The following is a 57671-nucleotide window of genomic DNA, read 5'->3' on the forward strand; positions in this document are numbered from 1 at the left end:
TGCCGGATCGCAATAGGCCGTGGAAACATCAAAGGGGTGGCCGTCGCTTCGCACAGATGTCACACGGCGGGCCGATAAGCCTTACTCTCCTTGGCGCTGTGCTCGCCGAGCCCCGCTTGCCGCGAATGCAGGCTGCCGGCTTTTCCCGACCGCGAGTCCTGCGTTGCTGTGAACTAACCGATGACGAGGGACATGAGAGGGCAGCACAAGGGGACGCGGCAGATATTGGCGCGGTCTGCGCTCGTGATGGCGCTTCTGCTCGACGTTTCCGCCTCGGCGCTTCCTGCGGATTTCTCGGACATTGATGTCCCAGGCTTCACCGAATCGGCGTCCAGCCGTCCATTTTCGGAGTCTCCCGCGACGTTGGCTCCGGCGGATCGGGCGCCATCGCGCTCTCCCGTCAAGCGCGAGGCGATGCGCGGCAATCCGCTCTGGGCAGTCCCGCTTGCGGCACTGTCGGACACGAACGAAAGGCCGATCTTCTCGGCCTCGCGGCGGCCGTCGCCGCCACCAGTGCTTTCGGTGCCAGCGTTGAAAGCCTCGTCAATGCCGCCGAGCCCGCCGCCGGTAGAGCTGCGGCTCGTGTTGGTCGGGACCGTTGTCGGCAGCGATCAGAGTGTTGGAATTTTTGTCGACGAGACAAGCAAGGCTACGGTGCGCCTGAAGCTCGACGAAGATTATCAAGGCTGGAGACTCGGCTCTGTAAATCACCGCGAGGTGACGATGGTGCGTGATGAGCGGACCGAGACGCTGACATTCCCGAAAGCAGGCGGAGTCACGTCCGCGACAGGAACGGCGGTTGCGGAAAGTGCGGTGAAGCGAGGCAGCTCACACACGGCTCAGTACGACTAAGTGAGCCAACGCCATTGAGGGCGCCTCGTGTAATCACGGGCACCCGATCAGGACGACATTACGTCATTTCCGAGATGCCCTGCTTGCGGCCTCATGAAGACCGGGATCGCCAACAACCGAAACCGTCAGAGCTTAAGGGGTGGGGCAGCTCGCTATCGATGACGCTCGCAGCGGCCAGCCGTTGCGAAAGAAAATCGGCTCGGCGGCGGTCGGGCGGCCCCAGTCGGCGTAGGGAAGCTGGGTGCCATCATGGGCGATGATCGACACCGCCAGGTTCGTCCTCTGCAGGGACTGCGGTGGAATTTCCACCTGCTCGCCGGTTGCAGAGGTGAAGCGAACTGCCAGCGAAAGCCCGTACACGATCGTCGTTGCGACGAGTCTCCGTCGCGGTGGAATTGCAAAGCGGCTGACGAAGGTCTTCGAGGTCATCGTTCGTCTCTGTCTGTTGGGAGCGCTGGGGACCTTGATGATCTACCGGATCGGAGTTGCAACTGCGCCAGCGCGATTGCGGTACCTGCAGAGCGATTGCTGCTACCGCATGCGCCGTCGCCAATCGCTCGGCGTTTCGCCGGTCAGTTTCTTGAACGCCGCGGCGAACGCGTTTTGTGAGGCGTAGCCAAGCTGTGCGGCCACCGACACGATCGGCGCATCGGTATCGCGCAGCATGTTCATGGCCTGATCGAGCCGCTGCCGGCGCAGCCAGGCATGGGGCGAAAGCCCGGTACTCTCCTTAAAGGCGCGGCAGAAGTGGAAGCGCGAGAGCCCGGCATCCGATGCGAGCGCCGTGAGCGACACGTCAGCATCGCTGTCCGAGCGCAGGCGTTCGATCGCGCGTCGCAGAACATGCGCGGACAGGCCGCCCATGATCGGCTCCAACGTCGATGGCACGCCGGTGTGCTCGGCCAGGATTCGTGTGGCCAGGACATCCGTCAGTTGTTGCCTGAACAGGAGATCCAGCGCCGCATTGCCTTCCAGCACATCCGCTGCACTCATCAGCAGCCCGGATACGACAGGGTCGGGATGACCCGTTCGTTCGAGGAGATCGCCGAGGGCGGGCGCGTTGGCTTCGCGCACGACGCGTTCGAGCGCCGTATGCGGAAGGTAGAGTTGGATGACGTCGACGAAGCCGGGGATATCCCATCTTGCGCTTGAGCCGGCCGGAATGATCGTCACGACCCCGGCGCGGGCCGTTCCGATCGCGACCGATTTCCCGGAGCGGCGCTCCAGGCGCTGAACGCCTGTGGGGTAGGTCATGATGACGTGGTCCGTCATGGGTTCGACAACGTCATGCAGCGCGCCGTGCTTCCAATGCGCGATGGCGCCGCTGGAAGGGTCCGAAGCCATTTGGAGCGGGGCGGTCTTGAGGACGCGCGCCATCTCCACGTCGGCACGGCGCCGCTCGGTGACCCCCGTATCGCGATGTCGCGCGTTGGGATCGACGAGCAAGGCCGCCAAAGGCTCGTGCTGGATTGGATCGTCCATCGGGCTGTTCTCGTGGTCGAAAGGCATTTCGTTGATTCCAGGGAGATCCCTGCTAGCGCACGCGCCGCCGCCAATCGCTCGGCGTGTCCCCGGTCGATCGCTTGAACGCCGCAGCGAAGGCCGTCTGGGAGGCATAGCCAAGCTCCATCGCCACCGACACGACCGACGCGTCGGTGTCGCGCAGCATGTTCATTGCCTGCTCGAGCCGGTGTTGCCGCAACCAGGCGAGGGGCGAAAGCCCGGTGCTCTCCTTGAAGGCGCGGCAGAAGTGGAAGCGCGACAGGCCCGCATCCGAGGCGAGGGCATCGAGGGAGACGTCCGCATCGCTGTCCGAGCGCAAGCGTTCGATGGCGCGAAGCAGGACCTTCGGTGAAAGCCCGCCCGTTGTCGGCTGGAACGCCGTTGGCGAGCTGGTATGCGCGGCCAGGAGGCGCGTGGCCAGGAGATCGGTCAGCTGATGCCTGAACAGCGCGTCGAGGGCCCGATTGCCCTCCAGCACGCCGGCCGCGCTCAGGAGCAATCGGGACGTGATGGGATCGGGATGCGCAGTTCGCTCCAGGAGATCGGCCGGGTTGCGGGTCCCGGCCTCGTCGGCAACGCGCCTCAACGTGGCGCGGGGAAGATAGAGCTGGACGACGTCAACAGGCTTCGGAATGTCCCACCGGGAGCTCGAGCCCTCCGGGATAATGATCACGACCCCGGGACGAAACGTTCCCTTGACGACCGAGCTTCCCGACCGCCGCTCCATGCGCTGCACCGCGCCGTTGTAGGCCATGATGACATGGTGGCTCATTGGCTCGACGACGTCGTGCAGCGGCTCATGTTGCCAGTGGGCGATCCCGGCGCCGGAGGCGTCCAATGCCATGTGAAGTGGCGCGGTGTGGAGGACGCGCGTCATCTCCACGTCGGCAGCGCGCCGGTCGGCGGACGGCACGTCGTTCTCGCGCGTCCCGGGTTCGACCGGAAGGGCGTCCAGGGTGTCGGCCATCGGCGTGCTCATGAATTGTGCTCGTGTTGGGGAGGTCTTGCGTTCAATTCCCGCCGGGGATTCGTTGGCCGGTGGACGGAGCGGTGACCTCCACCGTGTTCGTGACGATGATGGCAAACAGAGCTCGGTATCGTGCGGCGGATGTGGTCTCGCCGTTGGTCACGATGGCCGCAAGCGGCTGGTTGATTTCATGCGCAATCGACGTCGCGAGTTCTGCCCCCCGGTCTGTGACCCGGGGTTTTACGGTTCTTAAGGTTGCGTCGTACCGCCGTCTTTCCCAAAACAGGTGTGCTTTGTCCGATTCTGCTCCAAGGCCCGCACCCGCATGTGATGAGGCGCGCCGCACGGCGAATCGGAAGGCGGCACCTGACTTGGGGCAGGGGCTCGCGGGCCCAGGCGCGCAAGCAGCTTGCGAGAATCCTCGTGCACGCGGGTTTCGATGCCGCGTCTGCCTGAACGGGCGTCGGACAAAACGCCTGTTGGGATTTCACAAACGCACGATGGAAGCGGGCCCGAGCCCGGTTGTGGCGAGGCTAAAAAGGGGCCGGATCACATTGAAACTGCTTCGAAAATTGTTTGGTCGAGGATTGATCGCGTTCGATTGGCGCAGATGCCAATTCCGTGAGCTGGTCTGGACCGTCGCTTGCCGATCTCCAATAATGAATTCGACCTAATGGGCCGATAGTTTGCCCCGCTTCAGCTCCACGAATAGAGCCGATCGATATGGCGCATGCCGGCACCTTCGGACAGCGGATAGGGCGGCAGTTGCACCTGAGAGATGCTCCGCCCTCGCTGGTCACGCGTTCACTGCGCGGCATCGAGCTGTCGGTCACCGAGACCCAGGATGACAACCCCGTGCCAGGCCGTTCCGGCTCGGTGGCCGATGAGGCTTATATCGTCAGCCTGAAGCTTCACAACTACCCGGACTGCGAACTCTGGGATCACGGCAAGTGCGTCATGAAGGCGGATGTCCGCGCCGGCACGACGTATCTATACGACCTCAGGAGCGATCCGGGCTTTATCATCGACAAGCCGTTTCATTCCCTCCAGTTTTATCTTCCGCGTTCGGCGCTTGCCGGTATCGCCCGGGAATTACGTGCACCGCGTGTTGGCGACCTCGCCTGTCAGTTCGGTTACGGCCATGACGACAAGATCATGCGTCATGTTGGAGCATCTCTGTTGGAAGCACTGAGCTGTCCGTCCGAAGCCAACCAGCTTTTCATCGATCACATGATGCTCGCGTTCACCGCGCACATCGCCGGGGCCTATGGTGGGCTACAGAGCAGTGCCGGACCGGCGCGCGGCGGTCTCGCCCCGTGGCAGGTGAAGCGAGCCTGTGAAAGGCTCGACGCGAATCTCGGCAGGACGCTTTCATTGCAACAGATCGCGGCTGAGTTTGATCTCTCGGTCAGCTATTTTTCACGCGCATTTCGCATCTCGACCGGCCTGCCGCCGCACCAATGGCTGCTGCGGCAGCGCGTGAAGACGGCCAAGCAGTTGATGGCAGTGCGCGACTTGCCGCTGTCTGAAATCGCGATCTCGGCCGGGTTCGCCAATCAAAGCCATTTGACGAGGGTATTTTCGGCCTTGGTCGGCATGAGCCCGGCGGCATGGCGCCGTGAATCGCTAGGCTTCTCCGAAGAGGATATATGACGATCCGCGCTGCTCGCGGGAGGGTTGCTTCGTGAAGCTTACGATGGTCGCGGCCTTCGTTGATGATAACACTCTTCTGGCCAACTCCACTCAAGGGGACGGTGCACATGAAGTCGACGGGTTTCTACGGTCAGGCTGTGACCCAATACTTGCATCTGGAGCATCAACCGTCCTCGTTGATCACGCGTTCACTGCGCAATGCCGAGATCGCGGTTACTGAGGTCCTGGACGATACCCCGGTGGAAGGCCCCTCCGGCGAGATGGATCTTCAGGATGCCTATGTTGTCGGCCTGAAACTTTACGATTACCCCAACGCCGAGCGCTGGGAGCGCGGCAAGCCTGCCGCCAAGACCGATATTCGTGCGGGCGCAACACACCTGTACGACATGAAGAAAAATCCGCGATTCATCATCAACCAGCCGTTACATTTCCTTAATTTCTATCTTCCGCGCTCGGCGCTCGACGGTATCGCTGAGCAGGCCGGCGCACCGCGCGTGGGTGAGCTCCCCTCCCAGCTCGGCGGCGGCCATGACGACGCAGTCGTCCGTCATATCGGTGGAGCGCTCCTGCCAGCGCTGCGTCGGCCGGCGGAGACCAACCATCTCTTCATCGATCACATGATGCTCGCATTTACCACGCACATCGCGCAGACCTATGGTGGACTGAGGTGGGGCGTCAGAGTGCCCAGGGGCGGTCTCGCCCCGTGGCAGGTGAAGCGCGCCTGCGAAAGGCTCGACTCCGACCTCGGCGGGACGCTTTCGCTGCAGCAGGTCGCGGCCGAGTTCGGTCTCTCGGTCAGTTATTTTTCGCGCGCATTTCGCGCCTCCACCGGCCTGCCGCCGCACCAATGGCTGCTGCGGCAGCGCGTCAAGGCGGCCCAGCAATTGATGACCGTGCACGATCTGTCACTGGCCGAGATCGCACTGTCGGCCGGGTTTGCCAATCAAAGCCACTTTACGCGGGTGTTCTCGGCAGCAGTCGGCGTGAGCCCGGCGGCATGGCGACGTGAATTGTCGGGCGTCAGTGAGAACGAGACGTGATTCCGGCGATGCCGGCTGGTCAACGACGCTTCGCCAGCGAGATGGCATAGGCGCCACTGCGCGCGGCGAAGATCTCGTCGGGCGGATGGGCCATGCCTTCGGCGAGATTTGCCGGATCGAAGATACCGGCGTCGCATGTTTCGTCTGGTTCGAGGCCGGTGATCACGATCGTTCCCAGCCGAACTTGTTCGCGATTATCCTCGTCGGGCCATCGGACGGTCACGTCCATGGTGGGATCGCCGGGACGATCGAGCAGCGCCATCACGCTGAAGCGGACGTCGCCGCTGGTGACCCGATGTTCGAGATCATCGTGCAGGAAGTTGGCGGACTTCGCCGCGGCTTCGCTTTCCGTCGGCGTGACCTCTGCGCCGACGGGGGCGATCTTGAACTTGATGAACCGTGTTTCGCCCGTCGAATTCGTGGCGGGAAATGAATGCACGCCCCAGTAGGTCGTGCCGGCAAAACTCGGGGGCAGGGGGTGCGCGGCGATGTAACTGGCCTGACGCAGCGTTTCGGGGTTGGCGACGGAGAATGCCTTGACCCTCTCCATGTCCTGACCGCCGTCTGGTCCCGGAATGCGCGCCTTGAGGAAAGCCAGCATCTGGTCGAGCGTCCTCGCAAAATGCACGGGAGCGCTTTGCGCGAGAATGTCCGAGCGGTGGCGGCTGTCCCCGAGCTTGAAGCTCAAGCCGCGCAGCACGAGCTTGTCGCCACCCGCGACTTTGGGATTGCCGCTGCCGACCGAGAAGCGCGCCAGCACGCGCGATGGTCTCGTGAAGCTCCGGGATCTCGTAATTTCCTCCGCCCGATCCGACGGGACATAGGTGCCGCGGACGCAACTGCCCCTGGCAAAGCTGGCGCGGGTCTTTGGCGGATCACCGGCCACCGCTCTCAGGGCGTCGACGATCGCCGCGAGCGTTGCGGACGGAAATCGGGACGTTGGGGGCTCCTGGATCGACACCGCAACGATCTAGCGGATCTGCCACCTCGTTACCCCAGAGCGATTGCTGCGATTACAGAGCGATTGCTGCTGGCGCGGCCGCCGCAATCGCTCGGCGCCGCTGCCGGCGGCTCAGGGATACGCGACACAGGTTCCTTCTCGCTGAGCAATGCCCACAACGAAACTGCAATCAATTGGGCGAGACGACCGTGAACAGGGCGGGGCTGTAATCGTTCAGGTTTTTCAATCGATTACGTGGCGGCGTGTGCGCGACGCGTGAGCCGGGAGATCAAGAGAAATTTGTTGTCGGCAAGCGCGGGCGGACGTTCCCTGGTGTGATGGCGGCGTTTGAAAAGAGGCGGATCGGAGGCAGCGAACCGAGGCGATCGCTGGTCAGTTCGAGAACCTGCACGAGTGCCGACGGTGACGGCTAAGGTATTCGTTCAATGTGAGCGCGGATCGCCTGTCGCTCGGAATCGATCCAGCCATGCTCGCGGGCCTTGGCCACCATCTCCGCATATTGCCGATCCCAACTTGCATCATCGGGGTGGCCCGCCAGGGTCGGGACCAGATCGATCGAGACGAGCCCATCACGATCATCGAGAAGCGTGATGCCGTTCCAGCTCTGGGTACCCGTGTGGACACCGGCGTGCAGCACCAGCTTGAACCTGCGGAAGTCGTTCGGTTCGGTCAGTCGGACGACACCGCCGTCCAGGCATTCGATGATCACAATGGCGCTCCTTCCTGCACTTTCGGCCGGCCTGGTGTTGATGCCAGGATTGGCACCAAGGGGCGACTATGCTTGCGGCAGCGCGCGCAGCGCCCCCTGGAAATTGACCAGGGGATCGCCGTTGCCGCCGCGGGTGGCCACGATCCTGCCGATGAAGAGACCGTGCGTGCCGACCATCTGGTGATGGTGCAGTACGCACTCCAATCCGCCGATCGCCGGTTCGAGCAAGGGCACGTCGAGCACGCCTTGCTCCCATGGGGCCGTCGCGAACCGGTCGATGCCCTTCGCACCGCCGGCGAAGCGCAGGGCCAGATCCTCCTGACCCCGGCCGAGCAGGCTGACCCCGAAGCGGCCATTGGCGAGGATCGCCGCATGCGTTTCGGAGCTTGAATTGACTCCGACGAGCAGACAGGGCGGCTCCATGCACAGCGAGGTGACGGAGCTGACCGTCAGCCCGCGCCGTGTGGTCTCCGATCCCGTCGTCACGATCGCGACGCCGCTCGCGAGGTTGCGCATGGCCAGCCGAAACTCCGCGGCTTCGACCGACCGGACATCGGTCATTTGAGACATCTGGCATCCCATGACGTACCTCCTGACCTCGCTCCCCGCCGGTTGCGCTTACGCCGAAACCGCTTCGCCCGCGACCTTGCCGCGTCCGGATTTCAGCTCCTTCCGGATCGCAGGAATGATCTTGCTGCCCCATAGCTCGATTTGCCGCAGCATCGTGCGTTGATCGAAATCGCCGAGCTGGGTCTGAAGCGCGATGTGGGTCGGCTTGAGAATGCTGATCTCTTCCAGCATGCGGTCGATCACCTGGTTGACGCTGCCGACGGGCAGGTTGTTTCGCATCGTCTCCAGGCTCATGTCGTTCGGGCCGGCTTCTTCCTTGATCAGATAGCCGTCGTCGCTCTGCGCGCGCCGGAACTTCAGGCTTTCGGAGAGCCGGCGCTGGAAGCGGGCATTGTCGAGATACGACTGGATCTCGCTGTCGTTGTCGCTGGCATAGGCGCAGCGCAGGAAGCCGAAGTGTGTGTCATCGATGGAGCGGCCTTCCTTGGCTGCGATTCCCTCGAGGCGTTCACGGAGGGCCTTGATGGCGTCGAGCCCGTTCAGCAACGCAGTAACGAACAAATTGTGGTTGTCGCGAATGGCGCGGCCAAGCGTCTCGCCGTGGCCCGACGTGACCCAGATCGGTGGTGTCGGCGTCTGCACGGTGCGCACGGCGATGGCGGTCGGCGGCATTTTCAGGTGCTCGCCGGAATAGGAGAAGATGCGCTCGCGCATGCCGGCCCGGAGCACGTCGTAGAATTCGGCGAACAATGCATGCGAATGGTCGAGGTCGACGCCGAAACGGTCGAATTCGAACTTCTGGTAGCCCGAGCCGATGCCGAGATCGAGGCGGCCGTTCGAGACCGTGTCGGCGAAGCCGATCTCGCCGAGCAGTCGCGCCGGATTGTATAGCGGCAGCACGCAGACGGCGGTGCCGAGGCGGATCCGCCTGGTCAGGCCGGCGCAATGCGCCACCATCATCAGCGGCGAAGGGCACAGGCTGTAATTGTTGAAATGGTGCTCGGCGTACCAGGCCGTATCGAAGCCGGCGTGCTCGGCAGCGACCGTCTGCTCGACGGCGTTGTTGATGACCTGCTGCGAGGTTTGATGATAGCCGCGCTGCTGCGCCAGAATGAATACGCCGAATTCCATCGGTTGCGTCCTCCACTGCATCGCGGTCGCTCTTGCGATCCGCCGGTCGCTCTTGCGACGCGTTATCAGCAAGCTAGGGCCTTGAGCTTTTTCGAACAATTGGCGTAATCTGAGCATGTCCTTTGCAAAATCTGAAAAGATCGATGAATCGCCTCCAAGCCATGGAATTGTTCGTCAGCGCCGTCCGCGAGGGCAGTTTTTCGGCGGCCGGGCGCCGCGTCGGGCTCTCGCCGGCGTCGGTGTCGCGCTATGTCGGCGAGCTCGAAGCGCAGCTCGGCGTGCAGCTTTTGAACCGCAGCACGCGCCATCTCGGCTTGACCGACGCCGGCAAGATCTTCTTCCAGCGGACCGAGCAGGTGCTGCACGGTATCGAGGATGCCGAAGCCGCCGCGCTGGCGCTCCAGACCGCGCCGCGCGGAACGCTGCGCGTGCATTCCCGCACGTTGTTCGGCATCAAGGTGCTCTCGCCCCTGATGCCGGGCTTTCAGAAGCTCTATCCGGAGCTGAAGGTGGAGCTGCGCTTGTCCGAGCGGCACGCCCAGCTCCGCGAGGACGAGTTCGACGTCGATTTCCAAATCCAGGCGCCGAAGGATCCCGGCCTGATGCAGCGAAGGCTGCTGCGGAGCGAACGAATCCTCGTTGCGTCGCCGGACTATGTCGGCCGGATGCCGAAGCTGCGCGAGCCCGAGGATATCACCCGCCACAACTGCCTGACCTATTGGATGGGACCGGACGACGTGGTCTGGAAGTTCATGCGCAGGAACAGGCTGCGCGAGATCGTGGTGCCGTCGTCCCTCAGCAGCAACAACGGTGTTGTGCTGTGCGACCTTGCCGTCGCCGGGCACGGCATCGCGCTGCTCGATGACTACACGGTGGCGGAGGAATTGAAGAGCAGGCGCCTCGTCCGCCTGCTGCCCGGATTCCGGGTGACGAATTCCACCTTCGACGAAGGGATCTACGCGGCCTTTCTTCAGAGCAGTTATCTGCCGGAGAAGATCAGGGTCTTCGTGGACTACATGGCAGAGAACGTGCCCAAGCAGATCAAGAGATCGGCGAGCTAAGCGAGGAGGCTGGTCAGCCCGAGCCAAACCTGCACGCCGGCAGTCCGCGAACGCCGAGGCCTTCGACGCCGAACAGGCCGCCGGCATCGGGGTGATCATCGCCGAGCGCGTGACTGCGCGAGATCGACGTGACGTAGAGGACATCGAGACCGGGCCCGCCGAAGCTCACGCTGGTCGGATGACGGACCGGCATGTCGATCGTCCGCACGATCGTCCCGTCAGGGGCGAACCGGGCGATCTTGCCGATGCGCACGAGGACGGACCAGAGATAGCCGTCCGAATCGATCGTCGCACCGTCGCAACCGGAGCCTTGCGGTTCCGTGTTGACGAAGACGCGCTTGTTCGCGAGCGGGCCCTCCGGGCTGTAGTCATAGGCCCAGATGATTCGTCTCGCGCTGTCGGCGATATAGAATGTTCGCTCGTCCGGGCTGAAGCACGGTCCGTTGCTGACGGCAAGGTCGGTCTCCAGCAGTTCCAGCGCGCCGGATGCGTCCACCCGATAGAGCCCGCCGAGCGGCGCCTCGTCTGCGGCGCGGTCGCCGTGCATCGTGCCGGCCAGGAAACGTCCGCGGGAATCGGCCTTGCCGTCGTTCAGCCGCACCTTCGGGTGGTCGAGCCCGATCGATGGGCCCTCCGTCAGCGTTCGAGTGTCGAAATCGTAGGCTGCAAATCCGTTGCGCAGGGCGAGCACCGCACCGCCGTCGCCCCGCAAGGCGAGCGAGCCGATCGGCGCGGGCACGCTGAACTGTTCGACAGAACCGGTGAGGGGATCGAGCGCGTGGATCAACCCGGCCAGCGCGTCGATCCAGTAAAGGCGCTGCCGGCGCTCGTCCCACACCGGGCTCTCGCCAAGCTGGTCCCTGGTCGCGCCCACGCGCCTGATCCGGACCGCACTCATCGGTGTTCGCACCGGGATCGCCGGGCTTGACCGATCGGTCGGTGAAAACCTAGTTTCATTCTAAAGACCCTCGGATTGCCGCTGGGCTGACGGATGGATTGCGGAGTTCATGACTGAACTGTCAACGATGAGAGATGGCGTTGCGAACCAGGCCGAGGCCTCGGATCGCGTGCTTCAGATCCTTGCCGAGGCCGGCCGGCTGTTTGCCAGCAAGGGTTTCGAGGGAACCTCGATGCGCGACATCGCGCTCGCCTGCGGTATCTCCAAATCGCTGCTCTATCATCATTTCTCCAACAAGGACGAGATCTACGCGCGTGTGGCGGTCGGCTCCACGCTCGAGCTCTATCTGTTCGTGCGCGACCGTATTCCCGACGGGCCGCCGTCGCAGAAGATCCGCGCGTTCATGGTGGCCACCGCGGAATATTTCCGGCGCTATCGTTGGGCCTGGATCGCCTCCACGACGGCCTTCTGGAACGACCCCGATCGTACCAGGCACAAGGAGCGGCTGACGCGCCGCGACCGTTTCGAGAATTTTTTGCGCGGCCTGATCCAGGAAGCGATCGATGCCGGCGAGATCCGCAAGGTCGACGTTCCCATGACCGGACGGTTGATCCTCTCCTCGCTCAACTGGATGCATCGCTGGTACAATCCCAACAAGTCGGCGACGCCCGAGCAGATCGCGGACGTCTTCTTCGATATGATTTTCAACGGCTTGCGAAGTGGCGAACTGGTCGAGCTTCCGGGGGCCGAGCCGCCCCGGGCCGGCCGGCGCAAGTCGCGCTGACCGGGCGGCGGCGGTCGCGCCTCATTCCAGCGCGATGTTCTGCGCCTTGATCACCGGCCCCCAGAGCGCCGCGTCCTTCGCCAGTTGCGCGTCGAGCCGTTCCGGTGCGCCGGTATCGACCATCAGGCCGTCGGTCTCGAGCTGCTTTGCGATCTCGGGTTTCTGCATCGCCGCGTTGGCTGCCGCGTTCAGCCGCGCAATGACGTCGCGAGGCGTGCCCGCGGGCGCGTGCAGGGCGGTCCAGAACGAGGCCGTGAGGTTGGGATAGCCGGATTCGGCCAGTGTCGGAATCTCGGGAAAGCTCGCCATGCGCTTCTCCGAGGAGACTGCGAGAATGCGAAGCTGACCGCCGCGCGCGTGCTCGATGACGGCGGCGGGCGTCGCGAAATTGAGATCGCATTCGCCGGATAGCGTCTCCATGATGGAGGCCGGATTGTTGCGATAGGCGACCTCGGTGACAGCAAATCCCATCGACTTGCCCATCATGATCCCGAACAGATGCGTCACGCTGCCCGGACCGAGCGTGGCGTAGAACAGCGGCTTGTCGCGTCCCTTGGCGTAGGCGACGAAGCTCTTCACGTCGGCGGCGGGCGTGCGCGCGTTCACGGTCAGCGACAGCGGCCCGTTGCAGAGCATCGCAACGGAGGCGAAGTCCTCGAGCTTGTAGGGCAGGTTCTTGCGCAGCAGCACGTTCAGCGAAATCGGCCCGGTGCCGCCCGCCAGCAGGACCGATCCGTCCTTCGGCGCGCGCGCCACATATTGCGATCCGACAATGCCGTTGGCGCCCGGCTTGTTGTCGACCAGGACAGGCTGGTCGAGCGTTTCCGCCATCGCCTTCGCAATCGAGCGCATCAGGCTGTCGATCGAGCCGCCGGGCGCATAGGGCACGATGATGAAGATCTGCGACGAGCGCGCCGCCCTCACGATGGCGGGCGCACTGAGCGGCGCAGCGAGAGCGCCGGCGATCAGGGTGGTCGCCTGGCGTCGGCTAATCCTGGGCATGGGAGTCCTCCTCAAGGTCGTTCTTGCTTATCTTGAATCTATCGACTGACCGATCGGTCGGTCAATAGGACATCGACAGGATATTGCAAGTCATCGTGGTTGGTGTTATCAGCACAAAAAGCTGACCGATCGGTCAGGCGCAACAATGCGACCACAAGCAAGACGAACAGAAGCCCAGGAGGAAGCCCATGTCAGGAGATATCGTCACCCTCGAAGTGTCCGACAACATCGCGCTGGTGACGCTGAACCGTCCTCCGGTGAATGCGCTCGATCGCGCCATGCGCGACCGCATCGTCAGCGTGTTTGACGAGATTTCCGAGCGCGCCGACGTCAGGGTCGCGATCCTGACCGGAGCGGGAAAGGTGTTTTGCAGCGGCGCGGATCTGAAGGACCGGCCGGACCCGACCAAGATCGGCGCGTTCCATAGCCATAACCGGATCACGCGCGAGACCGGCAACTGCATCCGTGAATGTTCGAAGCCGGTCATCGCGGCGATCAACGGCGTGGCGCTGGGCGCCGGCGTCGGCCTGATGGCTTCCTGCGACATTTTCTACGCCTGCGAGGACGCGGTATTCGGTATGCCCGAGATCAACGTCGGTCTCGCCGGCGGCGCGGCCATGCTGAACACGCTGTTCGGTCGCTCGCTGATGCGCCGGATGTTCTTCACCGGCTATCGCGTGCCGGCCGCCGAGCTGTACCGCCTCGGCATCATCGAGGCCTGCACCACCAAGGAGAACCTGATCCCCGAAGCGATGAAGATCGCGCGCGAGATCGCCTCGAAGAGCCCGATCGCGATGGAATATGCCAAGAACGCGGCGAACATGGTCGAGCTGATGCCGCCGCGCGACGCCTACCGTTTCGAGCAGAACATCACCATGGCGCTGTCCAAGACCGAGGACGCCAAGGAAGCGCGGATGGCGTTCCTGGAGAAGCGCGCGCCGGTGTTCAAGGGGCGCTGAGATGCGGCCGGGAGAAGGTCTCGACGCGCTGATGTCGCCGCGGTCGATCGCGATCATCGGCGCCTCGCAGGAGGCGACCAAGATCGGCGGCCGGCCGGTCGACCTGTTGCGTCGTCACGGCTATGCAGGTCGGATCTATCCGGTCAATCCGAAGGCTGCGACGGTGCAGGGGCTTCAGGCCTATGCTTCCGTCGTCGATCTGCCGGAGGCGCCGGATCTCGCCATCATCGCGGTCGACGCGGAGCGCGCGGGCGAGGCCGTGGAGCAGTGCGCGGCCCGCGGAGTCCGCAGCGTCGTCGTGTTCTCCTCCGGCTTTGCCGAGCTCGGCGAGCAGGGCCGCGCCATGCAGGAGCGGCTGCGCCTTGCCGCGCGCAACAGCGGCATGCGCCTTCTGGGGCCAAACTGTCTCGGCGCGGTCAGCGTCGCCGAGAAGAGCATCGCGACGTTCTCGATCGTGTTGGAGCACGGCATGCCGGCCGCCGGCGCGCTCGGCATCGTGTCGCAGAGCGGCAATCTCGGCAGCTACACCATGCGCCTCGCCAGCGAGCGGGGCGTCGGCGTCAGCCGCTTCATCACCACGGGCAACGAGTGCGACATCGACATCGCCGATGGCATCGCCTGGATGGCGCGCGACCCCGCCACCAAGGTGATCCTGTGCTGCCTTGAGGCGTGCCGCGACGCCGCTCGTCTGATCGCCGCGCTGGAGGAGGCCCGCGATGCGGGCAAGCCCGTCATCGCCATGAAGATCGGCACATCCGCGGCAGGCCAGGCTGCGGCCGCCTCGCACACCGGGGCGATGGCGGGATCGGACGCTGTGTTCGATGCGCTGTTTGAACGTTGCGGCGCCGTGCGTGTGCACAGCCTCGACGAGTTGATCGATCTCGGCCATGCGGCATCGATCCTGCTGCCGGATCGTCTGCCGAAAGGGCCGGGCATCGCAATCCTCACCGCATCGGGCGGCTTCGGCGTGCTGCTCGCGGACGCCGCGCAGTCGGTCGGGCTGACTTTGCCGGAGCTCGGCAAGGAGACGCAGCGCCGGATTCTGGAACTGGTGCCGTTTGCTTCGGCGCGCAATCCCGTCGATGCCACCGCGCAGATGTCGAGCCGGCCCGATCTGCTCGAGAAGATCATGTCCGCGGTCGTCGCGGACGAGAACGCCGACACGGTCATCCTGCCGCTGCCGTTCTCGCTGCACCTGCCGCGCTTGCGCTCGATCTATATGGACACGCTGCGCAACATGCGCGCGCAATTTCCCACCCGTCCGATCGTTCTGTGCGTTGACGGACCCGAGGACGCACTGACCGAGCTGCACGCGCTGGGCTTTCCGACCATCGCCAGCTTCGACGGCTGCTGTGCGACCGTTGCCGCGCTGGTGCGATTGCAGGTCGCGGCGCAGCGCCCGCAGGACAAGCCGGTGGCAGTCGCGCAGGCTTTGCCGCTTCCGACAGATGCCTTTCGCCATGAGCTTGGCGCCAAGCGCGCGCTCGCCGAGGCCGGCGTTCCGGTCCTTGTCGAGCACCTCGTGCAGGATGCGGATGCAGCGGTGCGTGCCGCGACCGAGATCGGCTATCCCGTGGTGCTGAAGATCGCTTCGCCCGATTTGCCGCACAAGACGGAGGCCGGCGGCGTGGTCGTCGGCGTTGGCTCGGAGGCGGACGTCCGGCACGCCTATGCCCAGATGCGCGATCGTGTCGCCACGAGGGCACCCAATGCCACGATCGACGGCGTGATCGTGGCGCCGATGGCCAAGGGCGTTGCCGAGCTCATCCTCGGCAGCCGCATCGATCCGGTGTTCGGGCCGGTGGTGATGGTCGGTCTCGGCGGCATCTTTGCCGAGATCCTCCAGGACTCCGCCGTGCAGATGGCGCCGGTCAGCGAGGCGCAAGCGATGGCCATGCTGCGTTCGCTCAAGGCGTTTGCCGTGCTCGACGGTGCGCGCGGCCGGCCGCGTGCCGACCTCGACGCGGCAGCCAGCGCCGTTGCGGCGCTGTCGCGCTTTGCGGCGGCGCATGCAGGCACGGTCGCGGAGATCGACGTCAACCCGCTGCTGTTGCGGGCGGCAGGCGAGGGGGCCGTGGCGCTCGACGCGCTGCTGATCCCGCACGGAGAGCGGCCGACCCGGGATCACCACTGAACCAAATGACGAGAGCCGGCAAAAGCCGGTCGAGGAAACGCAAAAAGGCAGGAGGAAACGGTGAAGATATCGACCATGACTGCGCTCGGCATGATTGCCCTGCTGCTGACGAATGCGCCGCTGTCGGCGCAGGGAATCTCCGGTGACGTCGTCAAGATCGGCATCATGAACGACCAGAACGGTCCCTATGCCGACAATTGCGGCCTCGGTTCGGTCGCCGCCGCCAAGCTCGCGGTCGCCGATTTCGGCGGAACGGTCGGCGGCAAGAAAATCGAGCTCGTGATTGCCGACGACCAGAACAAGCCCGACGTCGGCGTCGCCATCGCGCTGCGCTGGGTCGACAATGAAGGTGTCGATGCCATCGTCGGCTGCTCGGCCTCCTCGATCGCGCTGGCGGTGCAGGAGATCATGAAGAACCGCAAGAAGCCCTACATGCTGGCGGGCACGGCGGGCTCGTTCTTCACCAACGACAAGTGCTCACCGATGACCACGCAATGGGTGGTCGACACCTATGCCCAGCCGAAGGCCACGGTGAAGGCGCTGCTCGCGCAGGGGATCGACAGCTGGTTCTTCCTGACGGTCGACTACGCGTTCGGCAAGGCCTGGCAGTCGGATGCGACCAAGTTCATCGAAGCCGGCGGCGGCAAGGTGCTGGGCTCGGTGCTGCATCCGCTCAACTCGTCGGATCTTTCCTCGTTCCTGCTGACCGCCCAGGCCAGCGGCGCCAAGGCGATTGCGCTCGCCAATTCGGGTGCGGATTTCGCCAACGCGATCAAGCAGGCCCAGGAGTTCGGGTTGACCAAGACGCAACTCCTCGTTCCGCTCGGCCTCATGATCAGCCAGACCCACGGCATTGGCCTGAAGGACCTCCAGAACGTGCGGCTGACGACGCCGTTCTACTGGGACATGACGCCGGAGAGCCGGGCCTTTGCCAAGCGCTACGCCGAGGCGACGAACGGGCAACTGCTCAATGAAGGCAAGTCGGCCACCTACAGCGCCATCACGCATTATCTGAAGGCGGTGGCCGCCGCCGGCTCGGACGATGGCGATGCCGTGATGCGGCAGATGAAGAACACGCCGATCAACGATTTCGAGATGAAGAATGTCGCGATCAGGGCCGACGGCCAGGTGATGCGTCCGCTCTATGTCGCGCGGATCAAGACGCCGGCGGAATCCAAATACACCTACGACTATTACGAGATCACCGGCACGATCGCGCCCGAGGATGCGTGGCGGCCGGCGTCGGAGAGCGCCTGCGATCTTCTCAAGTCGCAGTGAATGTCGGCAGGTATGGCGAGAACAGGAAGCTGACGAATGAGTGTAGTTGAAGCGGTACTGACGCAAGCCGCGGGGGAGAACCTGACGGGCGACGCCTATCGCGATGTGATGCATCGCTGGCTGCGCGCCCATCTGCCGGCGAGTTTCCGCAGCGACAGCGCCGCATTCGCGCCGCCCACGCTCCCGCAGTCGATTGCCTGGGAGGCGGCGATGTACCACGCCGGCCTCACTGGCATCACCTGGCCGCAGGCCTATGGCGGGCACGGTCGTACTTTGCGCGAACACCTCATTGCCAATCAGGAGATCGGCCGGCTTGCGATGCCGGAGAGCGTCAACTCGATCGGCAAGGAGCTTGCCGGCCCGATCATCCTCGCTGTCGGCACTGAAGAGCAGAAGCGGCGTTTCCTGCCCGCGATCCTCGAGATGCGCAACATCTGGTGCCAGGGCTTTTCTGAGCCGGAGGCCGGCTCCGATCTTGCGGGACTTCGCACCCGCGCCACGCAAAGCGGCGACGGCTGGCGGATCAATGGCCAGAAGATCTGGACCAGCGGCGCATACCGGGCACAACGCTGTCTCGTGCTCGCCCGCACCGGGCCGCTGGAGGACCGCCATCGCGGCCTTGCCATGTTTGCGGTGCCGCTCGATGCCAAGGGCGTGCGCGTGCGCACCATCAAGTCGATCGACGGACGCGAGAGCTTTTGCGAGGTCTTCTTCGACGAGGTCGAGGTCGCGCAGGCTGATGCGATCGGCGCGCCCGACGAGGGCTGGGCTGCGGCGATCCGCGTGCTGGAGATCGAGCGGGCGACCAACCGCATGTACCGCGCCTGGCGGTTCGAGAACGAGCTGCGACATCTGATCTCGGCGTGCAAGGCTGACACGGCATTGTCGGCGATGGTTGCCGACAGGCACTACGCGGTCAGGCTCGGCGAGGTCGCCGTCGAGATCGAGGTGCTGAAGGCGCATGTCGAGACCGCCGTCGAGGCGCTCGCGAGCGGCGACAAGATCGGCGCGCGCGGCAGTCTTGCAAAGCTCTATTGGAGCGAGTCGCATCAGCGCTTTGCCGCGTTGGGCCTCGAACTGCTCTCGCAGGCTTCGCTGCCGCAGAACCCGGCGATCAAGGTGGCGCGGCGACGCTTCGAGGCCATCTACCTCCAGGCCCGCGCCGAGACGATCTACGCCGGCACGACCGAGATCCAGCTCGGCATCATCGCCGATCGCATTCTCCAGCTATCGCGAGGCAAGTGATGGTCATCCTTCGCGTTGTCTCGCCGCGAACGGCAAGGAGCCGCTGATGTCCGACGGCCGGAGCGGAGCTGCGGGCCTGCTGAAGGACCGTCTCGTCGTGGTGACAGGAGCGGGCCAGGGGATCGGCCGCGCCATCGCCCTCGGCGTCGCTGCTGCCGGGGCGAGGGTCGTCGTGACTGATCTACGGCAGGGCCGCGCCGAGTCCGCCGTGCGCGAGATAAGGGACGGAGGCAAGGAGGCGGCGGCCTATTCGCTCGACGTGACCGATGCCACGGCGTGTCGTGACGTGGCAAAGCGTGTGGACGAGGAGGTCGGTCCCGCCGACGTCATCGTCAACAATGCCGGCATCATCATCCGGGAACCGATCGACAGCCCGCGCGCCCACGAGAACTGGCGCCAGGTCTTCGACGTCAACGTCAACGGCACCTTCAACGTGGTTCACGCCTTCATTCCGGCGCTGCGCAAGACGCGCGGCTCCATTATCAACGTTGCGTCCGTCGCGGCCTTCGGCGGCATGAATGGTGCGCTCGGCTATTCTCCGTCGAAAGGCGCGGTGAGGCTGTTCACGCAGGCTCTTGCCCGCGATCTCGCGCCCGACGGCATCCGGGTGAACGCCGTTGCGCCCGGCATCATCGCGACCGAGATGAGCGAAAGCACCCGCGAGAATCCTGCGAGGCTCTCCGGTCTGATGACGCGCACCCCGATGAAGCGTGTGGGACAGCCCGACGAGATCGCGGGGCCGGTGGTCTTTCTCGCCTCGGCGATGGCGTCCTATATCAACGGCGTCATCCTGCCCGTCGACGGCGGTTATCTCGCCTAGTGAACGATTGTAGTCGCAAGGTTTTCGAAGAGGACAAGGATGAGCATGGCCGAAGGACTTCAGCCCGACGAGTTCGCGGCAACCGCGGCACGCGCAGTGACCGCCTGTGCGGGCCTTGATTTGCGCGCGCAGGCGAAAAATCTCGCCGGTGATGGCTTGCTCGGAATCGTCGCGGACGAGGAGGTGGGGGGACTGGCTCTGCCGATCGGCTTCGCGGTGCCGGTGATCGCGGCGGCGCATTCCGGATTGCTCGCCTTTCCGCTGCTGGAGACCATTCTCGTCGGCCGCCTGCTCCAGTCGTCGCTGACGCGTTTTGCCGCCGCGATCGTCTCCGGCCAGAAACTGGCAACCATCGCCTGGCAGGGCGAGGCTCTCACCGAACGGCAGGGCGGGGTGCTGGTGCTGAGCGGCTCGCTCGGGCGCGCACCCTGCGCAGCGAAGGTCGACCATATCCTGGTGCGGATGAGCGGCGGCGCTGCGGTGCTGATCCCGACCGATGCCGAAGGTGTCGTGGTGGAGGACGCGGCGGGTCTCGATCTGACGGTGCCGGAGCACAATGTGCGACTGGAGAAGGTCGAAGTTCCCATCGGCTCCATCCTGCCGCCCGGGACGTGGGCTGCGCTCAACTCGGATGCCAACGTGCTTCGGGCCGCCGCCATCCTGGGATCGGCCGAAGCATGCTTGTCGCTCGCGCAGGAGCATGCCTCGACGCGCCGCCAGTTCGGCCACGCTCTGTCCTATAACCAAGCCATTCGCCACGCGCTGGCGCGCCAGAAGTTGGGGCTGGAGAGCATCCGTCATGCGATCACGCGCAGCCTATCCGACGGCGGCGGCCCGGTGCAGCGCGATGCGGCGTTCCTGGCGGCAGCGACCTATGGCTGCTCGATCAGCGAAGGCGCGCTGCAAATCCATGGCGGCATGGGCTTTACCTGGGACGTGCCGGTGCATCGGCATCTACGCCGCATCCGCACGCTCCAGGCACAGGGTGACGCCAGCGGTCTGATCAGTACGTTCGGCCGCCGGTATGTATCGGAAGTTGCTCCGTTTGCCGAGGCAGGAGCGTGAGGGAGACAACCATGACCGAAACCAGGGATCAGACGCTCGCAGGCCGCGTCGCACTCGTCACGGGTGCCGGAAACGGCATCGGACGCGCCACCGCACTGAAGCTCGCCGCGCGCGGCGCGATCGTCGGTGTCAATGATCTGAAGCCGGAATTCGTTGATAGCACGGTGGACGCGATCAAGACCGCAGGCGGCAACGCGGTTGCCGTCACGCAGGACGTCTCCAGCCGCGACGGCATGCGGCAGGCGGTTCTTGCATTGGCGGAGGGGCAGAAGCGTTTCGACATCCTCGTCAACAACGCGGCCTGGGTCCGCTACCAATCCGTCCCGGATATCGCCCCGGAAACCGTCGACCGCATGCTCAACATCGGCTTCAAGGCGGTGATCTGGGGAATCCAGGCGGCGGCCGAGGTCATGGATACCGAGCGCGGCGGCGCCATCGTCAACGTGGCTTCGGTCGCTGGCCTGATCTCGGCCAAGAACAGCATCGTCTATAGCGGCATCAAGGCCGGCGTCATGGGCATCACGCGCGCGGCCGCGGCCGAGCTCGGCGCGCGCAATATCCGCGTCAACGCGGTGGCGCCCTCGGCAATCCCGACTGAGGGAACGATGCGCAATCGCAATGCCGAGCTCGATGCGCGCCGGGTCGCGCGAACGCCGCTGGGCCGGCTCGGCACGGTTGACGACATCGCCAAGGCGATCTGCTTCCTCGCCGGCGACGAGAGCGGCTTCATCTCGGCGCAGGTGCTCACCGTCGACGGTGGCATCACCCTGACCAACATTGCCTGACGGGACAAGCGCGATGTCCGATCTGACGCCGGAACAAGAGGTGCTGAAAGAGGCCTATGTCAGGGCTCGCGGCTATTGGCGACCCTGGACGGAGGGCCTGCTGCGGCTCGATCCGGCGTTTCTCCAGGCTTACGGCAAATATGCCGGCTATGCCGCCGAGAACGGGCCGCTGTCGCCCAAGATGTGCGAGCTGATCTACGTCGCGCTCGACGGATCGGCGACGCATCTGTTCCGCGCCGGGCTCGCGCTGCACCTTCGCCTTGCGCTTCAGGCAGGCGCCACGGCGCGGGAGATTATCGACGTGTTTCGCCTGGCGACGGCTCAAGGGCTGGACGGCTGCAACATCGGCATTGGCATCCTCGCGGAAGAATTGGCGAGCGCGGGCGTTCAGGCCGATCAATCCGAGCTGACGAAGGAGCAGCGCAGGCTGCGCGAGGCCTATATGGCGCAGTTCGGCGACTGGCCGGAGTTTTGCGAGCAATGGCTGCGGTCCGATCCCGGCTATTTCGCCGTGCTGCTGGACCTTCTCGCCGACCGGGACGCAGGCGGCGGTCTCGACCGGCGCTCGCAATGTCTGATCTCGATCGCATTGAACGCCTGCTTCACGGCGCTCGATCCGCACGGGCTGCGCGTGCAGATCAGGCGGGCGCTGCGGCTCGGCATCGGCCAGCGGGAGATCCGCCAGGTTCTCCAGATGACCGCGCATCTCGGCGTGCACGCCTGCGCCGTCGGCGTGCCGGTTCTGATGGAGGCCCTCGGGGAGGGCCTGCCGAAGGCCGGTTCGGATGAGGATGGAGGACCGCGATGAAGGGATTGGCGATCCGCAATCAGAGGGCCTTCGCGTCTGGTGCCCTGTTTCTTGTCTTTGCGGTCTTCTTCTTCGTGACGGCGCTACAGTATCCCGCAGGCACAGCCGCGAAGATGGGGCCGGGCTATTTCCCGCGCCTGCTCGCGATCGTACTCGCCGCCATTGGTCTCGTCGTGATCCTCAGCGCGGTGAAGCCGACAGCTGAGGCGCAGGCGCTGCGGCAGTGGGATCTCAAGGGGCTCGCCTGGATCACCGGGGCGGTGGTCCTGTTCGGCGCGCTTCTGTTCCCGCTCGGTCTGGTCGGCGCCCTGTTCGTCCTGATCATGGTGTCGAGCAAGGCCAGCCCCGAGTTCACCTGGACCGGTGCGCTGGTCAACGCGGCCGTGCTCATCGCGCTGTGTCTGGCCGTGTTCGTTTACGGCCTTGGGCTGCCATTGCCCGTCTGGCCATCTCTTCTCAACTGAGCGAGCCGGCAGATGGATCTATTTCATAATCTGGCGATCGGCTTCGCCACCGCAGCTCAGCCCGCCAATCTGCTCTACGCCTTCTTCGGTTGCCTGCTCGGCACCCTGATCGGCGTGCTTCCCGGCCTCGGCCCGCTCGCGACCATCGCGATGCTGCTGCCGATCACCTACGCGCTACAACCGGATGCCGCGCTGATCATGCTCGCCGGAATCTACTACGGCGCGCAGTATGGCGGCTCGACCACGGCTATCGTCGTCAACCTGCCCGGCGAGTCCTCGTCCGTCGTCACCACGATCGACGGCTACCAGATGGCCAAGCAGGGCCGCGCCGGCGTGGCGCTCGCCACGGCAGCCATCGGCTCGTTCTTCGCCGGATGTGTGGCGACGCTCGCTTTGGCGGCCCTCGCGGGACCGCTGACCGCGACCGCGCTGTTGTTCGGTCCCAAGGAATTCTTCGCGCTCATGATCCTGGGCCTGATCCTTGCCTCGGTTCTGTCGAGCGGTCCGTTCATCGAGGGCATCGGCATGGTCGTGCTCGGCATGCTCCTGAGCCTCGTCGGCACCGATCTGAACAGCGGTAGCCAGCGGTTTGCCTTCGGCATTCCCCAGCTGTTCGACGGCCTCGATTTCGTGCCGCTGGCGATGGGCATCTTCGGCTTTGCCGAGATCGTCAAGAATCTGGAGCAGGACGACAAGCTGTCGCTGGTGACCCAGAAGATCACCAATCTGTTTCCGACCCGCGACGACTTCCGCCGCATGGTGCCGGCGATGCTGCGCGGCACGGCGCTCGGCACGTTGCTGGGCGTGTTGCCCGGCGGCGGCGCGGTGCTGTCGTCCTTTGCGTCCTATACGCTGGAGAAGAAGCTGTCGCGGCATCCCGAGCAGTTCGGCAAGGGCGCCATCGAGGGTGTCGCCGGACCGGAATCGGCAAACAATGCCGGCGCCCAGACCTCGTTCATTCCGCTGCTGACGTTGGGGGTGCCCTCCAACGTCGTGATGGCGCTGATGGTCGGCGCCATGAACATCCACAACATCCATCCGGGCCCGGAAGTGATGACGAAGAACCCGACCCTGTTCTGGGGCCTGATCGCCTCGATGTGGGTCGGCAATCTGATGCTGCTGATCCTCAATCTTCCGCTGGTCGGGCTGTGGGTGAAGCTGCTGACCATCCCGTACCGCTATCTGTTCCCGGCGATCATGGTGTTCTGCTCGATCGGCGTCTATTCCATCAACAGCGGAACGTTCGAAGTCTACGAGGCGGCCGTGTTCTGCGTGTTCGGCTATGTCCTGATCAAGCTGCAACTGCCGGCAGCGCCGCTGCTGCTGGGCCTGGTTCTCGGGCCGGCCATCGAGGAGAATTTCCGCCGGGCCATGGTGCTGTCGCGTGGCGACGCCACCGTGCTGCTGACCTCGCCGCTCTCGGCGAGCCTGCTGGCCGCGGCGGCGATCGCGGTCATCCTGATCATGCTGCCGACGATCCGCGCGCGGCGCGAGGAGGCGCTCCAGGAATGAGATTGATCGGAAGATTCCTGCCATGATCCGCGAACCTGCCGCCTTCGAAGCGCTGCTGGAGCGCGTCCGCCGGTTTGTCCGTGACGTCGCTATTCCGGCCGAGGCACACGTCGAAAGCTGCGATGACGTGCCCGAAGACATCGTCGCGATCATGCGCGCCGAAGGCTTCTTCGGCTGGAGCATCCCCGAGGCCTATGGTGGTGCCGGGCTCACCACCGAAGAACTCGTCCTGGCCGCGTTCGAACTGTCGCAATGTTCGGTCGCATTTCGCGCCCGGGTCGGGACCAACACCGGCATCGGCTCGGAGGGAATCGTCGCCGACGGGACCGAGCAGCAGAAGCAGGCCTATTTGCCGCGCCTCGCCAGCGGTGAATGGACTGGCTGCCTCGCCGTGACCGAGCCGGACGCTGGGTCCGAGGCTTCGAACGTGCAGACCACCGCGCGCCGCGATGGCGATTGGTATGTCCTCGACGGCGAGAAATGCTTCATCACCAACGCGCCCGTCGCCGACATCTTTACGGTCACGGCGCGCACGGATCCGCAGTCGAAAGGCGCGGCGGGCGTTTCGGCCTTCATCGTCGAGCGGGGCAGTGCCGGCCTTGCGACCGGTGCGCCCTATCGGAAGATGGGGCAGGCGGGCTCGCCCGTGAGCGCGGTCTATTTCAACCAGTGCCGCGTGCCGGCCGCCAATCTGATCGGTGGCCGCGAAGGCGCGGGCTTCAAGACCATCATGAAGGTGCTGAACAAGCAGCGCATTCATCTGGCGGCCCTGTCGACCGGGCCGGCGATCCGCATGCTCGACATGGCCATCCGCCATACCAGCAGCCGTGTCCAGTTCGGTGAGCCGGTCGCAAACTACCAGCTGGTGCAGGCGATGATCGCCGACTGCCGGACCGAGATCTTTGCGGCGCAGTCGATGATCCTCGAAACCGCGCGCAAGCGTGACCGCGGCGAGGACATCGCGCTCGAAGCGTCGATGTGCAAGTACTTCGCGACCGAGATGTGCGGCCGCGTGGCCGATCGTTGCGTGCAGATGTTCGGCGGCGCCGGCTACGTCGCGGATCACTCCTCGATCGAGCGCTGGTACAGGGACGTCCGGCTGTTTCGTCTCTATGAGGGCACCAGCCAGATTCACCAGCTCAACATCGCCCGTCTCCTGCTGCGAGACGTGGCGTGAACCGTCAGGCAAGTTCAATGTGTTCGGGGACGTGACATGAGTGGGCCGCTGGAAGGACTGAAGGTCCTGGATATCGCGACCATTGTCGCTGCGCCATTCGCCGCGACGCTGCTGGGCGACTACGGCGCCGACGTGCTCAAGATCGAGATGCCGGGGCAGGGCGACGGGGTCAGGGCCTTCCCGCCGTTCAAGGACGGCAAGCCGTTGTGGTGGAAGAGCGTGAACCGCAACAAGAAGTTCGCAACGCTCGACCTCCGCAAGGCCGAAGGCGTCGAGTTGTTCAAGCGGATGCTGCCGCATTTCGACGTGCTGATCGAGAATTTCCGGCCCGGGACGCTCGACCGCTGGGGACTGCCGAAAGAGGTGCTATGGCAGGTCCAGCCGCGCCTCGTCATCCTGCGCGCGACCGCGTTCGGCCAGGACGGGCCGTATCGCGACCGTCCGGGTTTCGCACGGATATTCGAAGCCATGGGCGGCCTCACCTACATCACGGGCGAGGCCGAGGGTCAGCCGATGCATCCCGGTTATCCCATCGGCGACGCAATCGGCGGCCTGTTCGGTGCGGTCGGCGCGCTTGCGGCGCTGTGGAAGCGGGCGAAAAACCCGGACGCGCCGGGCGAGGAGATCGACCTCGCGCTGACCGAGGCGGTTTTCCGGCTGCTCGACGTCTTGCCCATCGAGTTCGATCAGCTGGGGGACGTGCGTGGCCGCATTGGAAACGGCAACGCTTATTCCGCGCCGGCGGCCGTCTATCGGACCCGGGATGACCGCTGGGTGACGCTGGCGGGATCGACCAATGCGCTCTTTGCCGCGAATTGCCGGGCGATCGGCAGGCCGGACCTGATTGATGATCCGCGCTTTTCCAACAACGCGCGCCGGGTCGAACATTCGACGGAGTTGAACGCGGTTTTCTCGCAATGGTGCGGCGACCATACGCTCGACGACGTGCTCGCCGCCTTCGCGGCCGAAGAAGGCACGCTGGCGCCGATCTACGCGATCGACCAGATCGCCGCCGATCCGCAATCCCGGGCGCGTGAGATGATCACCCGCGTGCCCGACCGGGATTTCGGTTCGGTGGCAATGTCGAATGTCGTGCCGCGCTTCACGATCGACCGCGCGAAGCTGAAGACATCCGCGGGCGACATCGGCCAAGACAATCGCGAGATCTATCAGCGCTGGCTCGGGCTTTCAGACGACGAGATCGAACGCCTCGCGGAGCGGAAGGTCATCTGACGCCGGCGAAGGTCTATTGCGGCCTCCGGAGCAGATATTCGGACCCCGCATCAACTCTTCGCCTATACGATTCCGCGCGCGGCCAAGTCTTGCACGATCTGGTCCGCCAACTCCTCGGGCTGCCGACCAATCGTTTGCAAGTGTATTTCGGGAGTTGTCGGTGGTTCGTACGGGGCATCGAAGCCGGTAAAATTCTTGATCTTGCCGGCTTTCGCTTTGGCGTAGAGGCCCTTTGGATCACGCCGGGCACATTCGTCGATGGGTGTGTCGACGAATACCTCGATGAACTCTCCATCGGACATCAGACGACGCACCATGTCCCGCTCAGCGCGGTACGGAGAAATGAACGAGCAGAGAACGATCAGGCCCGCATCCACCAGGAGCTTTGCCGCCTCTCCGGCGCGACGGATATTCTCAACGCGGTCCGCCTCCGTGAAACCGAGGTCCCGGCTGAGACCATGGCGCAGATTGTCGCCGTCCAGCATCATGGTGTGGTGACCGCCAGCGTGAAGGCGGCGTTCGACGATGTTGGCAATCGTCGACTTGCCGGCACCTGACAGGCCGGTGAACCATATGATGGCTGGCTTCTGATGCTTTTGCGCAGCGCGCTCCGACTTTCCTATCAATGTGGCCTGCCAGTGGACATTGGTGGCACGCCGCAGGCCAAACGCGATCATCCCCGCGCCGAGCGTATGATTGGTCAAGCGGTCGATGACGATAAAGGATCCAGTCTTGCGGTTCTGCACGTACGGGTCAAACGCGACAGGCATGCCCGTCGACAGGTTGCAGAAGGCGATATCGTTGAGGCCGAGGGTGCGGGCGGCAAGATGCTCGCGCGTGTTGACGTCGATCTTGTACTTGATCCCGGTGACGGTAACCGGCGTCGTCCGGGTGCCGATGCGGGCCAAATAGGAGCGGCCGGGCATGAGTTGCTGGTCGCTCATCCAGATGACATGTGCCGCAAACTGGTCCGATACTTCGGGAGGAGACTCCGGATTGGCCAGGAGATCGCCGCGGGCGACGTCCAGCTCGTCTGCGAGCGTGATCGTGATCGCGTCACCGGCCTGGGCGGAGGTCTGAGCGCCTTCGGCAGTCAGGAGTTCCTTCACCCTCGAGATTCTGCCGGAACTCGCGACGGCGATGGGATCGCCGGCATTGATTGTCCCGGATGCTACCGTGCCGGCGTAACCTCTGAAATCAAGATGGGGTCGATTGACCCATTGCACCGGAAAGCGGAACGGGCTTTCGATCGTATCGCCACTCACATCGATAGTTTCGAGATAGTCGAGCAGGCTCGGCCCGCGAAACCAGGGTGTGTTATCCGACACCTTCGTAACGTTGTCGCCATGTCGGGCCGAGATTGGAATCGGTGCGATCGACGAAAAGCCGAGTTGCACGGCGAAGGCTCTGTATTCATCGACAATGCGAGCGAAAATCTCGCTTTGATAGGAGATCAGATCAATCTTGTTCACGGCCAGGACAACATGACGTATGCCGAGCAGCGAACAAATCAGGGAGTGCCGTCTGGTCTGCGGCAAAACACCCTTGCGCGCATCGATCAGGAGAATGGCGAGATCGGCTGTCGATGCGCCGGTGGCCATATTCCGGGTATACTGCTCGTGGCCGGGCGTGTCGGCGACAATGAAGGAACGTCGCGGCGTGCTGAAGAAGCGATGTGCAACGTCGATCGTGATGCCCTGTTCCCGTTCTGCCTCCAGCCCGTCCATGAGAAGTGCAAGGTCGATGTCGTCTCCGGTGGTGCCGTGGCGCTTCGAATCCGTCGCCAACGAGGATAGTTGATCTTCGAAGATGAGCTTGGAGTCATGCAGGAGGCGGCCGATGAGCGTGGACTTTCCGTCATCTACCGATCCACAGGTGAGGAAACGAAGCAGGTCCTTGCTCTGCGCTTCAACGGGAAACTCGCGGCTGTCCATCAAAAGTAGCCTTCGCGCTTCTTTCGCTCCATTGATGCGGGTTCGTCGCTGTCTATCAGGCGGCCCTGCCGCTCCGAGAGCCGCGTCGATCTCATCTCCGAGATGATATCTTCCAGCGTTGTTGCACTGGAATCGATCGCTCCGGTCAGGGGATAGCACCCCAGCGTTCGAAATCGAACTTGCCGCAATTCCGGCTGCTCGTCCGCCTTGAGGGGCAGTCTCTCGTCGTCGACCATGATCCAGCAGCCGCCGCGCGCCACGACCGGGCGGTGTTTGGCGAAATAAAGCGGCACCACGGGAATGTTTTCCAGATGGATGTAGTGCCAGATATCCAGTTCGGTCCAGTTCGATAGCGGGAAAACGCGAACGGTTTCGCCGGGTCCGACACGGGTGTTGTACAGGTTCCACAATTCGGGGCGCTGGTTGCGGGGGTCCCAGGCGTGTTCGCGCGAGCGAAAGGAGAAGATCCGTTCCTTGGCTCGGCTCTTTTCTTCGTCCCTGCGAGCGCCGCCAAAAGCCGCATCGAAGCCATAGAGGTCGAGGGCTTGTTTGAGCGCGTGGGTCTTCATCACCTGAGTGTGGATCGACGAGCCTGATGTTATCGGCGACGTGCCACGGCCAAGACCATCCTGGTTGACGTAGACGAGCAGCTCGATGCCGAGACGGCGCGCTGTTTCGTCGCGAAACGAGATCATCTCGCGAAACTTCCATGTCGTATCGACGTGCAACAGCGGAAAGGGGAGTTTCGCGGGGTAGAACGCCTTGAGCGCCAGATGCAGCATGACGCTGGAGTCCTTGCCAATCGAATAGAGCATCACCGGTCGTTTGAACTCGGCGATGACTTCGCGCATGATCTCGATTGATTGAGCTTCCAGACTCTTGAGGTGTTTCGGGAGCCCGCGCTGCGCTCCATCAGTGGTCGATGCCACGAAATTCATTGCAGGCGCCTTTAGGGGAATCTCATTTGGAATGACAACATACTTCATGCCATACCGGCAGCGATAGTTCATGTCTACGGCGCGCGGAGCCGACTTCACGGTGCTGGTGACGCGAGCGGTCGGCGGCATGAGGCGGCGCGCTTTGGCTTAGAGAGACCCGATGGCATTGAATGCGGATGACATTTTCCTGAATCCTGCACTTGAATCCCGCGTGCGCGGACAAGCCTGGGCGCTCTTGCTTCTCAACGCTGCCGATCCGCGGATGGGATCGTTGTTTGCAACGCAGCAACGTTGGCTGATGGCCCACGCGGCGGTGGCGCAATTCTTCCGGGATGTTGCCGTGGCCGGCGCTGGCTCGGGAGTATTGACCGCACGTGTGCTCGATCTTGTCGAGCATCACCGGATCGCAAGCCGGAACACTGCGGCTGCCTTCGTCAAGGAGATGTTGAAATACGGCATCGCGCGCCATGTTGCGGGAAGCGAAGGCAGGCGTCATCGCCCGTTCGAGCCGGCACCAGCGGCGCTTGATGCGCTGTATCAATGGCATCTGCTGCACCTTGCGACGCTGGATGGCCTCGATGGCGGGAGCCGTTCGGCGACCTTCGCCGCACGACCGGAGGTCGTTCAGCGCATGCAGCCGTTGATTGCCGACGGCCTGCTCGGGTCTCACATGGTTCGCGAGCCCGAACCGACGTTCAAGCTCTTCACCTGGGTCGACGAGGGGGGCGTGTTGATGGATCGCCTGATCGTCGGCTGTGAGGAAGAGGACGCCAGCCTCGATCGTATCACGACCGACGTGACGTCGGTGTCCGCTCTGGCGCAGCGGCTGAAATTGTCCCGGACCCAACTGGGCCGCAAGCTCGCCGAGGCGGAGTCCATGGGAAGCCTCGGCTGGGTCGGAGCGCGCGGCAGGTCCCGGCTGTGGGTCTCGAAAGGCTTTCGCCGCGAATATCACAAGGCGCAGGCCGTCAAGCTCGCGATCATCGACGCAGCCTTCGACGTTTGCTTCGTGTCGCATCGGTGACGTCCACGACATCGTTGGACCGATGATCGGCAGCATTGATCGATCCGCCGTCGACTGACCATTTTTGGTGGTCGACCTTTCCGGGCGCGTCTCGATCTTTACCGTAAATGTTGGGCCAGCTACGGAAACGCGCCGCAACGAGTCACGTCGCGGCTGGAAACAATTTAGCAGCTTGTTTTCGTGCGCGGAACGAGAATTGGCCCATGTCGCAGTTTATCATGAACGGCGTTTTCGGCTGTCGGCGCTGCATGAATACGGCGCGTGTGAATGGTTGTTCGCAGCCTTCGGCAGCAGAATACCGTACTAATCTGCCGCCGAAGAGTCGTCGCGTTCAGGTTGCGCGACATGAGAATGGCGGTCGAAACATTCGGCAAAAGTCTCGAGGAATTGCATGACGAGGATTGATCTCGTTCGTCGGTAGATGGAAGCGCGACGACAACGTCGTGTGGGTTTTGTTCGGCGGCGGGCTTTCAAACGAACTAAGCGGCTTTCTTTTAATGGAATGAACGATGCTGCATGTCGGCAGTGACGATCGGCATTTTTCGCTCTCTATTTCGCAAGAGCTTTCGATCGAAGGCGCGCCCGGTGCGTCCGCCGTCGCGGTTGAGGAAACGCATCTCCTGTTCAACGCCGCGTTGGAGCGGGCGGGCGACGACCTGAGGCTGCTCGGTGCCGACGGAAAGATTCACATCGTTGCCGGCTATTTCAAATCGGAAAATCTGCACGCGCGGCTGTCGACGGATGGCGCCAGGTTAAGCGGCGAGATCGTCGCTGTGTTAGCCGGGCCTGTCGTTCCCGGACAGTACGCTGCCAAGGATGCACCGTCGCCGGCGATGCAGGTGATCGGACACGCGGTACGGGTCGAAGGCCAGGTGACGGTGCTGCGCAACGGCGTTGTCGTGGGGCTCAACAACGGCGATGTGCTGCTCAAGGGAGACGTGGTCCAGACCGACAGCGGGGGCACGGCTGGGTTGGTTTTCAACGACGGCAGCGCGTTCCAGCTCGGCCATGGTTCACGCCTTGCATTGAGCGAATTCAAATTCGACCCGCAGGGCAGCGCCAATCTGGAAGTCTTCGATCTCATCCAGGGATCGTTCAGTTTCGCGTCCGGCAAGATTGCCGAGACGGGCGACATGCGGATTGGAACGCCGATCGGTTCGGCAAGGATTGCAGGCTCGGCCGGTGGCGGCGAGATCTCCCCCGACGATGGATCGGTCACGCTGTCCATCTTTCATCAGAACGACGGGCAGCATCAGGCGACCGCCTACGATCGGAGCGGCAATGCCATTGCAACCATCAGCAGCGAAGGCGGCAAGCTGGAGCTGAAGCCGACCGGTCCAGCTCAGATAGCAACCAGCGAGCAGGTAAAGACGGACGCCGATAGGGCTGACGAGCTGGATGCCTTGAACAACATTCTGCGGATCAAGAACCTTGCGGACCGCTATAGCAGCGACTCGCCGAACGGTGCCGGCACGCACGGTTCGTCGTCTCCTCCATCTGGCTCGTACGATCCAAGGGGTGGCGCGCCGTCGTCTCTGCCTGATGGAGTTCCCGGCCACGGCCCGCCGGTCAGCACCGGTGCGGACGTCGGCCCCCCCGTGCCCGGAGGTGGTAACGGCGGAGCCGGTACCGAAGTTGGATCGATCCCGGCGCCGCCGGTCAATGATCCGCCCTCGCTATCTTTCAATTCCGGATCGGCGCCGGTGGCCGCGCTCGAGCAAACGCCAGTCGCGATTGCGCCGGCGCTGACGCTGTCCGATCCGGACAGCCACACTTTGCTGCAGGCGACCGTCCGGATCACCGGCAACTATCAGCCGGGCGAAGACATCCTGTCGTTTACGAACACCACGCGGATCGAGGGCAGGTTCGATCCGGCCACCGGCACGCTGACGCTGACGGCGAAGGCCGGCCAGCAGCCGTCGGTTGCGGATTTTGCGGCCGCGTTGCGGGCGGTCGTCTACACCGACACCAGCGACAATCCCTCGCCGTTAACCCGCACGCTGACCATAACGGTGCAGGACCCGGACGGCATCGCTCACGGCGGGCACGACACGGCTGTCGCAACGCGCGAGCTGACGGTCAGTGCGGTCGACGATGCGCCGGTCATCGGCGCTGCGCAGACAACCGGGGCGGTGCAGGAGGATACGGCGCTCGATTCCCAGGGGCGGCTGCATGCCGACGGTGCGATCGCGTTCACGGATGTCGATCTGGCGGACGCGCATGTCGTCTCGGCCACCTTCGTCAGCTCGACCCGCCCGGGCGGGCTGGCGCTCGGGACCATGAGCGCGCATCTGTCTGCCGACACTGTCAATGGCCTCGGCGGGCAGGCGACGTGGCAATATCTCGTCGACAACGCGGACGTCCAGTTCCTGCGGGCCGGGCAGACCGTCACGGAAACCTATGCCGTGACCGTCGCTGATGGTCATGGCGGGCTGGCAAGCCGGAACGTCACCATCACGATCACCGGCAATGAGGATGCTCCCGTGCTGGCCGCTGCATCGGGAGGCACCGGGGAAGCTGCTGACGCCGCCGCGCAGCACGTCACGCTGACGGGCACCATGCCGGTGACCGATCCCGATATCGGCGACACGCTGACGGCTTCGATCGCCGGTTCGCCGGTCGTGACTCTCGATGGCCACGCCTTCGCGCTGCCGGCAGGGGCGGCGTCGCTAATCAACAATGCATTGTCATTCCATGCGGGCACCTCCAACGGCGGCACTGCCGGTATCGGCTGGACCTATGATGCGTCCGCGGCCAATTTGGATTTCCTGCGGGAGGGGCAGAGCCTGGTCCTGACCTACACGGTCGAAGTCAGCGACGGGCTCATCACGAGCAACCAGCAGACCCTGACCATCACCATCACCGGCACCAACGACGTGCCCGTGGTGACGGGCGACACCGCGGCGGTCAACGAGGCGGCCGATGCCCATGCGCAGGTCATTTCGCTGGCGGGCTCGATCTCGGCCAGCGACCGCGACGTCGGCGACACGCTGACAGCTTCGGTGGTCGGCGCGCCCGTGGTGAGCCTCGACGGGCACGCCTTCAATCTGCCGACCGGCGCGCTGGCGCTCACCGACAGTGCCGCATTTGCGATCGACTCCACTGGTCACCTGTCGACCGGCTCCGCCACGACGTTCGGCTGGAGCTACCAGCCGGCTGCGGCAGACCTCGATTTCCTGAAGCAGGGCGAGGTGCTCACGCTGACCTATGCGGTCGTGGTCGGCGACGGCACCGCGACCAGCGCCACGCAATATGTCACGATCACCATCAACGGCGCCAACGACGCGCCGGTAGCCGTCGCGCACAGCTACACGACCGACGAAGACCATGCGCTGGTGGTGCCGGGCACGGGTGTGCTTGCCGGGGCGAGCGACGTCGATGGCGATGCGCTGCACGCCATCCTCGTCAACGGTCCGGCCCACGGCACGTTGACGCTGAATGCCGACGGCTCTTTCACTTATGCGCCGGTTGGCGACTACAACGGCACCGATAGCTTTACCTACAAGGTCAACGACGGCTTCGCCGATTCCAACGTGGCGACCGTCGATATCACCGTGCAGGCGGTCAATGATCCGGCTGTGGTGTCGGGCACCAGCAGCGGCGCGGTGACGGAAGCGGGCGGCGTCAACAACGCGGTGGCGGGGACGCCGAGCGCGACCGGCACGCTGACGGACACCGACGTCGACAATCCCGCCAACACCTTCACGGCGATCGGGACCGCCACGGCGAGCGACCACGGTTACGGCACCTTCACCATGACGTCGGGCGGCGTCTGGACCTACAATCTCGACAACAGCAATAGCGCGGTTCAGGCGCTCAATGCCGGCGGGACGCTGACCGACACGTTCACGGTGACGACCGTCGACGGCACCGCGCAGGTGGTCACGATCACCATCAACGGCGCCAACGATGCTGCGGTGCTGTCGGCCAATTCAGTCAACCTGGGCGAGACCGATTCGGTGCTGTCGACCGGCGGCACGCTGACGATCCATGACGTCGACAATCCCGAAACCTTCGTGGCGCAGGCGGGCACGGTCGGGCACTACGGCACCTTCACGGTCGGTGCGAACGGCGCCTGGAGCTATGTCGCAAGTTCGGCACATAACGAATTCGTCGCCGGGCAGACCTACACCGACACGTTCTCCGTTGTGAGTTCGGATGGCACGGCTTCGTCCGTCACGATCAATATCCTCGGCAGCAACGACGCGGCTTCGATCTCGGGTACCAGCGCCGGTTCGGTGACCGAAGCAGGCGGCCTCAACAATGCGCTGGCGGGAACGCCGACCGTGACCGGCACGTTGACGGACACCGACGTCGACAATCCCGCCAACACCTTCACGGCGGTCAATGCGGGCACGGCAAGCGACAACCACTACGGCACCTTTGCCGTCACATCGACTGGGGTCTGGACCTACACGCTCGACAACAACAATGCCGCAGTTCAAGGGCTCAATGCCGGCGGCACGCTGACGGATACGTTCACGGTTACGACCGTCGACGGCACGCCGCAGGTCGTCACGATCACCATCAACGGCACCGACGATGCTGCCGTGATATCGGCGGTGACGCGCAATCTGGCTGAGACCAACGCGGCGCTGTCGACCGGCGGCACGCTGACGATCCAGGATCCCGACAGTCCGCAATCCTTCGTCGCGCAGGCCGGCACGGCCGGGCAGTACGGCACCTTCACGCTCGCCGCGGATGGCACCTGGAGCTATGTCGCGAGCTCCGCACATGACGAGTTCGTGGGCGGGCACACCTACACGGACATCTTCTCCGTCGCGAGTTCGGACGGCACCACCTCGTCCGTCACCATCAACATCCTCGGCACCGACGATCCGGCCACGATGAGTGGGACGACGACCGGTTCGGTCGTCGAGGCGGGCGGCGTCGCCAACGCGGTGCCGGGGACGCCGACCGCGACTGGCTCGCTGACGCTGTTCGATCCCGACACGTCCTCCGTCACCTTCGTGGCCGTCGCCGCGCAGACCGCCAGCACCGGTGGCTACGGCACCTACACCGTGTCCTCGGCCGGTGTTTGGCGGTACACGCTCGACAACAACAATTCCACGGTGCAGGGCCTCGCCGCCGGCGCGACGATGACCGACACCTTCTCCGTGAGGGGAAGCGACGGCAGCGCGCAGGTCGTCACCATCACGATCACGGGCGGCAACGATGCGCCTGTGCTGTCCGGCGACAATGCGGCGGCGCTGCTGCAAGGCCTTGCGACGGCCATCACCACGGCCGACCTCAGCGTCAGCGATGTCGACAACAGCGCGAGCCAGCTCACCTTCAACGTCAGCAGCACGCAACGTGGCTATGTCGCTCTGTCGAGCGCCCCCGGCGTTGCGATCACGAGCTTCACCCAGGCGCAGCTCGCCGCGGGCCAGGTGATCTTCGTCAGTGACGGCACGCTGAACCCGGCCGCGAGCTTCACCGTGTCCGCGACCGATGGCAGCCTGACCAGCGTGCCGGTGCTGGTCAATGTCGCCGTCACCAATGATTTCGTGCTGCCGGGCAACATCAACCTCGGCAGCGTCTCGGAAACCATCAACAGCCTGACCCAATCGGGCGGGACGCTGTCCGGCACCGGCACGCTGACTGACGCGAACGGGGCGACCTTCACTGGCGGCACCGAAAGCGGCAGCGGCACGACCATCGTCAACGGGCTCGCGACCTTCTTCGATGCCAATAACGAGACCTTCACGCTCGACGGTAGGACGCTCGAGCTGCACGGGTCGGGCCAAACCGGCGCTTTTTCCGGCGATACGCTGCAACTGAACAACGGCGCGGCCTTCAAGATCGATGCCGGGGTCACCTTTACCGATGCGACGACCGGCGGAAGCGCCTTCAACATCGCATCAAGCGCCGGAAGCGGAACCCTCAACGTCGCCGGCAACTACGACAAGACCGGCAGCGGCACCACGATCGTCAGCACGGCGGTCAACAATAGCGGCGTCATCGACGCCAAGGCGGGTACGCTCGATCTCGCCGGCAACGTCACCAATACCGGCACGCTGCAGGCGGACGGCGGCGGCAAGCTGCTGGTTGCGGGCAATGTCACCGGCACCGGGGCGGTCACCGTCGGCAATGGCGGCACGGTCGAATTCGGCGCGGGCGTCGCATCCGGCCAGACCATCACGTTCAACGGCGCGCTCGCCACGCTCAAGATCGATGCGCCGGCGAGCTTTGCCGGCACCATCGCGGGCTTCAGCGGCGCGACCGACGCGATCGACCTGGTCGGGATCAACTACAGTTCCGGGCAGTTCTCCCAGTCGTTCAATTCGTCGACCGGTGTTCTGCACGTCACCGACGGTACCCATACCGTCGATCTGCATTTCAGCGGACCGACCTACGGCTTCGCATTCTCGGCCGACGGCTCCGGCGGCACCGTGATCAAGCCGTCCAACGTCTACACCGTCCACAACGCCGCGGAACTCAACGCGACGCTGCTCGCCATCAGCGTGGGTGGCGGAGCTGCTGCCGCCAACACCAACTATTCGATCGAGTTCGCGGGCAACATCTCCATTGCCTCGCTCGGCGCCAATCTGACTGCGATCAATCTGGCCAGCGGCAGCCATCTCGTCATCAATGGCGCAGGCTATTCGCTTGACGGCGCAAATGCTTATCGCGGCCTGTTCGTGTTCGGCGGCAACGTCTCGATCAATAATCTGAACATCGCGCACACGCTGGCCCAGGGCGGCGCCGGCGGCGTCGAAGGCGGCGGCGGTGGTGCGGGTCTCGGTGGCGGCCTGTTCGTGGCGGCGGGGGCAGCCGTCGCGATCGATGCCGTGACGTTCACGGGCGACGCGGCCAAGGGGGGCGCCGGAGGCTACTGGGGGGGTGGTTCGAGCTCAGGCCAAGGTGGCGGCGGTGGCGGCATGGGCACCGCCGGCAGCAGCGCCTTCGCCAGTGGCAGCTATAGTGCCGGCGGCGGCACCTTCATTTACATCAAAGGCGCCCCGGGCGGTACGCTCGGTGTTAACGTCCCGGGGCACGCGAGCTATTCGCAGGCCGCTGCCGGCGGCAAACCTTCGGGCGGCAGCAGCCTTTCTCCGGGTGCGGATGGCGGGTTTGGCGGTGGCGGCGGTGGCGGTGCGAGCGCCAACCAGAACACCACAAATGTAAGAACCTTCAGCGTCGGCGGCGACGGCGGTTTCGGAGGTGGCGGCGGAGCCGCAGGCTCTTACGGCAGCGGAGCGGGAACGACGGGCGGTGCCGGCGGCTTCGGTGGCGGCGGCGGGCGCAGTACCGCCGGCGCGGGCGGTGCTGGCGGGTTCGGCGGCGGTGCTGGCGGAAGCCGCGATCAGTTTGGGTTTGCCGGTGGCGGCGGCGGCCTCGGCGCCGGCGGTGCCGTGTTCGTGCAGGAAGGCGGCTCGCTGACGATTGCCGGCAGTTCGGTCTCCGGCAATTCGGCTACGGGAGGGCTGGGCAGCCGCGGCGGAGGCGACGGACAGGCGCTCGGCTCCGGCATCTTCATCCAGGGCAACCAGAGCATCACGTTCGCGCCGTCTGCGGGCGAGGACGCCGTCATTGCCGATACGATCGCCGACCAGGGCGGCAATGGCGGCAGTGGCCACGTCGACATTGGCGGCGCGGGCACGGTGCATTTCGCCGGTGCCAACAGCTATGTCGGCGGCACCACCATCGCTAGCGGCAGCACGCTCGAGGTCGAGGCCGGCGGCAGCGCCGGCACCGGCGCCATCATCGACAACGGCACGCTGCGGTTCGAGGCGCCGGGTACGATCGTGAACGCGATCACGGACAACGGCGCGGTTACCCTCGACCACGATGGCACGTTCGAATTCCAGGCCGCCGTGACCGGAACGGGCACGTTCAATTTCGGCCAAGGTCATATCATCACCGCCGTGTTCGACACCGGCGTCCCCGCCGTCACTCTCAAGGGCTTCGACGTCGGGGATACCATCGATCTCAGGTCGGTTGTCGCGACCTCCTTCACGATCGATGCGAACAACGTCATGACGCTGAAGAATGTCAGCGGCACTGCGGTGGCGACGCTGCATTTCGACCCGGCGCAGCATTTCGATCTCAACCTTGCCCTGGTCGCGGACGGCAATGGCGGCACCAACATCCGCCTGGCGCAGACCAGCTTCACGGTGAGCACCGCGGCCGAGCTCAACGCCGCACTGACGGCGATGAGCTCGGGCGGCAACGCCTATGGCGCGAATCTCAACTACGTCATCCATTTCGCCGGCAATATTTCGCTGGCGTCGCTGAGCTCGGATCTTGCCGCCATCAATCTCGCCAGCGGCAGCAAATTGACGGTCGATGGCGCCGGCTTCACGCTCGACGGCGCCAACACCCACCGCGGCTTCTTCGAATATGCCGGCACCGTCACGTTCAAGGACATGACGATTGCGCACACGCTGGCGCAGGGTGGCGCCGGCGCCATCGGCGGTGGCGGCGGCGGCGCCGGACTTGGTGGCGGCCTGTTCGTCGCGGCCGGTGCCACGGCGACGATCGCCAACGTGACCTTCCTCTACAACGCCGCCCGGGGCGGCAACGGCGGCGGCGTGAACCCGGCCGGCAGGATTTATCAAGGTGGTGGTGGCGGCGGCGGCATGGGGATCAATGGTGCCCCTGGCTCGACGACCGGGGTGCAACATTTCTATAGCATCGGAAGCCACGTCGGCTACACCGGCTGGGGCTATGCGGGCGGCGCCGGCGGCGGCCTCGGCCTGTCGAATCTTCCGGGCGGAGGCGGGGCCGGGGCGACGTCGTATCGCGGATCGTCCCCGGCCTCCGGCACCTTTGGCGGTGGTGGCGGCGGCGGTAACGCCTATCTCGCCTCCCGGAAAGCCGGAACCATCGGTGCACAGGGCGGCTTCGGCGGCGGCGGCGGTGCTGGTGGCGGCTTCAACACGAACACCAACAGCTACGGCAACGGCGAGAACGCCGCCGGCGGCAATGGCGGCTTCGGCGGCGGCGGTGGCGGCGGCGGCCTCCGCGGTTGGTTCGGCATCGGGGGATTTGGCGCGGGCAATGGCGGCGTCTCCTTCGCCTATCGTGCCGGCGGGTATTACCAGTCAAAGATCGGCAATGTCGGTGGCGGCGGGCTTGGTGCCGGCGGTGGCATCTTCGTCCAGGAGGGGGGCACGCTGATCCTCGAAAGCGGATCGCTGTCCGGCGGCTCCGTGGCCGGAGGCGCTGCGGGTGCCATCCAGGCGGCTCATCAGTTGTACTCTATGCCTGGCGCCGGGCAGGGGCTCGGCAGTGGCATCTTCCTCCAGGGCAACCAGTCGATCGTTCTCGCGCCGGCGTCCGGAGACGCGATCACGATTGCCGGTGGGATCGCCGACCAGGGCGGCAATGGCGGCAGCGTCGCGATCGAGATCAAGGGGCCGGGTACCGTCGAGTTCGACGGCGCCAATTCCTATGTCGGCGGCACGACGATCGATGCCGGCGCCAAGCTCACGCTCGGTGGGCAGGGGACCTTCGGCAGCGGAGCGGTGGTCGACAATGGCGACATCGTCATTGCCCATTCCGGCACGTTCGGCAATACGTTCACCGGGAGCGGCGACCTCGGGCTCGGCGCCCAGATCATCACCGTCACCTTCACCGCCTCCGTCTCGCTCGGTGGCTCGCTCGATCTCGGCAATGGTGACAATGTCGCCATCTTCCAGGGCGGGCTGTCTGGCCTTCAATCGATCAATTTCGGTACGGGGATGCAGACCCTGTCCGTCACAGGCGCGATGCCGAGCGCGGTCGTCCACGGTTTCGGCGTCGGCGACACGATCGATCTTGCGACGATCAGCGCGACCGGCATCGGCAGCTTCGTCAATAACGTCCTGACGCTGACCGGGCCCGGCGGCACGACGGTTGCGACCATCCACTTCGATCCAGCCCAGCAGAATATCGCGCCGCACGGATTCCTGCTGGTGCCCGATGGTGCCGGCGGCACCGATGTCATCCTCAACGAGGCTCCGGTCTATCGCGTGTCGACCGCGGCGCAGCTCGCCCGCGCGATCAACGAGATCAGCGTCGGCGGCGTGTTCTCCGCCACCAACCAGAACTACGAGATCGATATCGTCGGCAGCTTCACGCTGGACGGCGCTCTGCCCGACATCAATCTCGCCAGCGGCGACACGCTGACGATCCATGGCCTCGGCCATGAGATCGACGGCGCTGCCACCTATTCCGGCTTCGTCCTGCAATCCGGCGACGTGACGATCGATCACCTGACCGTCGCCGACTTTGTCCGGCACGGCGGTGACGGGTCGTCACCGGGAACTGCGTCGAAGTATGGCGGCGGCGGTGGTGGACTCGGTGCGGGCGGCGCGCTGTTCATAGGCGCCGGCAGCTCGGCGACACTGACCGATGTCGCTTTCACCGACAATCACGTCTTCGGCGGAAATGGCGGTCAGGGCGGCATCTACGCACCGAGCGTGCCGAATGGCGACCAGGGTGTTACAACGGGAGGCGCATCGAGCCCGGGCCAGCTGGGATTCGGCTATGGCGGGGCGGGTGGTCATTTCACCGCTAACGGAGGCGGCGGCAGTTTCGGCGGTGGCGGTGGCGGTGGCGGCGGCGGACGTAGTCCGGTCACATCCTTTCCGCCCGGCGGTGGCGGCGCCGGCGGCTACGGCGCCGGCATGGGCGGCACTGGAACCTCTGGTGGCGGAGGCGGCGGCGGCGGTGGTGGCGGCGGCGCGGGCCTCGGCGGCGCGGTCTTCGTCGCCTCCGGCGGTGCACTGAATATCACCGACTGGACCTTCTCCAACAATGGTGCAACGGGCGGCGCCGGCGGCAGCAGTCTATGGGGCACCAGCGGTACGGCGGGCCAGGGCATCGGCAACGATCTCTTCAACTACGGCGGTACGATCGGCCTGACGTCCAACGCCGGACAGACACTCACGATCGATCAGTTCGTCGCCGGCACCCAAGGCACGTTCAATATTCAGGGCGCCGGCGCGGTCGTGCTGGCGCAGGGCATCGGAACGAATGTCCTCAACATAACCGGCGCCGGCGACGTCACCGTCCTCACCAGGATCACGGCCAGTGCCATCAACGTCTCTGGCTCCGGTGATGTGCTGTTGCGGGGCGCATTCTACGGCAGCGAGGTCTTCACCCACACCGGTAGCGGCACGCTGACAGTCGAGCCGATCTACAACGTCTCGACGACGGACCAACTGGTCGCCACGATCCAGACCGTCAACTCCAATCCTGTCTCGAACCTGTCCGTCGAATACGTGATCAATCTCGACGGAGACATTCCGCTGGTGGCGGGACTGGCGAAGCTTACCCTCGTCGCCGGGGATACGATCACGGTGAATACCGCGGGCCATACCCTGGACGGCGCCGTCAACGGCGCCGGCGGCGGATTCAGTTTTGTGGCAGGTGTGTCCGGCGGAAACGCCCTGCTGGTCGGAAATGCGATCCCCACGTTCGACGTTGCAAGCGTTGCGGAGCTGACGACAGCCTTCAATGCCATCAATGTCGGAGGTTTCTTCTCCTCGCCGAACATCAACTACGTCATCAATCTCGAGGGAGACACCGCGCTCGGCAGCCTGTCGGCGGGCATGCTGAATTTTGCCGCCGGCGATACGCTCACCATCAATACCAACGGGCACACGCTGAACGGCGCCGTCAACGGCAATGGTCCGGCTTTCACCTTCGCGACCGGCGCGTCCATGGGCACGCCGGCCTTCACCGGCCATCCCATCGCGACCTTCACCGTCGGCACGATGGCGGAATTCAATGCGGCGATCGCGGCCATCAATCCCGGCGGCTTCTACTACGGCACGAACATCGACTACGAGATCGACCTGACCGCCGATCTGAAGCTGAACGGCAACATGGCGGCGCTTTTTCTTGCCGCCGGCGACACGCTCACCATCAAGGGTGGCGGCCACACCATCGACGGTTCGGTCAATGGCACGGCGACCTATTCCGGGTTCGATCTTGAATCCGGCAATCTGGTGCTCAGCCAGCTGACGATCGAAGGCACCCTTGCACATGGTCACGACGGCGGGTCCGTTGCCCACGCCTATGCCGGCGCCGGCGGCGGCGGTGCCGGACTGGGCGGCGGCCTCTTCATTGGTGCAGGTGCGTCCGCGACGCTCGACGGCGTGGCGTTCACCGGCAACTCTGCGATCGGTGGCGCCGGTGGCAATGGCGGCGCCGCCGGAGGCTACAATGGCTACGTCGGCGGCGGCGGGCCGGGGAGCCCTGTGAGCGGATTCGGCATCGGCGGCGCGGGCGGTTGGGGGCGCCAGCCGGCCTTCTACGCGCACTCGCGAAGCAACGGTCTGGCCGGCTCATTTGGCGGCGGTGGTGGTGGCGGGGCCAGCGTTTACAGGGTTATCACCCGCAGTCCACCTTTCTTCGGCGGCGACCTTTATGCAGGCCTCGGCGGCAGCGGCGGTTATGGCGCGGGCAGCGGCGGCGGCGGCGGGGTAAGGGTTGCGTCCGGAGGTGGTGGCGGCGGCGCCGGTCTTGGCGGCGGCGTTTTCGTTGCGTCCGGCGGATCCTTGACGATCCAGAGTGGTTCGATCGGCGGCAATACCGCGGTCGGCGGTCTCGGCGGTGCATCCACGACCGCTGCCGGCGGAAACGGGCAGGGCATCGGTTCGGGTCTCTTCGCGGCCTCGCAGAACGTCACCCTTGCGCCGCTGCTGGGTAACACGCTGACCATCTCGGACACGATCGCAGGTGGAGGCGTCGGCGTCATCCATGTCGCGGGCGCCGGCAACGTCACGCTGTCGGGCGCCATCACCGGCACGACGATCGACATCTCCAACACCGGCACGGTGTCGCTGACGGCGGGCGATCTCGTCAACGATTCCTTCTCGCTGTCGGGCTCGGCGCACTACACGCTGGCGAACAAGATCACGGGCGGCGGCACCATCAGTGCGTCCGGCACGTCGGTGCTGACGATCACCGGCATGAACCTGCTGACCGGCGGCATGGTGCTGAGCGGCAACAGCACGATCGATCTCACCTCGGTGAATTCGATCGGCAGCGGCATCATCACCTTCGTCCCCAATTCGGGCGCGACGCTGATCCTCGAAGCGGGCGTGACGCTGTCCAACCAGATCAACGGCTTCAACCCGGGCGATACAATCAAGCTGGTCGGTTTTGCCGCAAATGCGACGGCCACGATGGGCGCGGGCAACGTCCTGACCGTGACCGATGGCGTTCATTCAGTCGATCTGCATCTCAATCCCGGCGTCGATTTTTCCCTTTTCCAGTTCGACGTCACGGCCTACAGCGGCGGCGTGATGCTGACCGATCGCGTGCCGTTCGGGATCACCGGCCTGGTCGGCCAGCCGGTCTATGGCAGCGGCGTCGAGCTGCGCGGCACGGCGGCTCCGGGCTCCACGGTCACGATCATCGCCAATGGCGGCACGACCGTGCTCGGCACCGGCATCGTCGACGCCAACGGCAACTTCGATCTCATCACCTCGCCGCTCGCCGACGGCTTCTACACGTTCCAGGCGGTTTCGCAGACGGGAACGTCGTCGCAGCTCTCCGCCGGATTCGCGGTCACGGTGCTTCCGAGCGCACCTGTCATCACGACGCAGATCGGCCATCCGCTCAACGGCGACACCGTCGAGCTGAAGGGCACGGCACTGCCCAACCAGATCATCAAGCTGTATCTCGACGGCAGCTCGACCGTGTTCGCGACCGGCGTCGCCGATGCCAATGGCAATTTCGACATCGTCACGCCGGCGCTGACCGACGGCGTCCATACCATCCGGGCAACCGAGACCGACAGCCTGGGCCTGGTAAGCCCGCTGTCGGCCGGCTTCATCGTCAACGTCAATCCGACTGCCCCCACGATCACCGCGCTGGTCAACAACCCCTTCAATGGCGGGCCGATCGAGGTGAAGGGCACGGGCGAGCCCAATCACGCCATCCAGATCTTTGCCGACGGTGGTACGACGGTGATCGGCACCGGCACCACCAACGCCAGCGGCCAGTTCGACATCGTGACCTCGGCGGGACTGAGCAACGGGGTCCACACGCTGACGGCGGTCGTCGTGACGTCGAACCTGCCAAGCACGGCATCGAACGGTCTCTCCATCACTGTCGTTCCGTCGGCGCCGGCCATCACCACGCTGGTCGGCCAGCCCGACAATGACGGCACCATCGAGGTCAAGGGCACGGGCCAGCCGAACCAGAGCGTCACACTCTACGCCGATGGTGGCACGACGCCGGTCGGAACCGGTGTCATCGACGCCACCGGACATTTCGACATCACGACGACGGTGACATTCGCCGACGGCGTGCACCGCCTGACCGCGACGGCGACCGATGCCGCGAACCTCGTCAGTCCGGTGTCGTCGCAATTCACCGTGAACGTGATCCCGGATACGCCGGTCATCTCGGCGGTGCTTCCCGTTTCCGGCACCTCGCAGCGCATCGAGGTGCAGGGCACCGGCGAGGTCGGCGAGACCATCAAGCTGTTCGCCGACGGCAGCACGACGGTGCTGGCCAGCGGCGTGGTCGATGCGACAGGCCATTTCGACATCTTCGCCAACATTCTCGGCGGCGCGCATATCATCCGTGCCACCGAAACCAACGCCGCCAACCTCGTCAGCCTGATCTCCTCGGGCGTGTCGGTCAACGTCACGCCGAATGCGCCGGCGATCACCGCGCTGGTGGGCCAGCCCATCAACGGCACCACCGTGACCGTGAAGGGAACCGCCCAGCACGTCGGCGGCACCATCACGCTTTACGCCGACGGCGGCACGACGGCGGTCGGAACCGGCACGGTTGCCGCCAACGGCACGTTCTCGATCACGACCACCGTGACGTTTGCAGACGCCATTCACACTTTTACCGCGACGGAGACCGACGACGGTATGGCGAGCGGCCTGTCGCCTGCATTCACCGTCAACGTCAACCCGATCGCGCCGACGATCACGGCGCAGATCGGAACAACGGTGGAGGGCGGCGCGCTCGAGTTCGTCGGCACGGGCGAAGTAGGCAACATCGTGACGATCACCCTCGGCGGCGTCACCATCGGTTCGGGAATCGTCGATGCCACCGGGCATTTCGACATCACGACCATCTCCGGCCTGAACCCCGGCGTCCAGGCCGTGTCGGTGACAGAGACCAATGCGGATCATCTCACCAGCACGGCATCGGGCTTCGTGGCAACGGTTGCGCCGGTCGCGCCGGTCATCACATCGGTGGTTTCGGTCGACGATCCCGGCGGACGCGTCGAGGCTTTCGGCACCGGCAAGGCCGGTGACATCATCACGCTGTATGCGGATGGCGGCACGACTGCGATCGGCTCGGGCACGGTGGACCAGACCGGCCACTTCGCGATCTATTCGACCAACGGCCTTGCGCTCGGCGCCGGCGCTCACACGATCACGGCGACGCAGACGCTGGTGAACGGCGCGGGCTCGGCGACCAGCGCCGCGTCGACGGCCTCCAATGTGAACGTTGCGACGACCGCCACCAGCTTCACGATCACAACGGCCGCGGAGCTCGCCGCCGACATCGCAGCGATCGATCTGACCGGCGCATATTCACACGTCAACACGCACTACACGTTCAACATCGTCGGCGACCTCGTCCTGAGCACACAGCTCGCTGCGTTCAATCTCGCCTCTGGCGATACGCTGACGATCCATGGCAATGGGCATACCCTGGACGCCCACGGACTTCCCGGCCTGTTCGTCTATTCCGGCACGATCGACATCGACAATCTCAGCGTCATCAATGCGGTTGCCAGAGGTGGCGACTCCACCAGCGGTGGCGGAGGCGGCGCGGGACTTGGCGGCGGCCTCTTCATCGCCTCGGGCGGCGCGGTCACGCTCGACAATGTCAGCTTTGCACATGATCGGGCGGTCGGCGGCAATGGAAGCTATTTCAATGGCTATTCCGCCAGCGGCGGCGGCGGCATGGGCGGCGCTGGCAACGTCAATGGCGGCGGCGGCATCGGCCTCGCGGCGTCGGGCGGGAGCTATTTTGGCTACGTGCCCGGTCGCGGCATCGTTATCGGCGCGGCGGCCGGTGGCGGTGCTGGAGGTACCGATGGTGGCGGCGGCGTCACTGGCACCAGTCCGTGGGGCTCCGGTCGCTACGGCTATGTCGGCGGCGCTGGTGGCGGCATCGGTGGTGGCGCGGGGTCCGCCACGTCGGGCGGCGCCGGTGGTTTTGGCGGTGGTGGTGGCGGCGGCGTCGTCAGCCCTGTGGATCTCACGGGCGGCGCCGGAGGTGCCGGCGGGTTCGGCGGTGGTGGCGGCGCTGGGCTGCGGGGTGCGGGCGGCGCCGGCGGGTTCGGTGGTGGCGGCGGTGCCGGCTATTGGGGCTACGCGAATGGCGCCGGCGGTTTCGGCGGCGGGCAAGGCAACTATCAATCGGGCGGCGGCGGACTCGGCGCCGGCGGCGCGATCTTCGTCCAGGAAGGCGGCTCGCTGACCTTCGGCGGCAGCGGTGGCACCCACGACAACAGCGTCGCCGGTGGTTCGGGCTCGAATGTCGGCCACAATTCCGGATCGGGCCTCGGCAGCGGCATCTTCCTCCAGGGCAACCAGACCATCACTTTCGCTCCCGATGCGGGGCAGATCATCGCGATCAGCGACGCGATCGCCGATATGACCGGCTCGCACGATGCCAGTGGCCAGACCGGCGCGGGACATCTGGTCCTCGATGGCGACGGAACGCTGGTGCTGGGAACGGCGAACACGTTCACCGGCGGCATCACGATCGAGAACGGCACGCTCGACCTCACCGCGAGCGGCGCGGCCGGCTCCGGCGCGATCGACTTCTCGGCGGCGGGCCATGCGGCGCTGGAATTCAGCGCCGCGAACGCGCCCGTCAACGCGATCGCGCATTTCGGCACGCGCGACCAGATCATCGTCGACGGCTTCCACGCCACGAGTGAAACGTTCATCAATGGCGTTCTGGTTCTGAGCGGCGCGAGCGGATCGGTCAGCCTTACGGTCAGCGGCGATGACATCGCTTCGCTGTCGGACTTCCATTTCGCCTACGACTCCGCGGCCAACACCACGACCATCACCGCCGGGCCGGATCGATCGGGCAACGACGTGATCCATTACGGTGTCGGCGCGCAAAGCCTCACCGGGGGGACGGGGGACGACGTGTTCTTCTTCCGCGCCAGCGACCTTGCCGCAGGCGTCACCGACAAGATCACCGACTTGTCCTGGGCAACCGGCAGCAGCGAGCACGACCGCATCCATCTCGAAGGCGTCGATCCCAATGCGGTGTCGGTCTCGACCGTCAATGGCGGCCACGACACCGACATCGCGATTTCCGTCGCCGGCGGCACGGCGCACATTCTGGTGCAGGGCGTCGGTTCGGGGCCGCTGCAAATCGAGTTCCAGAACACGACGCCGACGGATGATGCGCATTTGAATACGCTGCTGACGCCGTCGACGGTAAATGAGATCGTCGCAAGTTTCTATTTCGGCGCCAATCCGCCCTATGCCAAATCTCTGGTCAGTTATGGCGCTGATGGCGCGGTCATCGCTCAGGATGTCACCAACAATGACGGATCGCACCTGGTGACCGTGCAGGGGGACAACGCTGCGCTGACGGCGTCAGCGGCGAACGATACGTTCGTGTTCCAGTTCAATTCGCAGGCGGCCGCCACGGCTACCATCGGCAATTTCGACGTGGCGCATGACGTCCTGCAACTCAGCCAGTCGGTTTACGCGGACGCGGCGGCAGCGCTTGCTGCGATCACCGCCGATCCGCACAACGCCGGCAACCCGGCCGATACCGTCATCGCGCTGGACGCGCTTCACTCGGTCACGTTGACCGGTGTCAACCCAAACCTGCTGCAGCAGCGGGATTTTCTGGTAGTCTAGTCACGAATCCCCAGTCAGGTTTGCAGGATCATGCAAGGCGATATCCATTTCATCTCCGGCCTTCCGCGCGCGGGCTCGACGTTGCTGTCGGCGATATTGCGACAGAACCCGCGCTTTCGCGCCGGGATGACCGGACCGGTCGGCTCGCTGGTCGACGGCATGCTGCGCAGCATGAGCATGAACAACGAGACCGCGATCTTCATCACCGACGAGCAGCGCCGGGAGCTCATCAAGGCGATCTTCTCGACCTATTACGCCGATCTGCCGAAGGGGCATGTGGTGTTCGACACCAACCGCAATTGGTGCGCACGGCTGCCGCTGATCACCGAGCTGTTTCCACGCGCCAAGGTGATCTGCTGCGTGCGCCACATTCCCTGGATCCTGGACTCGGTCGAGCGGCTCATTCGCAAGAACAAGTATCAGCCGTCGGGCATCTTCAATTTCGAGCCGGGCGGCACGGTGTATTCGCGCGTCGAAGGGTTGGCCGCTCCCAACGGCATGGTTGGCTTTGCCTGGAATGCGCTGCGCGAAGCGTTTTGCGGCGAGCAGACCGCCTGCCTGCTGGCGCTGACCTATGAGACGCTGACCACCCAGCCGGAGCGGGCGATCGCGGCCGTTTACGAGTTCATCGGCGAGAAGCCGTTCGCCCATGATTTCCAGAACATCGAGTTCGACGCCGAAGAATTCGACCGCAGGATTGGTACGCCGGGTCTCCACAGGGTCGGCAAACGTGTGGAATCCCCGGGTCGTAAAACCGTGCTGCCGGGCGATCTCTGGCGCAAATACGAGAACGATGCTTTCTGGGGCGACCCCGCCCGTAACCCGAACCAGGTGAGGGTGATCTAGGGCAGGGTATGAACACCTCGAATTCGGTGTCTGTCTCGAGATTTTCTTGCTGACCGCCGATGCCTCGCTCGATAAGCGCGAGGTGAACCCGCAACGACACCAGCGCCAGCTTTTGGTCCGGCTTCGCCGAGCATCGGCTCGCGCAGCCCATTGCAAGATTTGTCCAATGTGAGCGGGTTGCTCACTCCCTGTTGATGTGTTGGACGATCCGTGCCGCGCGCGGGATGTAGCCCTGCGACGGGCGGGCGCCGCACATCAACGTTGCCACTTCGGTTAGAGGCCCCGAGGATGTCTGGCCTTATCTGGATTGCGGCCAGGCCAGCCACCAGCCTCCTCGATATGGTTAATTCATTCCACGTGTTTTCCGCAGTCGCAATTAATCTGAATTTCAGGACTCGCCTATAGATTGAACCAAGGGACAACAGTCTTTTTGGTTGCGAAAATGCTTCCGTCGTCAATGCCCGCCGATGCGCGCCAGGCCGCGCAAGGCCCTCAGAAGTGGTCCACATTCTTTAACGCGCTCGTTTCGCCCAACGTACGGCTACTCGCGGGCGGACTGCTGATTCCAAACCTGATCTCGCTCGCAACGATGGCTTCATTGGTCGATATCGGCTTCCCGCCGCGGTCCATCGCCATCGCTCTCTATGCCAGCATTGCCATCCTGGCGCGGCGCATTCCCTTCATGATCACGGCCGCGCTGTTTCTTGCCGCGCTCACCTTCGACGTTGTGCAAACGTTGTCTCTGATGTTCGGCCTCGGGCTAGGTGACTTGATGGCGGCTGTCGACCACGCGAGGCGCATCAATTTCTTCGCCTCTCCGCTCTATTTTGCTTTGATCGCCATGCTCGTCATGACCACGAGCGCGACCCTGGCATGCTTGAGGCCGCGCGCCGTGCTCATGAAGGCGAACATACCGGTTCTCTTCTTCGTGGCGCAGGCGTTCGGTGTCCTCGACTATGTCAGCAACGCATCGCCACACTACCATTTCGGCTCCACGATGGGGAGCAGTGAGCCGGTCCAATCCGCTGCGGAGGTGTCGGGTTTTAGGACGGCGGCGGGCGCTGACGGAAAAAACGTTGTCCTGGTGATCGTCGAGAGCCTGGGCTACCTGCAGGATCAGGACGCCCGAGCGCGCATAGCGGAACCACTGTATGACCAAAGCCTGACGAGGGATTACACGGTCACGTCCGGAAAAACGGTCTATTTCGGTTCGACGACCTCGGGCGAGATGCGGGAACTATGCAATACGCGCACATTCTACACGGAGTACGTTCAGAACGACACCAACACCTGCCTGCCTGATCTGCTGGCCGCGCGAGGGTATAGCAACATCGCCATGCACGGCTTCGCTGGAGGCATGTTCGAGCGTGAGCGGTGGTATCCGACAATCGGCTTCGACCAGGAATTTTTCCGCGACGAGTTGGTCAAAACGACCCACCGCGTATGCGGCAGCGCCTTCGCCGGCGCGTGCGATGCAGATCTTGCGCCCGTGATTTCTGCAGCCTCCCGCGACGCGGGAAAGCAAGGCAAGCCACGCTTCATCTATTGGCTCACCCTAAATACACATATTCCGGTCGCGCCCAGCCAAGCCCTGACGGATTTTCATTGCGGGATCGACGGTGGCGTCTTTGGGCGACCCAAGGTTTGCCGGATGGCCGAACTTTGGCACGACGTATTTGCCGTCGTCGCGAAGATAGCGCGCGACCCAGCCGTGGCGCCGGCCGACATCCTGGTCGTCGGCGATCATGCGCCGCCATTCTGGTCGAGGCATGACCGCGCCCAGTTCGAACCCGGTCAAGTGGCTTGGTACAGGCTCCAGCCCCGGCGAGCGCCTCCTATGCCGATGCCGGACGCTCTCAACCAACAGAGAGCATCGGTAAACGACGCGGCAAGTCTGAACCTCGTCAATTCGCGATGAGTGCTGCAGCCGCGGAAATCATCTAGCGGCGCGAATGTTCAAGAACGCCGCGGTGACCGAGAGAAATCTTGCCAGCATTTCGTGCAACGCAGGCCGTGTGGCGGTAATCCGAGCGTTCCGTTGGAAGGCGGCGAACCGGCAGGTGGCCTAACCGGTTGCGCGTGGGAGAATGCCCTTTGCCGTAATCTCCGCCGAAAGCTCTTCAATCGTCTTGCGTTGTTCCATGGCGGATCTGCGGATCAGTGCAAAGGCGGCTGGTTCCGCGAGCGCGTGCGAGTGCATCACCTGGAGAACGGCGGCAAGCACGACGCGACGCGACCGAAGACGCTGCTCGAGCTTGAGCACCTGCTGCTTCAATTCGTTGGTGCGTTCGTTGCGTTCGAACGCCATGACGAGCGCCGCGTAGATGCCGGCCGAGCGCAACGGCTTGACCAGGAATGAGGCCGGATCGAGTTCGAACACCAGCTTCAGGCGGCTCGGCGTCTCGGTGCCGAGCAGGGCGATGACCGGGCAGCGCCCCAGGAACGCACGTCGAGCCGGTTGTGTCAAAGGCAGGAACTCGTCATCGATCAACGCCAGATCCGGCGCGAAGTCGATCGCCCCTGTGGGGTCCCATGCGACGCTGTCGATCCCGAGCCGCTCAAACTGGCGCCGGACGATCGAGGCATCGCGTTCGTCCTTGATGGCGACGAGGGCCTTGCGTCCGCGTAGCGAAAATGAAGACGGTTTGCTCATTTCACAACCCGCAAATGTGGCGCATTCGGCAGCGCACTACCCTTCGACGTGTCCCTCGAAGGACTTACGGCAACGTCGAGCTGGGTCAGATAAGGATCAGGCTTAACAGGCGCGTCAGCTTCCCAGAAGATATCAAACTGTCCTTGCGGATTGGACACGGCCAACCGCGGTGTAAGGACGCAATGGTTGTTGCCGCCATCGATCCAGACTGGTCCTTGCGGCGAATTGTAGCGATGGCCGGCCGCAGCGCGCCGCACCTCCACGATATCAGATGTGCCTGCACGCTGCAGCGCGCGCGCCAGCAGATAAACCGCGACATAGGCGGATTGTCCGTCGACGGAGGGGCTGCTGTCCTCGCCATAGCGCGCCTTCCAGCGTTCGACGAACGCGCGGTTCTCAGGCAGGCGGATGCTTTCGAAATAGGCGGACGACGTGATGCACCCGGCCGATGCCGGTCCGACGATTGACAGTTCCGGCTCGCACAGGCTGCAGCTCAGCATCGGAATCTCGAGCCCGGCGGCCTTGGTGCCGGCGTGGAAGGCACGGATGAAGTCGTAGCTCGAGCTTCCGACCAACGTGTTGAACACGATGGGCGGCTTCCTCCGTACGATCTCGTCGACGATATGCCCGACGGCGCTTTCGCCGAGCTCGAGCAACCGTTCGGCGAGGATGTGGCCATCCGCCGCGTTGACCAATTCCCGGGTGACGCGATTGGTTTCCCATGTCCACACGTAGTTGGAGCCGACGCAGAAGATTTCGCGTGACAGATTGTCGAGCACGTAACGGACGAGCGGCAGGACGTTGTGATTGGGCGAGGCGCCGACATAGATGACGTTGTCGGAACACTCGAAGCCCTCATAGCGCGCAGGATACCAGAGCAGGCGATCGGTGCGCTCCACGATCGGCAAGACCTGCTTGCGCGACGCCGACGTGTAGCAGCCGATGATATGCTTGACGCCGACGTTGCGGATGAGGTCGTCGCAGACCGTATGGTATTCCGAGATGATGCCGCGGGGATCGCGAATATGGGCTGCGATCGAGAAGTCGAACTCCGCCTGGCTGTTGATCTCGTCGACCGCCATCATCGCGCTCTTGAGGATTTCGCGGCCCATGGCCTGATAGGGCCCGGACTGCGAGCAGATGATGCCAACGGGAACAGACGGTTTTGTCATTGACGGCTTTCGGTCGCGCAACGCAAAGATGAAATCATCATCGCCGATGACAGCGCAAGTGGCTTGCCGTTTTGCTGCGCAGCACTCTCGAAATTTAGGCAGACAGCATCGTTGACAATGCGACAGGCAGTTACTTAGACTTTCCTCCTACAGGGACTCCTGTCGAACCTCGCGTGCGCCGATCTGGCCGATGACGTCCAGCTCTTTGTACTAAGTGCTTCGTTCGATTTCGGACCCTAAGCGATAGTTCATAGCCGCGGCATTTGAGCCATTCGTCACCTCATTCGGGAGGGACGGGTGGCTTTTTGCGTTTGCCGCCAGGGAAGCTGGCAATGCGACCGCGTCGCCAGAACGTTGACGCATGCGCGGGGACGACCGCGTGTCACGTCGAGTGGGAGGATGAAGAACAATGGCAGCAGCAGATTTCCACTATCTGGGACTCGTCGAAGTCGGGCGGAAGATCCAGGCGAAAGAGCTGTCGCCGGTCGAAGCGACCAAAGCGATGCTCGGGCGGATCGAGAAGCTCGACGGCAAGCTCAAGAGTTTTGCGCATGTGATGGCTGACTCGGCGCTCGCTGATGCCGCCACGGCCGAGAAGGAGATCGCTTCCGGCAAGATCAGGGGGCTGCTTCATGGTGTGCCGGTGGCGGTCAAGGATCTCTGCTGGGCCAAGGGCGCGCCGGCGGCCCATGGTATGACCATTCATCGCGATTTCCGTCCCACCGAGGACGCAACGGTCGTTGCGCGGCTGAAGCATGCCGGCGCAATCATCCTCGGCAAGCTGCAGCAGACCGAGGGCGCCTACGCCGACCACCATCCGAAGATCGATCCGCCCAAGAACCCGTGGAACGCTGATCTCTGGCCCGGCGCGTCGTCGAGCGGTTCCGGCGTCGCGACCGCAGCGGGCCTCTGCTTCGGTTCGCTCGGCACCGATACCGGCGGATCAATCCGCTTTCCGTCCGCGGCCAACGGCGTCACCGGGCTCAAGCCGACCTGGGGACGTGTCAGTCGCTACGGCGCGTTCGAGCTTGCGGCGACGCTGGATCACATCGGCCCGATGGCGCGGAGCGCGGTCGATTGCGGCGCGATCCTCGGCGTCATCGCGGGGCAGGATCCCAGGGACACGACGTCGGTGCCGCTGGCCGTCCCCGACTATCTCGCGGGTCTATCCGGCGACCTGCGCGGCGTGACAATCGGCGTCGACCGGCGCTGGACCAGCGAAGGCACGGACGGTGACGCGGCCAAGGTGCTGACCGAGGGACTGCGTGTGGCGGCCGATCTCGGCGCGAAGATCAAGGAGATCACGTTCCCCGACACCAAGGCGGTTGTCGACGACTGGTTCCCGCTTTGCGGCATCGAGGTCGCCGTCGCGCACGAGGACACCTATCCGGCGCGCAAGGACGAGTACGGCCCTGCACTCGCGGGCTTGCTCGATCTCGGGCGGCAGCAGTCCGGCATGGACTACCAGAAGATCGTGCTCCGGCGCGAGGCATTCCGCGGCGCGGTGCGTGTGCTGTTCGAGACCGTCGATCTCATCGCGGTCCCGGCCCAGGCGTTCGCCGCGCCCACGCTCGCCAAGATGGCGGCACTCGGTGAGGACGCCTCGCTGATCGGCGGACTGCTCCGCTTCACGTGCCCGTTCGACATGACGGGAAGCCCGACCGTAACGCTTCCCGGCGGCTTCGCGGCGAATGGCGGTCCGGTCGGTTTCCAGTTCGTCGGGCGTCATTTCGACGAGGCCGGCCTGGTTCGCGCAGGCGATGCGTTCCAGCGCGTTACCGACTGGCACAAACGTCATCCCGGGATCTGAGCTGAGGAGACATTCGTATGTCTGCAGAGGACTGGTTGAAGAATTCCATCATGGCCAAGCGCGCGGTCGCAAAGGGCGCGACGGGTGCGACGCATAGTCTGACCATCGAGCAACAGGGCGGCTTCCACTACGTCTACGGTCCCTATGCCAAGCCCACCCTGTCGATCGACCCGGGCGGGGTGGTCGTCGTCGAGACGGAAGACGCCTTCGGCGGTGTGCTCACCAAGGAGAGCGACAGCCCCACGGCCAAATTGAACTTCCCCTATCTCAATCCGCAATGCGGACCGATCGCCATCAAGGGCGCCAAGAAGGGCGATTGCCTTGCGATCTATATCCGCGATGTCGAGACGCGGGGTGAACAGCCGGCCGGGACGACCTGCATCATTCCGGAGTTCGGCGGGCTGGTCGGGACAAGCTCGACGGCGCTACTCAATCCGCCGCTGCCGGAGCGCGTAAAGAAGCTGCATGTCGACAGGAACGGCGTGCGCTGGAACGACAAGATCACGCTGCCCTACGAGCCGTTCATCGGCACCATCGGCGTCTCGCCGGAGATCGAGGCGATCTCGTCACTGCAGCCGGATTACCACGGCGGCAACATGGATCTGCCCGACGTCGCTCCCGGCGCGATCATCTATTTCCCGGTGCACACCGACGGCGGGATGCTCTACGTCGGCGACTGCCATGCGACGCAAGGCGACGGCGAGCTGTCCGGCGTGGCGATGGAGCAGCGCGCGACCGTCACGCTGCAGGTCGACCTGATCAAGAACTGGAGCTTCGCATGGCCGCGGCTCGAGACGAAGGACTTCATCATGACGATCGGCAGCGCGCGTCCGCTCGAGGACGCGGCGCGCATCGCCTATCGCGAGCTCGTGCGGTGGATGGCGGCCGATTACGGCTTCGACGAGATCGACGCCTACATGCTGCTCAGCCAGGCCGGCCGCATGCGGCTCGGAAACATGGTCGATCCCAAATACACGATGGGGGCATCGATCCTGAAGAATTACCTCAAGCCATGACATCCAGCCGCTTTCAGAAACAGGGGATATCACGATGAATTCGGGACGTAAGTTCGGTATCGTTTTGCTCGGCGCCATGCTCGGTACAGCGGCGGCGATGAGTGCTGCTCGGGCAGCGGAACCACCGTTGAAGGTGGGTCTGCTCGAGGACGTGTCAGGCGACCTCGCCTTCATGGGCATGCCGAAGCTGCACGGCTCTCAGCTCGCTGTCGAGGAGATCAACAAGAGCGGGGGCATCCTGGGGCGACAAATCGAGCTGATCCATCTCGATCCGCAGGGCGACAACGCGCGCTATCAGGAATTCGGCCGCCGCCTGCTCAATCGCGACAAGGTCGACGTGCTGATCGGCGGCATCACCTCGGCTTCGCGCGAGGCGCTGCGTCCGATCGTCGATCGCACCTCGACGCCGTATTTCTACACCAACCAGTACGAAGGCGGCGTCTGCGACGCCAGCATGATCAGCATGGGCGCAGTGCCCGAGCAGCAGTTCTCGACGCTGATTCCGTGGATGGTCGAAAAGTTCGGCAAGAAGGTCTACGTCATCGCCGCCGACTACAATTTCGGTCAGATTTCGGCCGAGTGGAACCGCAAGATCATGAAGGATCTCGGCGGCGAGGTCGTCGGCGAGGAGTTCATTCCGCTCGGCGTGTCGCAGTTTGCGCAGACGATCCAGAACATCCAGAAGGCGAAGCCGGACTGGTTGCTCACGATCAATGTCGGTGCGGCCCAGGACTCGTTCTTCGAGCAGGCGGCGGCAGCCAACCTCAATCTGCCGATGGGGTCTTCGATCAAGGTCATGCTCGGCTTCGAGCACAAGCGGTTCAAGCCGCCGGCGCTCAACAACATGCACGCGACCGCCAACTGGTTCGAGGAGATCGACACACCCGAGGCCACCGAATTCAAGAAGCGCTGGCACGCGAAATTCCCCGACGAACTCTACATCAACGACATGGGGTATAACGCCTACAACGCGCTCTACATGTACAAGGCGCTGGTCGAGAAGGCGAAGTCGATCAAGCTTGACGACATGCGGAAAGTAATCGCGACCGGAGATGCCTGCATCGATGCTCCCGAAGGCAAGGTCTGCATCGATCCCAAGAGCCAGCACACCTCGCATCGCATGCGCCTGATCTCGGTCGGTCCGAAGCATGAGGTGAAGGTCGAGAAGGACTACGGGGTGATCCAGCCCTATTGGCTTGGCGAGATCGGCTGTGATCTCACCAAGAAGAACGACAAGGACCAGTACACGCCAAGCCATCTCCCGAAGAAGTCGTGACGCGCATCGGGCACGGATCTTGCTCGTGTTGAATGTCATGATCGCGAACAAAACCGGCGCCGCAACGATGCGGCGCCGGGATCGGCAAGGGGATCAAGATGTCGGCTGAAGTGTTCTCGGTATTCTATCAGTTCGCCGACGTGTTTGCGTTCCTCATTCTTTCGGCCGCGGGCCTCGCCATCGTGTTCGGCATGATGGGCGTCATCAACATGGCGCATGGCGAGTTCATCATGTGCGGCGCCTATGTGACAGTCGGCTTGGTGAATTTGGGCGTGCCGCTCGCGATCGCCCAGATACTCGCCGCGCTGACGGCGGGGCTCATCGGTGTCCTCGTCGAATTCCTGGTCGTGCGTCGCTTCTACAAGCGGCCTCTGGATTCCCTGCTCGCGACCTGGGGCCTCAGCCTCATCGTAACGCAATCGATGCTCCTGATCGTCGGGTCTGCCGTGCGAGGAATCGGCACGCCCGAGGGAAGCTTCGCAATCGGCGGCTATACGTTTTCGACCTATCGTCTGGTGCTGTTCGGCTGCGCGGTGGCCGTGCTGGCCGGTCTCTACATCATCTTCATGAAGACGCGTTTC

Annotated in this window: 38 protein-coding genes (1 of these 38 cut by a window edge); 25 read left to right on the forward strand and 13 right to left on the reverse strand. The window is 64.4% G+C overall.

Annotated features, from left to right (window positions below):
* Positions 1 to 246 precede the first annotated feature (246 nt).
* The gene (locus tag NLM15_RS16410) at positions 247 to 852 is read left to right on the forward strand and encodes a general secretion pathway protein GspN (protein WP_254118101.1); all 606 of its coding nucleotides are present in this window, start codon (positions 247 to 249) and stop codon (positions 850 to 852) included.
* Between the two features lie 132 nt (positions 853 to 984).
* Here NLM15_RS16410 and NLM15_RS16415 read toward each other — a convergent pair whose 3' ends face one another.
* From NLM15_RS16415 to NLM15_RS16425, 3 genes are all read right to left on the reverse strand, one after another.
* Entirely contained in the window at positions 985 to 1281 is a 297-nt protein-coding gene (locus NLM15_RS16415) for a hypothetical protein (protein WP_254118102.1), read from the reverse strand.
* 102 nt (positions 1282 to 1383) lie between these two features.
* Positions 1384 to 2334 (reverse strand): helix-turn-helix transcriptional regulator, encoded by a 951-nt coding sequence (locus tag NLM15_RS16420; protein WP_375166940.1) that lies wholly within the window; start codon positions 2332 to 2334, stop codon positions 1384 to 1386.
* A 52-nt stretch (positions 2335 to 2386) separates the two neighbouring features.
* Entirely contained in the window at positions 2387 to 3334 is a 948-nt protein-coding gene (locus NLM15_RS16425; RefSeq protein ID WP_254118104.1) for an AraC family transcriptional regulator, read from the reverse strand.
* A gap of 711 nt (positions 3335 to 4045) precedes the next feature.
* Here NLM15_RS16425 and NLM15_RS16430 point away from each other — a divergent pair.
* Both NLM15_RS16430 and NLM15_RS16435 read left to right on the forward strand, forming a co-directional pair.
* Positions 4046 to 4975 (forward strand): AraC family transcriptional regulator, encoded by a 930-nt coding sequence (locus NLM15_RS16430; protein WP_254118105.1) that lies wholly within the window; start codon positions 4046 to 4048, stop codon positions 4973 to 4975.
* Between the two features lie 107 nt (positions 4976 to 5082).
* Positions 5083 to 6015, forward strand: coding sequence for an AraC family transcriptional regulator (locus tag NLM15_RS16435; protein ID WP_254118106.1), 933 nt, complete (start codon positions 5083 to 5085; stop codon positions 6013 to 6015).
* Positions 6016 to 6034: 19 nt separating this feature from the next.
* On the opposite strand, the gene NLM15_RS16440 is transcribed toward NLM15_RS16435, so the two are convergent.
* The 4 genes from NLM15_RS16440 to NLM15_RS16455 all read right to left on the reverse strand — a co-directional run bounded on the left by NLM15_RS16440 (position 6035) and on the right by NLM15_RS16455 (position 9386).
* The gene (locus tag NLM15_RS16440; RefSeq protein WP_254124259.1) at positions 6035 to 6970 is read right to left on the reverse strand and encodes a catalase family peroxidase; all 936 of its coding nucleotides are present in this window, start codon (positions 6968 to 6970) and stop codon (positions 6035 to 6037) included.
* Between the two features lie 415 nt (positions 6971 to 7385).
* Entirely contained in the window at positions 7386 to 7685 is a 300-nt protein-coding gene (locus NLM15_RS16445) for a hypothetical protein (protein ID WP_254118107.1), read from the reverse strand.
* Positions 7686 to 7751: 66 nt separating this feature from the next.
* On the reverse strand, positions 7752 to 8255 hold the full coding sequence (locus NLM15_RS16450; RefSeq protein ID WP_254118108.1) for a flavin reductase family protein: 504 nt from the start codon (positions 8253 to 8255) through the stop codon (positions 7752 to 7754).
* Between the two features lie 48 nt (positions 8256 to 8303).
* Positions 8304 to 9386: an LLM class flavin-dependent oxidoreductase gene (locus NLM15_RS16455; protein WP_254118109.1), complete on the reverse strand. Its 1083-nt coding sequence runs from the start codon at positions 9384 to 9386 to the stop codon at positions 8304 to 8306.
* Positions 9387 to 9529: 143 nt separating this feature from the next.
* On the opposite strand from NLM15_RS16455, the gene NLM15_RS16460 reads away from it, so the two are divergent.
* Entirely contained in the window at positions 9530 to 10447 is a 918-nt protein-coding gene (locus tag NLM15_RS16460) for a LysR family transcriptional regulator (protein WP_254118110.1), read from the forward strand.
* 13 nt (positions 10448 to 10460) lie between these two features.
* Here NLM15_RS16460 and NLM15_RS16465 read toward each other — a convergent pair whose 3' ends face one another.
* Positions 10461 to 11321: an SMP-30/gluconolactonase/LRE family protein gene (locus NLM15_RS16465; RefSeq protein ID WP_254118111.1), complete on the reverse strand. Its 861-nt coding sequence runs from the start codon at positions 11319 to 11321 to the stop codon at positions 10461 to 10463.
* A 133-nt stretch (positions 11322 to 11454) separates the two neighbouring features.
* On the opposite strand from NLM15_RS16465, the gene NLM15_RS16470 reads away from it, so the two are divergent.
* Positions 11455 to 12129 (forward strand): TetR/AcrR family transcriptional regulator, encoded by a 675-nt coding sequence (locus NLM15_RS16470; RefSeq protein WP_254118112.1) that lies wholly within the window; start codon positions 11455 to 11457, stop codon positions 12127 to 12129.
* 21 nt (positions 12130 to 12150) lie between these two features.
* On the opposite strand, the gene NLM15_RS16475 is transcribed toward NLM15_RS16470, so the two are convergent.
* Positions 12151 to 13131: a tripartite tricarboxylate transporter substrate binding protein gene (locus NLM15_RS16475; RefSeq protein ID WP_254118113.1), complete on the reverse strand. Its 981-nt coding sequence runs from the start codon at positions 13129 to 13131 to the stop codon at positions 12151 to 12153.
* A gap of 188 nt (positions 13132 to 13319) precedes the next feature.
* Between NLM15_RS16475 and NLM15_RS16480 the strand changes: the two genes are divergently transcribed.
* From NLM15_RS16480 to NLM15_RS16535, 12 genes are read left to right on the forward strand one after another with little or no spacing between them, the layout of a single operon-like run.
* A complete protein-coding gene (locus tag NLM15_RS16480; RefSeq protein WP_254118114.1) occupies positions 13320 to 14090 on the forward strand; it encodes an enoyl-CoA hydratase/isomerase family protein in 771 nt (256 codons plus the stop codon).
* Between the two features lies 1 nt (position 14091).
* Positions 14092 to 16224, forward strand: coding sequence for an acetate--CoA ligase family protein (locus NLM15_RS16485; protein ID WP_254118115.1), 2133 nt, complete (start codon positions 14092 to 14094; stop codon positions 16222 to 16224).
* 60 nt (positions 16225 to 16284) lie between these two features.
* Positions 16285 to 17502, forward strand: coding sequence for an ABC transporter substrate-binding protein (locus NLM15_RS16490; RefSeq protein WP_254118116.1), 1218 nt, complete (start codon positions 16285 to 16287; stop codon positions 17500 to 17502).
* 36 nt (positions 17503 to 17538) lie between these two features.
* Complete coding sequence (locus NLM15_RS16495) at positions 17539 to 18747, forward strand: acyl-CoA dehydrogenase (RefSeq protein WP_254118117.1); 1209 nt, start codon at positions 17539 to 17541, stop codon at positions 18745 to 18747.
* Positions 18748 to 18793: 46 nt separating this feature from the next.
* On the forward strand, positions 18794 to 19567 hold the full coding sequence (locus NLM15_RS16500) for an SDR family NAD(P)-dependent oxidoreductase (RefSeq protein WP_254118118.1): 774 nt from the start codon (positions 18794 to 18796) through the stop codon (positions 19565 to 19567).
* A 39-nt stretch (positions 19568 to 19606) separates the two neighbouring features.
* A complete protein-coding gene (locus NLM15_RS16505) occupies positions 19607 to 20632 on the forward strand; it encodes an acyl-CoA dehydrogenase family protein (RefSeq protein WP_254118119.1) in 1026 nt (341 codons plus the stop codon).
* Between the two features lie 11 nt (positions 20633 to 20643).
* Entirely contained in the window at positions 20644 to 21417 is a 774-nt protein-coding gene (locus NLM15_RS16510; RefSeq protein ID WP_254118120.1) for an SDR family NAD(P)-dependent oxidoreductase, read from the forward strand.
* A 13-nt stretch (positions 21418 to 21430) separates the two neighbouring features.
* Positions 21431 to 22225 (forward strand): carboxymuconolactone decarboxylase family protein, encoded by a 795-nt coding sequence (locus NLM15_RS16515; protein ID WP_254118121.1) that lies wholly within the window; start codon positions 21431 to 21433, stop codon positions 22223 to 22225.
* Entirely contained in the window at positions 22222 to 22689 is a 468-nt protein-coding gene (locus NLM15_RS16520) for a tripartite tricarboxylate transporter TctB family protein (RefSeq protein WP_254118122.1), read from the forward strand. The genes NLM15_RS16515 and NLM15_RS16520 overlap by 4 nt, the downstream gene beginning before the upstream one ends.
* Before the next feature lie 12 nt (positions 22690 to 22701).
* Positions 22702 to 24201, forward strand: a complete 1500-nt coding sequence (locus NLM15_RS16525) for a tripartite tricarboxylate transporter permease (protein WP_254118123.1) — start codon at positions 22702 to 22704, stop codon at positions 24199 to 24201.
* A 22-nt stretch (positions 24202 to 24223) separates the two neighbouring features.
* Positions 24224 to 25378, forward strand: coding sequence for an acyl-CoA dehydrogenase family protein (locus tag NLM15_RS16530; protein WP_254118124.1), 1155 nt, complete (start codon positions 24224 to 24226; stop codon positions 25376 to 25378).
* A gap of 36 nt (positions 25379 to 25414) precedes the next feature.
* Entirely contained in the window at positions 25415 to 26611 is a 1197-nt protein-coding gene (locus NLM15_RS16535; protein ID WP_254118125.1) for a CaiB/BaiF CoA-transferase family protein, read from the forward strand.
* Positions 26612 to 26673: 62 nt separating this feature from the next.
* Here the strand turns inward: NLM15_RS16535 and cysN are convergent, their stop codons facing one another.
* Complete coding sequence (cysN, locus tag NLM15_RS16540; RefSeq protein WP_254118126.1) at positions 26674 to 28545, reverse strand: sulfate adenylyltransferase subunit CysN; 1872 nt, start codon at positions 28543 to 28545, stop codon at positions 26674 to 26676.
* Complete coding sequence (gene cysD, locus NLM15_RS16545) at positions 28545 to 29483, reverse strand: sulfate adenylyltransferase subunit CysD (protein ID WP_254124260.1); 939 nt, start codon at positions 29481 to 29483, stop codon at positions 28545 to 28547. Before cysD ends, cysN begins: the two co-directional genes overlap by 1 nt.
* Positions 29484 to 29694: 211 nt before the next feature.
* On the opposite strand from cysD, the gene NLM15_RS16550 reads away from it, so the two are divergent.
* The 4 genes from NLM15_RS16550 to NLM15_RS16565 all read left to right on the forward strand — a co-directional run bounded on the left by NLM15_RS16550 (position 29695) and on the right by NLM15_RS16565 (position 51081).
* On the forward strand, positions 29695 to 30507 hold the full coding sequence (locus NLM15_RS16550) for a hypothetical protein (protein WP_254118127.1): 813 nt from the start codon (positions 29695 to 29697) through the stop codon (positions 30505 to 30507).
* 509 nt (positions 30508 to 31016) lie between these two features.
* Positions 31017 to 48317 (forward strand): VCBS domain-containing protein, encoded by a 17301-nt coding sequence (locus NLM15_RS16555; RefSeq protein ID WP_254124752.1) that lies wholly within the window; start codon positions 31017 to 31019, stop codon positions 48315 to 48317.
* 30 nt (positions 48318 to 48347) lie between these two features.
* Entirely contained in the window at positions 48348 to 49163 is an 816-nt protein-coding gene (locus NLM15_RS16560) for a sulfotransferase (protein WP_254118128.1), read from the forward strand.
* A gap of 442 nt (positions 49164 to 49605) precedes the next feature.
* Positions 49606 to 51081 (forward strand): sulfatase-like hydrolase/transferase, encoded by a 1476-nt coding sequence (locus NLM15_RS16565; RefSeq protein ID WP_254118129.1) that lies wholly within the window; start codon positions 49606 to 49608, stop codon positions 51079 to 51081.
* 147 nt (positions 51082 to 51228) lie between these two features.
* Here NLM15_RS16565 and NLM15_RS16570 read toward each other — a convergent pair whose 3' ends face one another.
* Both NLM15_RS16570 and NLM15_RS16575 read right to left on the reverse strand, forming a co-directional pair.
* Entirely contained in the window at positions 51229 to 51816 is a 588-nt protein-coding gene (locus NLM15_RS16570; protein ID WP_375166839.1) for an ANTAR domain-containing response regulator, read from the reverse strand.
* Positions 51813 to 52988: a transporter substrate-binding domain-containing protein gene (locus NLM15_RS16575; protein WP_254118131.1), complete on the reverse strand. Its 1176-nt coding sequence runs from the start codon at positions 52986 to 52988 to the stop codon at positions 51813 to 51815. Before NLM15_RS16575 ends, NLM15_RS16570 begins: the two co-directional genes overlap by 4 nt.
* A 409-nt stretch (positions 52989 to 53397) precedes the next feature.
* Between NLM15_RS16575 and NLM15_RS16580 the strand changes: the two genes are divergently transcribed.
* The 4 genes from NLM15_RS16580 to NLM15_RS16595 all read left to right on the forward strand — a co-directional run.
* A complete protein-coding gene (locus tag NLM15_RS16580; RefSeq protein ID WP_254118132.1) occupies positions 53398 to 54798 on the forward strand; it encodes an amidase in 1401 nt (466 codons plus the stop codon).
* Between the two features lie 17 nt (positions 54799 to 54815).
* On the forward strand, positions 54816 to 55814 hold the full coding sequence (locus NLM15_RS16585; protein ID WP_254118133.1) for an acetamidase/formamidase family protein: 999 nt from the start codon (positions 54816 to 54818) through the stop codon (positions 55812 to 55814).
* Positions 55815 to 55848: 34 nt separating this feature from the next.
* Positions 55849 to 57090 (forward strand): urea ABC transporter substrate-binding protein, encoded by a 1242-nt coding sequence (locus tag NLM15_RS16590; RefSeq protein WP_375166840.1) that lies wholly within the window; start codon positions 55849 to 55851, stop codon positions 57088 to 57090.
* Between the two features lie 98 nt (positions 57091 to 57188).
* Positions 57189 to 57671: the 5' portion of a branched-chain amino acid ABC transporter permease gene (locus NLM15_RS16595; RefSeq protein ID WP_254118134.1), read on the forward strand. 384 nt of this gene lie beyond the right edge of the window; the window shows 483 of its 867 coding nt (coding positions 1–483); it begins with the start codon at positions 57189 to 57191; the stop codon falls past the right edge of the window.

Origin of the sequence: Bradyrhizobium sp. CCGB20 (genome assembly GCF_024199855.1) — a bacterium.
GTDB lineage: Bacteria > Pseudomonadota > Alphaproteobacteria > Rhizobiales > Xanthobacteraceae > Bradyrhizobium.

Coding starts and splice junctions, on each gene's coding strand:
- NLM15_RS16580 (WP_254118132.1), top strand. CDS start 53,398: ATGGCAGCAGCAGATTTCCACTATCTGGGACTCGTCGAAGTCGGGCGG.
- NLM15_RS16480 (WP_254118114.1), top strand. CDS start 13,320: ATGTCAGGAGATATCGTCACCCTCGAAGTGTCCGACAACATCGCGCTG.
- NLM15_RS16590 (WP_375166840.1), top strand. CDS start 55,849: ATGAATTCGGGACGTAAGTTCGGTATCGTTTTGCTCGGCGCCATGCTC.
- NLM15_RS16515 (WP_254118121.1), top strand. CDS start 21,431: ATGTCCGATCTGACGCCGGAACAAGAGGTGCTGAAAGAGGCCTATGTC.
- cysD (WP_254124260.1), bottom strand. CDS start 29,483: ATGAATTTCGTGGCATCGACCACTGATGGAGCGCAGCGCGGGCTCCCG.
- NLM15_RS16420 (WP_375166940.1), bottom strand. CDS start 2,334: ATGGACGATCCAATCCAGCACGAGCCTTTGGCGGCCTTGCTCGTCGAT.
- NLM15_RS16585 (WP_254118133.1), top strand. CDS start 54,816: ATGTCTGCAGAGGACTGGTTGAAGAATTCCATCATGGCCAAGCGCGCG.
- NLM15_RS16520 (WP_254118122.1), top strand. CDS start 22,222: ATGAAGGGATTGGCGATCCGCAATCAGAGGGCCTTCGCGTCTGGTGCC.
- NLM15_RS16475 (WP_254118113.1), bottom strand. CDS start 13,131: ATGCCCAGGATTAGCCGACGCCAGGCGACCACCCTGATCGCCGGCGCT.
- NLM15_RS16430 (WP_254118105.1), top strand. CDS start 4,046: ATGGCGCATGCCGGCACCTTCGGACAGCGGATAGGGCGGCAGTTGCAC.
- NLM15_RS16575 (WP_254118131.1), bottom strand. CDS start 52,988: ATGACAAAACCGTCTGTTCCCGTTGGCATCATCTGCTCGCAGTCCGGG.
- NLM15_RS16500 (WP_254118118.1), top strand. CDS start 18,794: ATGTCCGACGGCCGGAGCGGAGCTGCGGGCCTGCTGAAGGACCGTCTC.
- NLM15_RS16495 (WP_254118117.1), top strand. CDS start 17,539: ATGAGTGTAGTTGAAGCGGTACTGACGCAAGCCGCGGGGGAGAACCTG.
- NLM15_RS16425 (WP_254118104.1), bottom strand. CDS start 3,334: ATGAGCACGCCGATGGCCGACACCCTGGACGCCCTTCCGGTCGAACCC.
- NLM15_RS16525 (WP_254118123.1), top strand. CDS start 22,702: ATGGATCTATTTCATAATCTGGCGATCGGCTTCGCCACCGCAGCTCAG.
- NLM15_RS16415 (WP_254118102.1), bottom strand. CDS start 1,281: ATGACCTCGAAGACCTTCGTCAGCCGCTTTGCAATTCCACCGCGACGG.
- NLM15_RS16450 (WP_254118108.1), bottom strand. CDS start 8,255: ATGTCTCAAATGACCGATGTCCGGTCGGTCGAAGCCGCGGAGTTTCGG.
- NLM15_RS16565 (WP_254118129.1), top strand. CDS start 49,606: ATGCTTCCGTCGTCAATGCCCGCCGATGCGCGCCAGGCCGCGCAAGGC.
- NLM15_RS16460 (WP_254118110.1), top strand. CDS start 9,530: ATGAATCGCCTCCAAGCCATGGAATTGTTCGTCAGCGCCGTCCGCGAG.
- NLM15_RS16570 (WP_375166839.1), bottom strand. CDS start 51,816: ATGAGCAAACCGTCTTCATTTTCGCTACGCGGACGCAAGGCCCTCGTC.
- NLM15_RS16505 (WP_254118119.1), top strand. CDS start 19,607: ATGAGCATGGCCGAAGGACTTCAGCCCGACGAGTTCGCGGCAACCGCG.
- NLM15_RS16560 (WP_254118128.1), top strand. CDS start 48,348: ATGCAAGGCGATATCCATTTCATCTCCGGCCTTCCGCGCGCGGGCTCG.
- NLM15_RS16435 (WP_254118106.1), top strand. CDS start 5,083: ATGAAGTCGACGGGTTTCTACGGTCAGGCTGTGACCCAATACTTGCAT.
- NLM15_RS16410 (WP_254118101.1), top strand. CDS start 247: ATGGCGCTTCTGCTCGACGTTTCCGCCTCGGCGCTTCCTGCGGATTTC.
- cysN (WP_254118126.1), bottom strand. CDS start 28,545: ATGGACAGCCGCGAGTTTCCCGTTGAAGCGCAGAGCAAGGACCTGCTT.
- NLM15_RS16470 (WP_254118112.1), top strand. CDS start 11,455: ATGACTGAACTGTCAACGATGAGAGATGGCGTTGCGAACCAGGCCGAG.
- NLM15_RS16510 (WP_254118120.1), top strand. CDS start 20,644: ATGACCGAAACCAGGGATCAGACGCTCGCAGGCCGCGTCGCACTCGTC.
- NLM15_RS16455 (WP_254118109.1), bottom strand. CDS start 9,386: ATGGAATTCGGCGTATTCATTCTGGCGCAGCAGCGCGGCTATCATCAA.
- NLM15_RS16535 (WP_254118125.1), top strand. CDS start 25,415: ATGAGTGGGCCGCTGGAAGGACTGAAGGTCCTGGATATCGCGACCATT.
- NLM15_RS16530 (WP_254118124.1), top strand. CDS start 24,224: ATGATCCGCGAACCTGCCGCCTTCGAAGCGCTGCTGGAGCGCGTCCGC.
- NLM15_RS16485 (WP_254118115.1), top strand. CDS start 14,092: ATGCGGCCGGGAGAAGGTCTCGACGCGCTGATGTCGCCGCGGTCGATC.
- NLM15_RS16555 (WP_254124752.1), top strand. CDS start 31,017: ATGCTGCATGTCGGCAGTGACGATCGGCATTTTTCGCTCTCTATTTCG.